Source organism: Bradyrhizobium lablabi (assembly GCF_001440475.1).
Lineage (GTDB): Bacteria > Pseudomonadota > Alphaproteobacteria > Rhizobiales > Xanthobacteraceae > Bradyrhizobium > Bradyrhizobium lablabi.
In genome coordinates, this window is the sequence record NZ_LLYB01000086.1 from 115,343 (window position 1) to 171,654 (window position 56,312).

The following is a 56,312-nucleotide window of genomic DNA, read 5'->3' on the forward strand; positions in this document are numbered from 1 at the left end:
CCTTTCCAGCGTCGTCGTTCTGATAAAGGATCGCAAAGCGCGCATTGGGGTTTTTCGCGCGGGCGAAGCGCACCTCGATGCCGGCTTCCTCGACATAATTCGGCGCCCAGGGCAGCGCCATCAGCCAGGGCTGGTTGACCGGATCGTTCCATTTCGATGCCGAGCTGATCAGGAACAGATGCGGCACCTTGGCGCCGTTGAGATATTTGGCGGTGGCCGAACTCGGCGCGGTGCCCATGGTGCCGAACATGAAGGCGACGCCGTCATTCTCGACCAGCCGGCGCGTCGCCTCCACCGTCTTCGGCGGCGAGAAGCCGTCGTCGAGCGAGATCATGTTGAGCTTGCGCCCGTTGACGCCGCCTTTCTCGTTGATCAGGTCGAAATAAGCTGCAAACGCCTTGCCGGTGACGCTGAGCGCCGATGCCGGGCCGCTATACGGCATGATATTGCCGAACTTGATCTCGGTATCCGTGATGCCGGGTTGCTGGGCGGAGACTGTCGCCATCGTAGCAAGCGACAGCAGTGCTGTCAGGAAGAACGCAGGGGCAGCATTGCGCAATCGGATCATGCTCCATTCTCCCCGGCCAATCGCCGATGGCCTGTTGTTGGCTTTGTACCAAGGCTAGGGCATGCTTGCGCAAAAGGTCTTGTGTTCAGTTGCTGGACCCGACATGCGATCAGGAGACAGCGTCTGCGCAATGCCAGCCGCTCAACGCAAGCTGGGCGCAGCCAGTCGGGGCATCATCAGTCTCTCTTGCGGAGGAAAGCCATGCTGGAGCGCACCAAGGTGCAAAGCCCGTTCTACACGGCGGAGCATGAAGCATTCCGGGACGTGATGCGGCGCTTCGTGTCGCGCGAGATCGAGCCCTATGCCCATGAATGGGACGAGGCCGGCGAGTTTCCGCGCGAGCTTTATCGCAAGGCGTCCGAGATCGGGTTGCTGGGTTTGGGCTTCCCCGAGGAATTTGGCGGCGTGCCTGCCGACCAGTTCATGAAGATCGTGGCGTCGCAGGAGTTGGCGCGCGCCGGCGCCGGCGGCGTCAGCTCCAGCCTGATGAGCCACACCATCGGCTCGCCGCCGATCGCACGCGCAGCGCGGCCAGAGGTCAAGGCGAGGGTGCTGCCGCAGGTGCTGGCGGGCGAGAAAATCTCGGCGCTTGCGATTACCGAACCGAGCGGCGGTTCTGATGTCGCCAATCTCCGCACGAAGGCGCGGCGGGAAGGCGACCATTATGTCGTCAGTGGCGAGAAGACCTTCATCACCTCAGGGATGCGTGCCGACTATCTTACGGTTGCCGTGCGCACCGGCGGCGAGGGGCCGAGTGGCGTCAGCCTGTTGCTGATCGAGGACGACACGCCGGGCCTGTCGCGCACGAAATTGAAGAAGATGGGCTGGTGGGCGTCCGATACGGCAACGCTGCATTTCGACGAGTGCCGCGTGCCGGCCGAAAACCTGATCGGCGAGGAGGGGCAGGGCTTCAAGCTCATCATGCACAATTTCAACAGCGAGCGCATGGGCATGGCGGCGAGCTGCACGGCCTACGCCCGCGTCTGCGTCGAGGAGGCAATTGCCTACGCCAAGGAGCGCAAGACGTTCGGCAAGCCGATCGCACAGCACCAGGTGATCCGTCACAAGCTGGTCGACATGGCGCAGAAGGTCGCGGCGTCGCAGGCGATGCTGGAACTGCTGGCCTGGCGGCTCGGGCAGGGCGAAAGCCCGGTCGCCGAAATCTGCATGATGAAGAACCAGGCCACCCAGACCATGGCATTCTGCGCCTCCGAGGCAGTGCAGATTTTCGGCGGCGCCGGCTTCATGCGCGGCGTCAAGGTCGAGCGCATCTACCGCGAGGTCAAGGTCAACGCCATCGGCGGCGGGACCGAGGAGATCATGAAGGATCTCGCCTCGCGGCAGATGGGGCTGTGACTTGCCGTCATTCCGGGTTCGTGCTACGCGCGCCCCGGAATGACGCGTTTGTACAACTCCTCCGCTCACGGCCGGCGGTCATACACATCCTGGAACAACAGCATCCGTGACAGGTGCCGCTCATTGTGCCGCGGGAAGCCGCAGTGGGCGGCAAAATCGTCGGCGTCGCGATAGGTGCCGAACAGGCGGTCCCAGATCGGCAGGTCGCCGAAGTTGCCCGCATGGACGTCGAGTTCGTGATGCAGTGAATGCAGCTCCGGGGTCTGGATGAAATATTTCAGCCAGCGCGGCGACTTGTAATTGGAGTGATAGAAAAACTCGCCGGTCGCCGCGAAGACGGTGAACCACATGGCGCCCTCCAACGAGCAGCCCAGCAGCGGGTAGAGTATGGCGGCAGCAAGCGCGCTGTCGGCAAGGATTTCGACCGGATGCTTGTAGAACGAGGTGATTGCCTCGATCCTGGCCGGTGAATGGTGGATCTGGTGAAACAGCACCCACCATCCGTTCATGTGACGGATTCGGTGCCACCAGTAGAAGAAGAACGTACCGACCAGCCAGCCGATGAATCCTTCGAGCAGCGGTCGCTGCAGCGCGTCCAACTCGAACAACGACGCGCTGCCGAACAGGTTGGTCCACAGTCTGTTGGTGGCAAGCGTGATGCCGACCTGGAACAACGTGACGATCACGGCCCGGCCGTACCAGCCCGGTGCATTGGGTAGTTCACGGCCCGGCGCAACCCGTTCTAAAATCATGAATGCGGCTGCGGCCGACGCGATTAGCAGCGAGGTTAAGACGATGGTTGTCATGGCAGATCACCTTGTGTGAGGATCCTGCCGCAACAACAGCACCGGTTACGCCGCCCGGTCGATGGCACGTACGTGCTAAGCCCATCCAGGCCTATTTCAAGGCTGCGATGAGCTGGCTGCGCTTGGTGATACCGAGCCGTTCATAGATGCCGCGGAAATGATTGCCGACGGTATTCTCGGAGATGCCGAGACGCGTGGCGATCGTTTTGTCCGGCAGGCCCATCAGCGCCAGATCCACCAATTGCCGCTGCCGTTCCGTGAGCTTCGACAGGTCGATCGATGAACTCGCTACCTGCTGCGTGGCGAGGAATAGCGCGTGCAGCACCGGCGCGACGAGATTGAGCGAAGCGCGCGTGCGATCCGGGTGCTCAGCCGCGATGCCGGAGAAGCTGATATAGGTCCCGGCATTGGCGAAGGGATCGACGACGCCATGGGCCGCGACAACGCCGAGCGAGAACCGCCTGATCTCTTCGACTTCGCGCTCGGTAGCGAAAGATGGCGGGCACGACGGATTGAGAATGAAGGCCGCGCGATTTTGCACCCACCATGCAAAGCAGCCCCGCGATGCCAGATTGAACGCATCTTCCAGGCTGGCGATGAATTCTGCTTGATGGCCGCTCGTCAGCAGCGTTTGCATCCGGATACGACCGCCGGACAGGCGGCCGTATCCGCCGAGGAATCGCTGAAACGGAAAGAAGCGGCGCAGCGGTCCCTCGACCCAGATGAGGATTTGATCGTCCGTTATCGGTCCGGTCGGGACCGTGCTCAATGCGGCGACCCATGCCTTCATGTCCAGGCTTGCTGAGTCCGTCAGGACGTCGTCCGCTTCGTCCTTTCCGGGCCCAATCGTCTTCGAACCCCGCAATCGCCGCCCCGATTTCCGCATTGTCCACCTCGCTCGCACATCCTAGGATGAAACGCGGTGCAACGCCAAATTGCCGGAAGTAGAAGCGGCTTGCTTCGCTACCGCTACGGACAGCCACTCAGCGCAAGTTCGTCGCATGGCTTTTCGGCATCGTCCCGCGTGGCCGCGCTTCACAGATGATGGCGCGCTAAAGCGGAATCACGAAAGACAGGGTTCATGCTGTTTACTGCCGACCACGACGAACCTCGCCGCATCCTGCAAAAGTTCATCGCCGCGGAGATCAATCCCTTCGTCGACGAATGGGAGAAGAACGACATCTTCCCGGCGCATGAACTGTTCAAGAAGCTCGGCGATCTCGGCTTTCTCGGGCTCAACAAGCCGGTCGAATTCGGCGGGCAGGGGCTCGATTACTCCTATGCGCTGATGATGGCCGAAGAGCTCGGTGCCATCACATGCGGCGGCGTGCCGATGGCGATCGGCGTGCAGACTGATATGGCGACGCCTGCGCTGGCGCGGTTCGGCTCGGACGAGGTGCGCCGCGAGTTTCTTAGCCCCGCGATTGCGGGTGACGCGGTGGCCTGCATCGGCGTCTCCGAGCCGGGCGCCGGCTCCGACGTCGCCTCGATCAAGACCAATGCGCGCGCTGATGGCGACGACTACGTCATCAATGGCGGCAAGATGTGGATCACCAACGGCGTGCAGGCCGACTGGATCTGCTTGCTCGCCAATACCTCTGACGATCAGGTTCATCGAAACAAGTCGCTGATCTGCGTGCCGATGAAGAGCAAAGGCGTGCAGGTCGCGCGCAAGCTCGACAAGATGGGCATGCGCTCCTCCGACACGGCGCAAATTTTCTTCGACAATGTCCGCGTGCCCAAGCGCAACCGGATCGGTGAGGAGGGCAAGGGCTTTACCTATCAGATGGTGCAGTTCCAGGAGGAGCGGCTGTGGGGCGCGGCGGCCTGCCTCAAGGCGCATGAATTCATCATATCAGAGACCATCGAATACACCCGCAACCGAAAGGCGTTCGGAAAATCGATCCTCGATAACCAGACGGTTCATTTCAAGCTCGCGGAGATGCAGACCGAGGTCGAGCTGTTGCGCGCGCTGATCTATCGCGCCGCCGAGGCGCTGATCGCGGGCGAGGACGTGACGCGGCTCGCGACCATGGCGAAACTGAAGGCCGGTCGGCTGGGCCGCGAACTCACCGACGCCTGCCTGCAGTTCTGGGGCGGCATGGGTTTCATGAACGAGACGCCGGTCAGCCGGGCCTATCGCGACAGCCGCCTGACCTCGATCGGCGGCGGCGCCGACGAGGTGATGCTGACGGTGCTATGCAAGATGATGGGCACGTTGCCGAAAAACCAATAAGAACGGACCAGAGTAACAAAAGGGAACGCCTGATGATCACGCTCTATCACTGCGACGGCGCACGCTCGTTCCGTCCGCTCTGGATGCTGGAAGAGATGGGGCTGCCATACGAGCTGAAGATGTTGCCGTTCCCGCCGCGGGTGCTGGCCAAGGAATATCTCGCGATCAATCCGCTCGGCACCATTCCGTTCATGATCGACGGCGAGACCAGGATGACGGAGTCATCAGGCATCTGTTATTACCTCGGCACCAAATACGGCCCGACGCCGCTGGTGGTGGGGATGGATGATCCGGCCTACGGCGCCTTCCTGAACTGGATGTATTTCAGCGACGCCACGCTGACCTTTCCGCAAACGCTGGTGCTGAGATACAGCCAGCTCGAGCCGGAAGAACGGCGGAACCCGCAAGTGGCCGGCGACTACGCCAAATGGTTCCTCGGCCGGCTGCGCGCGGTCGAGGCAGCGACCGCCAATGGCGAAAATCTGTGCGCCGGTCGCTTCACCGCCGCCGACATCGTCAATGGTTATGCGCTACGGCTGGCCGGCAATATTGGGCTCGCCAAGGATTTCGGGCCCAATGTCGCGGCGTATTGGGCCCGGTTGCAGGAACGCGAGGGCTACCAGCGCGCGGTTGCGGCCGAACGCAAGGCGGGCATCGAGCAAAACGTCGCGCCGCGGATACGCGCGTGACGGGGCGGGGGGTCTGCCCCGAATTAACCTTTCCCCGTCCGTGACAGAGACCGAATTTCCGCTATGGTTGACGCCATCGCAGCGGCCAAAGAGCCGCGCGGGGAGGACGAGCCATGGACGATACCGGCCACAAATCCGGCCATCTGATGCTGATCACCCCGGAGCGCGTGTTCTATGCCGGCCTGCTCGGTCGGCCCCGGCAACGCTGCTCGGGCGGGTTCAACATCTATGTCGCGATCGAGGGAAGCCTCTGGCTCACCACCGAAGACGGTCAGGAAAGCCATGGCGAGATAGTCGCGTTGTTGCCGAACATCAGGCACACCATCGCCAGCGATCATCGCTCGGTGCTCAGCGTCGTGATCGAACCGGAGAGCGTTCGTCCCGGTGTGCTCGAAGAGCTGGCGCTGCGTCTTGCGGGGCCTGAGGGCGTAGCGTTCGCCAGCCGCATCCGCGCCGCCTATCGCGAACTGCGCGAGCATCACGCCGGTAACGATTTCTCCAGCGCCGAATTCGATTCGTTGTGCCTCGGCGAGATCCTGCCACAGCGCGAACTCGATCCCCGCGTGGCGCACGCGATTCTGCAGATCGGAAAATTCTCCGGCGAGCCGGTGACGGCGGCAAGCTGCGCTACGGAAGCAGGATTATCGCCGTCGCGCTTCCTGCATCTGTTCAAGGAAGAGACCGGCATCTCCTTCCGCTCGTTCCGCGCCTGGAAGCGGGCGCGGCACCTGCTGCACTTCGCCAACCAGGACATCAACCTTGCGCATCTGGCGCAGGACATCGGCTATCCCGACTCCACGCATTTCAGCCATTCGATCCGCCGCTTCTACGGCCTGAAGCCGCGCGCGATCTTTTCCGGCTCGCGCGATCTGGCGATCTATAGTCATCGCCATGCGAGCGCCGGATAGCGGGTGAACGCAAGAAGCCGGCTGATGCGGAACGCATGATCGCGCTGGATTTTTCGCGATCCCGTCTTGCATTCGAAGGCTGATCCATGGGCGACAAGGCCGTCATTACCTGCGCGCTGAACGGCGTGCTGACCGATCCGAAGCAGCATAACGTGCCGGTTACGCCGGAACAGATGGCGCGCGAGGCCAAGGCGGCCTTCGACGCCGGCGCCAGCATCATGCACGTTCACCTGCGCCAGCAGGAGCCGAACAAGGGGCACCTGCCGTCCTGGGACGTTGGCGTGAGCAAGGAAATCCAGCAGGCCATCCGCGAGGCCTGCCCGGGCGTCATCATCAACCACACCACGGGTACCTCGGGCCCGAAATATCAGGGCGCGCTCGATTGCGTGCGCGAGACCAGGCCCGAGATCGCGGCCTGCAATGCCGGCTCGCTGAATTATCTCAAGGTGAAGGCTGACAATACCTGGGCCTGGCCGCCGATGATGTTCGATAATGCGGTCGAGAAGGTGCAGGACTATCTCGACGTCATGAAGGAAGCTGGCACGATTCCGGAGTTCGAATGTTTCGACGTCGGTATCGTCCGCTGCGTCGGCATGTACCGGCAGACCGGCATGTATTCCGGCCCGCTCGAATATAATTTCGTGATGGGTGTTGCCTCGGGCATGCCAGCCGACCCCGAATTGTTGCCGATCCTGCTGAAGCTGAAATTGCCGGAAGCGCATTGGCAGGTGACCGCGATAGGCCGCGTCGAAATCTGGCCGCTGCACCAGCGCTGCGCCGATCTCGGCGGGCATCTGCGCACCGGGCTGGAGGATACTTTCTATCTCGCCGACGGCACCAAGGTGACCTCGAACGGGCAACTCGTCGAAGCCATCGCCGCCTGCGCCCGGCGCGCCGGCCGCGAGATCGCGAGCCCCGCGGAGGCACGGCAGATTTTCGGGACGAGGCATTGACAGTCGTGCCCGGCGTCATTGCGAGCGAAGCGAGCAATCCATCGCGCGGCATAACGGATGCGTTAGTCGCTTCGCTCCCTTGCACAAACGCTTCGCGTTTGTGCAAGGCAATGACGAAGCGTCAAGCCTCCGGCGCTCCCAAAATGACGCGATAGGTTAGCAGATGGCAACGATCGAAAACACCATCGTTCCTTCCAGCGCCGCCTTCAAAGTCAACCGCGACGGCATGCTGGCGCTGATCGCGCGGATGCGCGCGCTGGAGAATCGCACGCGCGCCGCATCGGCAGCAGCCAAGGATCGCTTCCACAAGCGCGGGCAATTGCTGCCGCGCGAGCGCGTGGCACTGGTGCTCGATCCTGGCTCGCCCTTCATCGAACTGTCGACGCTCGCCGGATACATGTTCGACGTCCCGGATGCGGAAAAGAGCGTGCCGGGTGGCGGCGTGGTCGCGGGCATCGGTTTCGTCTCTGGCATCCGCTGCATGGTCAGCGCCAATGATTCCGGCATCGACGCCGGCGCGCTGCAGCCCTACGGCCTCGACAAGACGCTGCGGGTGCAGGAACTGGCGCTGGAAAACAAGCTGCCTTACGTGCAACTGGTCGAAAGTGCTGGCGCCAATCTGCTGCGCTACCGCGTCGAGGATTTTATTCGTGGCGGCAACATTTTTCGCAATCTGGCGCGGCTCTCGGCGGCCGGCTTGCCCGTCGTCACCGTGACGCATGGCTCGTCGACCGCAGGCGGTGCGTACCAGACCGGATTGTCCGACTACATCGTGATGGTCCGCGGCCGCACCCGCGCTTTCCTCGCTGGCCCGCCGCTGTTGAAGGCGGCGACGGGAGAGATTGCAACGGAGGAGGAACTCGGCGGCGCGGAGATGCACACCTCCATCTCGGGTCTCGGCGACTATCTGGCCGAAGACGATCGCGATGCGCTGCGCATCGCGCGCGACATCATGGCCAATATGGAATGGGACCGGCCAAAGCCGGCGGAAGCTTCGTTCAAGCCGCCGCGCTACGATGCGGAGGAATTGCTCGGCATCATGCCGATGGACCACAAGCGTCCCGTCGACATGCGCCAGGCCATCGCGCGTTTCGTTGACGATTCGGATTTCACCGAGTTCGGCGCGAACTACGGGGCCGCCACCGTGTGCGGCCACGCCCGGATCGAAGGGCAGGCGATCGGCATCATCACCAATAATGGCCCGCTCGACGTGCCCGGCGCCAACAAGGCGACGCACTTCATCCAGGCCTGCTGTCAGTCGCGCACGCCGATCCTCTACATGAACAACACCACCGGCTACATGGTCGGCAAGGCCTACGAAGAGGCCGGCATGATCAAGCACGGCTCCAAGATGATCCAGGCGGTGACGTCGGCGACCGTGCCGCAGATCACGCTCTATTGCGGGGCTTCGTTCGGCGCCGGGAATTACGGCATGTGCGGGCGCGGCTTTCATCCGCGCTTCTGCTTCTCCTGGCCCAACGCCAAGACCGCCGTGATGGGCGGCGAGCAAGCGGCCGAGACCATGGCGATCGTCACCGAGGCCGCGGCTGTCAGGCGCGGCAAGCCGATCGAGAAGGAAAAGCTCGACGCCATGAAGGCGCAGATCACCGGTGTGTTCGATGGCCAGATGGACGTGTTCTCCACCAGCGCGCGCGTGCTCGACGACGGCGTCATCGATCCCCGCGATACCCGCAGCGTGCTCGCCGAAGTGCTGGCGATCTGCCGCGAGGCCGAGGCCCGCACGCCGCAGCGCATGCAATTCTCGGTCGCCCGGCCATGAGCGGGATGCCAATGAAGCGGACGCCGTTCTTCAAGATTCTGGTCGCCAACCGCGGCGAGATCGCGCTACGGATCATGCGCACCGCGCGCCGGCTCGGCTATGGCGTGGTCGCCGTCTATTCCGATGCCGACCGCGACGCACTGCATGTGCGCGAGGCTGATTCTGCGGTGCGGATCGGCGAGGCGCTGCCGGCGCAATCTTACTTGCGGATTGACGCCATCATCGCCGCGGCCAAGGCCAGCGGTGCGACCGCGGTGCATCCGGGCTACGGCTTCCTCGCCGAGAACGAGGATTTTGCGCAGGCGTGTCGCGATGCCGGGCTGGTCTTCATCGGGCCATCGCCGGAAGCGATCCGGGCGATGGGCAACAAGGCCGGTGCCAAGGAGATCATGCAAAAAGCGGGCGTGCCTGTCGTGCCCGGCTATCAGGGCGCGGACCAGGGCGATGCCGTGATGCTGGCGGAGGCCAAAGAGATCGGCTTCCCCGTCATGATCAAGGCGGTCGCCGGCGGCGGCGGGCGCGGCATGCGGCTGGTTGAGGATGCCGCGGCATTTCCGGATGCGCTGCGCAGCGCGCGCTCGGAGGCGCAGGGCGCGTTCGGCGATCCCGCCGTCATTCTGGAGCGCGCCATCGTCGATCCCCGCCACATCGAGATTCAGGTGTTCGGTGATCGCTACGGCAATGCCGTCCATCTCGGCGAACGTGATTGCTCGGTGCAGCGGCGGCACCAGAAGCTGATCGAGGAGGCGCCGTCGCCGAAGGTGACGGGCGACTTGCGGGCGCGGATGGGGGCTGTCGCCGTCAATGCCGTCAAGTCGATCGGCTATGAGGGCGCGGGCACGCTGGAATTCCTGCTCGATCCATCCGGCGAATTCTATTTCATGGAAATGAACACGCGGCTGCAGGTCGAGCATTCCGTCACTGAGGCCATCACCGGCTTCGATCTGGTCGAACTGCAGTTGCGCATCGCCGCGGGCGAGCCGCTCGGGCTCAGGCAGGAAGACGTCAAATTCTCCGGCCATGCCATCGAGGTGCGGCTGTGCTCGGAAGACGCCGACCATGATTTCATGCCGCAATCCGGCACCATGGCGCTATGGCAGATGCCTGAGGGCATTCGCGTCGAGCACGCGTTGCAATCCGGTTCGGAGATTCCGCCGTTCTATGATTCGATGATCGCCAAGATCATCAGCCACGGCGCCGATCGCAACGAAGCACGCGGCCGGCTGATCTGCGGGCTGGAGCAGACGGCGGCGTTCGGCGTGACCACCAATCAGGGATTTTTGATTTCCTGCTTGCGTCATCCCGGCTTCGCCAGGGGCGAAGCGACCACGGCTTTCATCGGCGAACATCGCGACGAATTGCTGGCGCCCCGCGCCGACGACAAGGCGGACGCCGCGCTGACGGCGCTGTTGCTCTACGTCACCAATCCCCATGCGCCGCCTTGGCGTAGCGGCCGCAGTCTGGCAGCGACGTTTCCGCTGACGATGCGGATCGATCTCGGCCATGGTGTGCTTGAGGTGGACATCGTGCGCGACCGCGACGGCGGTTATGTCGCCGCCGTCGATAGCAGCGAGCTTCGTTTCGAGATTGACCAACTGGATCGCGAGACGATCCGCTTCCGTACCGACGGCGTGATGGAATCGGCCAGGTTTCTGCGCGATGGAGACCGGCTGTATTTCCTGCACCGCGGAGCCACGATTTCTGTCCGCGACCTGACGCTTGCAGCGCCGGAATCCGCGTCTGCTGCCGGCGGCGACGGCAAGGTGCGCGCGGCGATGAACGGCCGCGTGGTGGCGGTGCTGGTCCAGCCGGGCGATCAGGTTGCCGCCGGTCAGCCGGTGATGACGCTGGAGGCGATGAAGATGGAGCATGTGCACACGGCGGGCGTCGCGGGCACAGTGTCGGCGATCGATGTGGCCGAGGGTGAGCAGGTGACGACAGGCAGGATCGTCGTGGAGATTGCGGCGGCGTAGCTGCCTCCGCCGTCATTGCCTGCGACAAACGCGAAGCGCTTGTGCAAGGGAGCGCAGCGACGAAGCAATCTATCTGTCCCCGTGCTGAGGCATGGATTGCTTCGCTTCGCTCGCAATGACGGTGGAGACGGAGAAGTTACTCCGTCCGGCCCGTCCCGCCATTCAGCCAGCACGCCACCTCATGCCGCCCGCCGGCCTTCACCAGCACCGGGCGTTCCAACTTGCAGCGGTCCATCGCGTAGCGGCAGCGGGTGTGGAAGGCGCAGCCGGAGGGCGGGTTGATCGGGCTCGGGACGTCGCCGTCGATCATCGGCGCCAGCTTCTTCGCCTTGGGATCGGCGACCGGGACCGATGCCAGCAGCGCCTGCGTGTAGGGATGGCGCGGGTTGGCGAACAGCTCGGTCTTGTCGGCGATCTCGACGATGCGGCCGAGATACATCACGGCGACGCGGTGGCTGATATGGGCGACGACGGCGAGGTCGTGGGCGATGAACAAATACGAAAAATCGTTCTTGCGCTGCAGGTCGATCAACAAATTGATCACCTGCGCCTGGATCGAGACGTCCAGCGCCGAGACCGGCTCGTCGCACACGATCAGGCTTGGCCCGAGCGCCAGCGCGCGTGCGATGCAGATGCGCTGCCGCTGCCCGCCGGAGAACTGGTGAGGATAATTCTTCATCTGGTCGGAACGCAGGCCGACCTGCGCGAACAGTTCGGCGACGCGTTCCTGCTGCGCGCGGCCGGTCGCCAGACCGTGTACGCCAAGCGGTTCGCCGACGATGTCGCCCGCGGTCATGCGCGGGTTGAGCGAGGCAAACGGGTCCTGGAACACGATCTGCATCGAGCGCCGATGCGGTCGCATCTCGGCCTTGCTGAGGCCGGTGATGTCGGTGCCGTTGAGCTTGATGGCGCCGCTCGATGGCTCCACCAGCCGCAGCACGCTGCGCGCGACCGTCGATTTGCCGCAGCCGGATTCCCCGACCAGCCCGAGCGTCTCGCCCTTGGCGACGGAGAAACTGACGCCGTCGACGGCGTGCACGGTGCCGACGCGCCGGCGCAGAATGCCGCCGCGCACCGCGTAATGCTTGACGAGGTCGGTTACCTCGAGGAGGGGGCGTTGTTCGGTCATGGCGCGCCCACCAGTTCGGTCGCGCGCCAGCAGGCTGCAAAATGGTCGCCGTCGACTTCCTGCAGCGGCGGATATTCGGCGCGGCAGCGGTCGATGGCGAGGCTGCAGCGCGGGGCAAAGGCGCAGCCCGGCGGCAGGTTGGTCAGCGACGGCACCATGCCGGGAATTTCGTTCAGCCGCGCGTCGGTTTTGGCGCCGAACGAGATCACCGCCGGCATTGAGGCCATCAGCCCGCGCGTATAGGGATGCTTCGGATTCGCGAAGAGCTCCTCCACGGTCGCTTCCTCGACCTTCTTGCCGGCATACATGACGATAACGCGCTGGGCGGTCTGCGCCACCACGCCGAGGTCGTGCGTGATCAGGATCAGGCCGGTGCCGAGCGTCTTCTGCAGGTCGACGATCAGCGCCAGAATCTGCGCCTGGATCGTTACGTCGAGCGCCGTGGTCGGCTCGTCCGCGATCAGCAGCGCCGGCCGGCACGCCAGCGCCATCGCGATCATGGCGCGCTGGCGCATGCCGCCGGAGAGCTGGTGCGGATATTCCTGCGCGCGCCGGTCCGGCTCGGGAATGCGGACCAGTCGCAGCATCTCGACCGCCTTGGCCCAGGCTTCCTTGGACGTCATCTCCTGGTGCAGGCGCAGCACCTCGGTGATCTGGTCGCCGATCCGCATCACCGGGTTGAGCGAGGTCATCGGCTCCTGAAAGATCATCGACATCCGGTTGCCGCGGATCTTGCGCATCTCGGCTTCATCGAGACTGAGCAGATCGGTGCCTTCCAGCGTCACCGAGCCGCCGACCACGCGGCCCGGCGGATCCGGCACCAGCCGCATCACCGAGAGCGCGGTCACGCTCTTGCCGCAGCCGGATTCGCCAACGATCGCCAGCGTCTCGCCGCGGCGGACGTTGAACGAGACGTCGTCGACCGCCCGGAACAGGCCGGAATTGGTGAAGAACACCGTCTGCAGGTTCTTCACGTCGAGAATGGTGTCGTCCTTACGCGCCTCGTTCATCAGCCGCGTTGCCTCGGGTCGAGGATGTCGCGCAGCGCATCGCCGAACAGATTGGTGCCGAACACGGCAAGCGAGATGGCGACTCCCGGGAAGATCACGAGCCACGGCGCGGTGCGGACATATTCGGCGGCCGATTCCGACAGCATGCGTCCCCAGGACGGATAGGGCTCGGGTATGCCGAGGCCGAGGAACGACAGCGAGGCCTCGGTAAGGATGGTGGAGCCGAGCTGCGCGGTCGCCAGCACGATCAAGGGGGCCAGCGTGTTGGGCAACACATGGCGCAGCGCGATGCGGGTCTCGCTCATGCCGATCGATTTGGCGGCTTCGACGAAGGGCAATTCGCGCAGCGCCAGCGTATTGGCACGGATCACGCGGGCGACGGTCGGAATCAGTGGAATCGCGATGGCGATGATCACGTTCGGCAGCGACGGCCCGAGCGCCGCCGTCATCACCAGCGCCAGCACCAGAAGCGGCAGTGCCTGCAGGATGTCGGTGACGCGCTGGAACAGGAGGTCGACCCAGCCCGACAGATAGCCCGATGCGAGCCCGACGATGACGCCGAGCGTGGAGCCGAGCGCGGTGGCGCCGATGCCGACGGCAAGCGAAATGCGCGCGCCATGAACGATCCGGCTCCAGACGTCGCGGCCGAATGAATCGGTGCCCATCCAGTGCAGGGCGTCGGGCGGCGCCAGCCGGTGCGCGGAATCGACGCTGAGCGGGCTGAAGCGGCAGATCAGGTCGGCCGAGATCGCCATCCAGACGAACAGCACCATGATGATGAGGCCGAACGTGCCAAGCATATAGCGCTGCGCCAGGAACAGCAGCCGGCGCCAGCCATGCGTCGAATGCGCGCCGGCCCGCCTCAGTTCATTGTCGAAGTTGATCGTGGTCACGCGGCTAGTCCCCATACCGGATGCGCGGGTCGATCGCGGCGTAAAGCATGTCGACGGTGAAGTTTGCGACCACCACGACCACGGCGATCAGCATCACGAGATTCTGGACGATGGGATAATCGCGCCAGCGCAGCGCCTCGACCAGGAAGCGGGCGACGCCGGGAATATTGAATACGGTTTCGGTGACGATCAGCCCGCCGATCAGGAACGCCGCCTCGATGCCGATCACGGTGATGACGGGCAGAATGGCGTTCTTCAGCGCGTGGCGATAATTGACCGACGCCTCCGAAGCGCCCTTGGCGCGCGCGGTACGGATATAATCCTGCCGCAGGATTTCCAGCATCGAGGAGCGCGTGATGCGCATGGTCAGCGCGGCGCTGCGAAAGCCGACCGCCATCGCCGGCACGGCATAGATCGCGAACGCCTCCGTCCAGGTCTTTGGATTCGGATTGTAGATCGGCATGCTGCCGAACAGCGAGACCGACGCCATCAGGATCAATAGCCCAAGCCAGAACGAGGGCAGCGACAGGCCGCTGAGGCTGACGACGCGGAGCGTATAATCGAGTTTTGAACCCTGGTGGACGGCGCTCAGCACGCCCAACGGGATGCCGATCGAGGCCGAGAACAACAGCGCCAGCGCCGCCAGCCGCGCAGTGATCGGAATGCGCGGCAGGATTTCCTGCAGCGCCGGCTTTTCCGAGACATAGGAATAGCCGAGATCGCCGTGCAGTAGCCCGCCGATCCAGTTCAGATATTGCTGGTAGATCGGCAGGTTGAGGCCAAGCTCCTTTTCGAGATTGGCCTTGTCGGTCGGATCGACGAAGCCGGCGGCGTCGAACAGGATGTCGACGATGTTGCCGGGGACGACGCGCAGCAGCACGAAGATGATGATCGAGATCCCGATCAGGGTCACGAGCATCAAGGCGAGGCGTCGCACGATGTAAGCAAACACCCGGCTACTCTCCCTGACTCATCGGCTGGCGCGCGCTCGGTTCTGAAGCATCAGAACCGGGCTCTCGTTCTTTGCTTTGACGCGTTCTCTTCACGCGAACCGGAACCCGCTTCGCTCGAAAACGCTATCGTGACTGGACATTACTTGTCCATCCAGACGTCTTCGTAACGATAGCCGTTATAGGAGCTGTTCACCATCACGGTGATGCCCTTGACGTAAGGATGCCAGCACGTCCCGGTACGGCCGTGGAAGATGATCGGCCGCGCCACGTCTTCCTGCAACTTCTTGTCGATCTCCCAGACCAGCTTCTTGCGCTTCTCCTTGTCGGTCTCGGCCGACTGCTGATCGAACAGTTTTTCGATCTCCTTGTTGCAGTAGTTGGTGTAGTTGCGCTCCGAGCCGCAGGAATAGTTCTCGTAGAACGACTGGTCGGGGTCGTCGACCGCGTTTCCGGTGAGGTTGAGGCCGAGCGAGTAATCCTTGCGCGCGACCTTCGGGAACCATTGCGCGGTGTCGACGACGTCGAGCTCGCCGTCGATATAGATGTTCTTCATCTGGTCGATCAGGATCACGGCGGGGTCGCGGTAGATCGGAATGTTGCGGGTGGCGACCTTGACCGCGAGGCGCTTGTCGGGGCCATAGCCGGCCTTCTGCATCAGCTTGCGCGCCTCTTCGCGGTTGGCATTGATGTCGGGGCCGTAGCCCGGAATCGATTCCAGCATTTCCTTCGGCATCGCCCACAGGCCGCCCGGCGCCGGCAACATGGTTCCGCCGATATCGGCCTGCCCCTCGAACATGATCTGGATGAACGCCTTGCGATCCAGCGCCAGCGCCAGCGCACGCCTGATATCGAGATTGTCGAACGGCGGGGCGGAGGAATTGACGATGATGTTGGTCGAAACGTTGATCGGCTCGACCACGCAGACCGCCTTCGGCGCCTGCGCCTTGACCTCCTTGAGCAGCGGGATCGACACTTCGGTCGGGAAGGTCATGTCGAATTTGTCGGACACAAACCCGAGAATAGCCGTCGAGCGGTTGGGGATGATGGTGAATTCGATGCCGTCGAGGTGCGGCAGGCCCTTCTTCCAGTAATCGGGATTTTTGGTCAGCTTGATCGATTCGTTGGCCTTGAACTCGACGAATTTGAACGGCCCGGTGCCGACCGGCTTGGTACGCATGTCGGCCGGAGAGACGTGGCAGGGATAGACCGGCGTGTAGCCCGAGGCGAGCAGCGACAGCAGCGCCGGCTGCGGCCGCTTCAGTTCGAACGATGCTTCGAAGTCGCCGTTGACGGTCACATCGCTGACCTGGTCGTACCAGGATTTTCGCGGGTTTTGCCGGAACTTCTGCTGCGACTTGCCCATCAGCATGTCGAAGGTGCATTTGACGTCGGCCGACGTGAACGGCTTGCCGTCGTGCCATTTGACGCCCTGCCGCAGCTTGAAGGTCAGCTTCTTGTTGTCGCTGCTCCATGCCCAGCTCTCAGCGAGGTCGGGGACGATTGATTCGACGCTGTTCTGCGCCACGTCCTGCTTGAACATGACGAGGTTGTTGAAGACCGGCATGAAGGGAACATTGATCGAATAGGTCGCGCCTTCATGGATCGAGGCGCTGCCGGGGCTGTCGCGGTGATAGACCCGGAGGATGCCGCCCTGTTTCGGCTCCGCCGAGGCAAGGTCGTAAGCCGGCAGCAACAACAACGCCGCGGCGGCAAGCGCATGAACGCTCCGCATGATTCCCCTCCACATCGTTCGGTCTCAACTGGCCGATTGCATGGGACGATAGCATGACGATCCGTCCGGGCAACCGGGCAAGCCCGTGTGACAGTTGGCAATTCGACGTAATCGAAATCCGTGTGGCGGAACACGCGCGCCGCGTACCCTGTTTTTTGCGAAACCGGCAGGTTCGTTGCAATGCAGCCGCTCGCGGCTCGCGCCAAAATGCCTCACCCGATGATGCACCGCACCACCGGACATCACGACGTCGGCGTTCGGCTTCACCATCTCACATCGTCGCATTCTCAGACGATCCGCGAGGTCTTGTTGCCCCAGTAGCGATCCCGCAGCAGGCGCTTGTAGAGCTTGCCGGTCGGAAGCCGCGGCAGTTCCGCCTCGAAGTCGATCGAGCGCGGCACTTTCTGGCGCGACAGCGACTGCCTGCAGAAGGCGATCAACTCGTCGGCCAGTTCCTGTCCCGGCGAAACGCCCGGCATCGGCTGCACCACAGCCTTCACCTCCTCGCCGAGATCGGGATTCGGCACCCCGAACACCGCGGCATCGGCGATCTTGGGATGGGTGATCAGGAGGTTCTCGCATTCCTGCGGATAGATATTCACGCCGCCGGAGATGATCATGAAGGTCGCGCGGTCGGTCAGATAGAGATAGCCGTCATCGTCGACATAGCCGACGTCGCCGACCGTGCTCATGGTGCCGTCGGCCGAGCGGGCCTCCTGGGTCCTGGCCGGATCGTTGAAATATTCGAACGGCGTGGCAGTCTTGAACCACACCGTGCCCGATGTGCCGACCGGGCACGCTTTCATGTTCTCATCAAGGATATGCAGCTCGCCGAGCAGCACCCGGCCTACGGTGCCGCGATGGGCCAGCCATTGCTCGCTGTCGCAGGAGGTGAAGCCGAGCCCTTCGGTGGCGCCGTAATATTCATGAATGATCGGGCCCCACCACTTGATGATGTCGTCCTTTACGGCGGCGGGGCAGGGCGCCGCGGCATGGATCGCGATCTCGAGGGATGAGAGGTCGTGGCGCTTGCGCACTTCCTCCGGCAGTTTCAGCATGCGCGAGAACATCGTCGGCACGAGCTGGGTGTGCGTCACGCCCCATTTCGGAACCAGTTCGAGGTACTGTTCGGGATCGAACCGTTCCATGATGATGGCAGTGCCGCCCATCTTGATCGTGAGGTTGACGGCGGCCTGCGGCGCTGAGTGGTAGAGCGGTGCGGGCGACAAATAGATCATGCCCTCGCGGTACTGCCAGATCTTCACCAGGAAATCGAACAGCGGCAATTGCTGATCGGCCGCCAGTTCCGGCAGCGGACGCAAAATCCCCTTCGGGCGGCCGGTAGTGCCGGAGGAATAAAGCATCGCGGTGCCAACACACTCGTCGGCGATCGGGGTGTGCGGCATATCAGCCGCTACTTCTTGCAGGCCGACGATGCGCTCGCTTTCGCCGTCGCCATCGGCAACGATGCAGAGTTCGACCTTGGAACATTCCTTCAGTGCCTCGCGCGCCACATCTAGCTTTTCCTTCGACGTAATGAGGATGCGCGATTGGCTGTTGGTCAGGATGTAGGCGAGCTCGCTCGCCGTCAGATAGGAGTTCACGCAGGTGTAATAGAGGCCCGAGCGCTCGCCCGCGCCGCAGGCCTCGAGATAACGGCTGTTGTTCTCCATGAAGATCGAATAGTGGTCGAGCCGCTTGAGGCCGCGACGGCGAAACAGATGCGCCAGGCGGTTGGAGCGGGCATCCAGCTCGCGATAGGTGACGGCTTCGCCCGTACTCGCCATGATGAAGGCGGGCTGCAGCGGGCGAAGATGAACGTGCTTGCCGGTGTACATCTTGAGTTCGGTCCCCCTACGCGGCCATGTCCAGAATCTCGCGCACCTGCGCCGGCCCCTCGATCTTGCGCGGATTGCGCGGCACCCAGGGCGTTGCCATCGCGGCCTGCGCGATGCGGTCGAAATGCTCGGAGCCGACGTTGACCTCGCGCAGGCTGCGCGGCATGCCGAGGCCACGAATGAACCGGTCGAGCACGCCGCCGGCGTCCTCGTTCGGGTGCCCCATGGCGCCAGCAACCAGCGCCTGGCGTTCGGCATTGGCCGTCTTGTTCCAGCGCATCACCGAGGGCAGCATCACGCAGGAAGTGTAGCCGTGTGGAACGCCGAACTCGGCGCCGAGGACGTAGCCGATGCCGTGGCTGGCGCCCATCGGCACCCCCGAAGCCAATGGTCCGGTCGAAAGCCAGGTCCCGATCTGGCAATCCATCCGTGCGTCGAGATCTTTGGCATCCGCCTTTGCCCGCGGCAGCGCCTGCGCCAGCATCGACAGGCCCTTCAGCGCCTGGGCGTCGCCATAAGGGTGCGCCTCGCGCGAACAGATGCCTTCGACGCAATGGTCGACGGCGCGGATGCCGGTCGAAAGCCATAGCCATTCCGGTGTGTGCAGGCTGAGCCAGGGATCGAGGATCACCGCGCGCGGCATGATCAGCGGATGGCGCAGCGCTTCCTTGACCCTGGTCTTCTCGTCGGTGACGCCGGCGGTAGCGGAGAACTCGCCGCCGGCGATCGTCGTCGGCACGCTGATCTGGCGCACGGTCGGCGCGGCCAGTTGCGGTCGGCCGCCGCGACCGGCCTTGATCCGGTCGATGTCCTCAGGATTGCGGATATCGTTGGCGAGGCAGAGCTGCACCGCCTTGGCGCCGTCGGTGATGGAGCCGCCGCCGATGGTGACGATGAGGTCCGCATTCGCGGCGCGGGCCTGTTCGCTGGCCGCGATGACGGCCGAGCGCGGCGTGTGCGGCGGCATCGCGTCGAAGGTGCCGGCGCAGCGCGGCCCCAGCGCGCGGCGGATGTTGTCGATTACGTCGGTTTGGCGGTTGAGGGTGCCGCTGACCATCAGAAAGGCGCGTGTGGCGCCGAGCCGGTTCAACTGCTCGACGAGCGCCTCGGCCGCCGGCCGTCCGAACACGACCTCGTCCATGGCGCCGAATACGACACGCCCTCTGTGCACTCTCGTCCTCCCCGGACATTTTCTGGCCCTTATCGCGGGCCTTGCCAGCAAGGTTAGCGGAGGAAATCAGGCACGTCATGCCCGAAGATGATGCGGGCGAGGGTCTCGTAGGATGGGTGGAGCGAAGCGATCCCCATCGCCATGCGCACCGGGGTTGATGGGTATCGCTTCGCTTCACCCATCCGATGATTGAGCATCCCGTCATTCCGGAGTGCGCACCCTCGGAATGACGAGAGGGCGGGGAGCGCGACGCTCTCTCACGATGTCACGTTTTCGTCATCAGGTGGCGATTAGCTGGGCCCTCGTCGCGATGGTCCCGCCTTCATCGCAGTGCGGAAAGAGTGAAATCCGCGGTGCGCAGGGCGTTGGCTACGCGGATGCATAACGATTGTGCTTGATCCCGCCGGGTTCTTGACGAGACTGGGAACTGATCACATCTGTGGCCTCCGCCTTCAAGGTTCCACGGCAGCCGCTTCCATCGATCAGGATGTAGTGAGTGCAGAAGAGATGGGATTGAGCACGACTGAGCAATTGGAAAGTCCGGCTGCACCGGCAGCCATCGGTAATCATTCACTTCGCCGCCTCAACTGGCTGGCCCCTGTGCTCGTGCTGGCGCTGTCCGCCTGCGACAACAAGCCGGCGCAACAGGCGGCTCCCCCGGCGCCGCCCGTCACCGTGGCGCAGCCGGTGAAGCGCACGGTTACGGACTGGGATGAATTCACCGGCCGGTTCGAGGCGGTGCAGGAAGTCCAGGTCCGTGCCCGGGTCGGCGGCTTCGTGACATCGGTCGAATTCCGCGACGGCGCCATCGTGCGCACGGGCGATCTGCTGTATGTGATCGACGCCCGTCCGTTCGAGGCGGTCGCCGAGCAGGCCGACGGCCAGTTGTCGGACGCGCGCGCGAAGGGAGAACTCGCCAAACGCGAACTCGACCGGGCGCTGACCTTGAACCAGACCCAGGCGGTGTCTGATTCCATCGTCGACCAGCGCCGCCAGACCCTGCAGGCGGCGCGCGCGGCCGAGATGCAGGCCGAGGGCGCGCTCAAGGCCGCCAAGCTCAATATCGAGTTCACCCATGTAATGGCGCCGATCACCGGCCGCGTCAGCCGTCATCTCGTCACCCCAGGCAATCTCGTGCAGGGCAGCGAGGGCGGCGCCACGCTGCTGACCTCGATTGTCTCGCTCGATCCGATCTACATCTATTTCGACGTCGATGAGGCGACCTACCAGCGCAACAGCAAGCTCTGGTTCGAAGGCAAGCGGCCGAGCTCGCGCGATACACCAAATCCGGTGCAGGTGACGCTGACGGGCGAGACCAAGCCCTCGCATGACGGCAAGATGGATTTCCTCGACAATCGCCTCGACGCCTCGACCGGCACGCTGCGCAGCCGCGCGGTCATCCCCAACAAGGACCTTTCGATTCTGCCCGGGCAGTTCGGTCGCGTCCGGATCATCGGCAGTTCGCCTTACGAGGCCCTGCTGTTGCCGGATACCGCGATTGCGACCGACCAGTCGCGCAAGATCGTCTTTGTCGTCAAGGACGACAACACGGTCGAGGAGAGGCAGGTGGTGCTCGGGCCGCTCGATGAGGGGCTGCGCGTGATCCGCGAGGGCCTGAAGCCGGAAGATCGCGTCATCATCGACGGCCTGCAGCGGGCGCGTGTGGGCGCAAAAGTCACTCCGCAGACGGCCGAAATCAAGCCTGCCGGTGGCAAAACATGAATCTCGGCCGGCTCTCCATCAACCAGCCCATCCTGGCGATGGTGCTGTCGATCGTGCTGCTGATTGTCGGCGCCATCGCCTATACCACGCTGCCGGTTTCGGAATATCCGCAGGTGGTGCCGCCGACCGTCGTCGTCACCACGCAATATCCGGGCGCCACCGCGCAAACCGTCTCCGACACGGTCGCAGCCCCGATCGAGCAGGAGATCAACGGCGTCGAGGACATGCTGTATCTCTACAGCCAGGCCACCTCGAACGGCAATCTGACCATCACGGTCACCTTCAAGCTCGGCACCGATCTCGACAAGGCGCAGGTGCTGGTGCAGAACCGGGTCGCGATCGCGCAACCGCGGCTGCCGGAAGAGGTGCAGCGCAACGGCGTCGTCACCCGCAAGAACAGTCCCGACATCCTGATGGTGGTCTTCATGCTGTCGCCGGACGACAGCTTCGACCAGCTCTATATCAGCAATTATGCGCTGCTGCAGGTGCGCGACGAGTTGCTCCGCGTCGACGGCATCGGCGACATCCAGATGTTCGGCGCCCGCGACTACTCGATGCGGCTGTGGCTCGATCCGGACCGGATCGCAACGCTCGGTCTGACTTCCGCCGAAATAGTGGCCGCGATCCGTGCGCAGAACCTGCAGATCACGGGCGGGCAGATCGGCGAGCCGCCGATCGCCGACCGCGCGTTCCAGCCCAATCTCACCTTTACCGGGCGCCTGAAGGATCAGAAGCAGTTCGAGGACATCGTGGTCAGGGCCGGCGCCGACGGCCGCATCGTGCGGCTGCGCGACGTGGCGCGGATCGAACTCGGCGCGTTGTCCTATTCGACCAACAGCTTTCTGCTGCGGAAATCGGCGGTCGCGCTGCTGGTGACGCAGCGGCCGGGATCGAACGCGCTGGCGACCGCGAAAAACATTTCCGATACCATGGAGAAGTTGAAGACGCGCTTTCCAAAGGGCCTCGACTACAACATCGGCTACAACCCCACCGAATTCATCGCGCAATCCGTCCACGAACTGATCAAGACGATCTACGAGGCGATGCTGCTGGTCGTCATCGTCGTGCTGGTGTTCCTGCAGGGCTGGCGGCCGGCGATCATCCCGATCATCGCCATCCCTGTATCGCTGGTCGGTACCTTCGCCGTGATGGCGGCGCTCGGATTCTCCATCAACAATCTCACCTTGTTCGGGCTCGTGCTCGCGGTCGGTATTGTCGTCGACGACGCCATCGTGGTGGTGGAAAACGTCGAACGGCATCTCGAGCATGGCATGAGCCGGCGCGATGCCGCGCTCAAGACGATGGAGGAGGTCGGCAGCGCGCTGGTCTCGATCGCGCTCGTGCTGTGCGCAGTGTTCGTGCCCACGGCGTTTCTGGGCGGCATCTCCGGGCAGTTCTTCCAGCAGTTTGCCGTCACCATTGCGGTCGCGACTGCAATTTCCTGTTTCTGCTCGCTGACGCTTTCGCCGGCGCTGGCCTCGCTGATCCTGCAACCGCATGGCGAGAAGCGGCCGGCGGCAAGCTGGAATTTCATCTCGCGCGGCTGGGATTGGTTTACCGGCCTGTTCAATCGCGGCTTCGACCGGCTGTCGCATGGCTACGCCAGCGTGGCCGATTTCGTGATCCGGCATTCGGTCGTGATGCTGCTGTTGTATGTGGCGCTGATCGGCAGCGCCGGATGGCTGCTCGCCACTACGCCGCAAGGGTTTATTCCCGCGCAGGACCGCGGCTATGTCATCGTGTCGGCGCAATTGCCGGGCGCGGCGTCGCTGGCGCGCACCACCGACATCGTCCGTCAGATCGAGAAAGCGGCGCTGGATACCCCGGGCATCATCCGCGTTGCGGCATTCGCGGGATTTTCGGGCGCGACCCGAACCCAGGCGGGCAATGCGGCGGCCCTCTTCCCGGTGTTCGCGGAACCGGAAGAGCGTCACAAGAAAGGGCTGACTGCGGCTGCGATCACGGCGGATTTGCGCAAGCGTCTGTCCGCGATTCAGGGCGCGTTCATCATCGTCATTCCGCCGCCGCCGGTGCCGGGCATCGGCACCGGGGGTGGCTTCACGATGCGGGTCCAGGATCGTCAGGGCCGCGGCCCCGAACTGCTGGCCGCCGCCAACGACGAACTCGTCAACGCGGCGCGCAAGGCGCCTGGGCTGACGCAGGTGTTCTCGCCGTTCACGGCCAATACGCCGCAGCTTTTCGTCGATATCGATCGGGTCAAGGCGCAGAAACTGGGCGTGCCGATTGCGAACGTCAACGAAACCATCCAGACCTATTTCGGCTCGACCTACGTCAACGACTTCAACCTGTTCGGCCGCACCTATCACGTCACTGCCCAGGCCGACCTGCCGTTCAGAAAAGAGCGGACCGATCTGGCGCGGTTGCGCACCCGCAACGCCGCCGGCGACATGGTGATGCTCGGCAGCGTGGTGGATTTCCGCGACGTTTCAGGTCCTGACCGCGTCGCCCGCTACAATCTCTATCCGGCGGCGGAGTTGCAAGGCGAGGCGTTGCCGGGCACGAGTTCGGCCACCGCGATCAACACCATGAAGAAGCTGGCGGAGGAAACGCTGCCGAGCGGCTTCTCGTTCGAATGGACCGATCTTTCGTACCAGCAGGTCACCGGCGGCAATGCCGGCCTCTACGTCTTCCCGATCTGCGTGCTGTTCGTGTACCTGGTGCTGGCGGCGCAATATGGATCGTGGAGCCTGCCATTCGCCGTCATCCTGATCGTGCCGATGTGCCTGCTCGCCGCGACCATCGGCGTGCGGATCATGGGGCTGGACATCAACATCCTGACCCAGATCGGTTTCGTGGTGCTGGTGGGGCTCGCCGCCAAGAACGCCATTCTCATCGTCGAGTTCGCGCGCGATATCGAGCTGGAAGGAAAGGCGCGTCTGGACGCCGTCATCGAAGCCTGCCGGTTGCGCTTGCGGCCGATCCTGATGACGTCGTTTGCCTTCATCCTCGGCGTGCTGCCGCTGGTGATCTCGACCGGCTCCGGCTCGGAGATGCGTCAAGCCGTCGGTGTCGCGGTGTTCTTCGGCATGCTCGGGGTGACGCTGTTCGGCCTGGTGTTCACGCCGATCTTCTACGTCATCGTGCGCAATCTCGCGGACGGGAAGGGCAAGAAGCCGGCTGCGGCGTGAACTTGCCGTCGTCATCCGGGCTCGCATTCCCTGCGCCCCGGAATGACGGACAGGGTTTGACGCGCCGCCACTTCAAAGTTCCCAATACTTTTGGCCTATCCGAAATGGATGGGCACTGGCGGGGTTATTGAATAATGTCGCCCCCGTTCCTCTGACAAAAAATTCCGGGAGAAAAAAATGAAGTCGGGATTGTTGGCCGCCGTTGCTGTGGGCGGTCTCTTGCTCGCCGCGTCGGCATCGGCGCAGGGCGTCAAGATCGGTATTCTCAATGACCAATCCGGCGTCTACGCCGATTATGGCGGCAAGTGGTCGTTCGAGGCCGCCAAGATGGCGATCGAGGATTTTGGCGGCGAGGTGCTCGGGCACAAGATCGAAATCGTCTCCGCCGATCACCAGAACAAGGCGGATCTCGCCACCGCGATCGCGCGGCGCTGGTATGAGGTCGAAGGCGTCGACATGATCACGGAGCTGACGACCTCCTCGGTCGCGCTCGCGATCCACGATCTCTCCAAGCAGATGAAGAAGATCGACATCGTCGTGGGTGCGGCGACCTCGCGCCTGACCGGCGATGCCTGCCAGCCCTACGGCTTCCATTGGGCCTACGACACCCACGCGCTCGCTTACGGCACCGGCGGCGCGCTGGTGGAATCCGGCGGCGACAGCTGGTTCTTCATGACCGCCGACTACGCCTTCGGCCATGCGCTGGAAAAAGACACCGGCGATTTCGTCAGGGCCAAGGGCGGCAAGGTGCTCGGCGCGGTCCGCATCCCCCTCAACACCGCGGACTTCTCTTCTTTCCTGCTGCAGGCGCAAAGCTCGAAGGCGAAGATCATCGGGCTCGCCAATGCCGGCCTCGACACGACAAACTCGATCAAGCAGGCGGCCGAATTCGGCATCGTCAAGAGCGGCCAGAAGCTGGCGGGCCTGTTGCTGACGCTGGCCGAAGTGCACGGCCTCGGCCTCGATGCCGCGCAAGGCCTGGTGCTGACGGAAGGCTATTACTGGGACCGCGACCCCAAGAGCCGCAATCTCGCCGAACGCTTCTTCAAGCGCACGGGCCGGATGCCGAACATGATCCAGGCCGGCACATATTCGGCGACGCTGCAATATCTGAAGGCGGTGAAGGCCGCCGGCACCAAGGACACCGAGGCCGTGGCGAAGAAGCTGAAGGAGCTTCCGGTCGACGATGACTTCGCGCAAGGCGGCAAGGTGCTGGAAAACGGTCGCATGGTGCACGACCTTTATCTGTTCGAGGTCAAGAAGCCGGCGGATTCGAAGAAGCCGTGGGATTATTACAAGCAACTTGCTGTGGTCCCCGGCGACAAGGCGTTCCCGGCGGCAAAGGATTCCGGCTGCCCGCTGGTGAAGTAGCTCTCTCGGTTTTCGTCATTGCGAGGAGCGAAGCGACCAAGCAATCCATCTTTCCCAATGCGGCGAGATGGATTGCTTCGCTTCGCTCGCAATGACGGCGCGCTTCACCCCTGCACCAGCCGCCACACGATGGCGCCGAACGCGCCGATCCACAGCGCAATCGTCGCCAGCGCCTGGATCGCGAAACCCAGGCTGCGGTCCTTGACCGCCCTGGCGTAGCCGAGCACGTAGAGAACGCGGCCAACGACCCACACCAGCCCGATCGCCGCGGCGACGCCGTCGCTGATATAGATCGCGAACAGCCACAGCGAGGGCAGGAAGATCGGCAGCCATTCCAGCGTATTCATCTGGGCGCGAAACACGCGCTCGAAATCCGGATTGCCCGAAATTGCCGGTAGCTTGACGCCGAACGTGCCGCGTGCCCGCGAAACCAGGATCGACGAGTAGAGGTAGACCAGGATCGCCAGCAAGGTGACGAGCGCGGTGAGATGATACATCGCCGAGTTTCCCCCCTGTTACGTGCGGGCTTAATAGCCCGTCATTTCCAGATAGCCCACCCCGGTGTGGCTGCCTTCGAAGCGGATCGGGCCTTCCCAATAGGGAAAGCTCGTGCCCATCCAGCTCTTCGGGTTGAGCGGCCTGCATTCGATCGCCAGCGCCATTTTCGCGACCGCAATGCGCCAGGAGGTCGGGATCTTTCGTCCCGCGATCGGCGTGACGGTCAGCGGCGTCATGACGATGTCGCCGGAGCCCAGCATCTCGACCGTGTTGTCGGGCGCGATCCATTTGCCGGAGCCGTAATGCTGGCCGTCGGTCTGGCGCATCCGGTACAGCATCAGTTTGTCGCCCGAATTGAAATGCAGCGAGAGCCAGTCCCATCCGCTCTGGTCCGCGGCCAGCGGCTGGCTGCTCCATTCGCGATCGAGCCAGGCCATGCCGGTGACGTCGATCGGCTTGTCGTCAATGGTGAGAATGCCCGCCGCCGCATAATGCGGCTGGCTGTAATAATACGACGCCTGTTCGCGCAGTGATTTGCGGCTGTAGCCGCCGTCGCCCTGCAGCGTCAGCGGCCGCTCCGCATCGAGGCGCAGCGTGTAGCTGAAATCGGTGCCCGATGCTTTCAGCGCGCACGGTGCGATATTGTCGTCGTTCATCGGGTCGAGGGCGCGCATCTCCCAGGCGTCGATCCAGGCGTGAAACGGCGCCGCCTCGACGCCGGCCTGGCCGACGCCGCCGCGCGCGAACGTCTGGCTGAAACGATGGGTATCGTCGCGCGTGACGGCGGCATGGCCCATCCAGATCTGCTGGTTGGCCCAGCCTTCCTGCGCTCCGCCGGCTGCGATCGCCTGGCGAAACAGCGTCCATTGGGCGCCGTAGGCGGCTCCGCGCGCATCGGTGAGATTGGCCGTCACATACCACCACTCGATGCGGAATTGCGGATGTGGCCCGTGGTCGGCGGGAAATGCGAATGTCCTGTCAGGGACAACAGCCGCAAATCCATCCGCGCTTTCGCTCAAACCCGCAAAACCCTGTGCGAACGCGCTGCCGCCGAGCCCGGCAAGGAATGCGCCGCCGACGAAGCCGCGACGGGTGATCGGGCCGCTACCGTTCATTGGCAAAAATCCTGATCAGGCTGGCCGGCTGCATGCGCGCCAACCGGATGACGGGGAGCGCGGAAGCCGCAAACGCCGCCGCCATCGCGACGCCGGTGAGCCACAGCAGTTGCAGCGGAAAAACGTGGAATGGCAATCGCCAGCCAAACGCCTTGACGTTGACGATGGCAAGCAGGCACCACGCGACCAGCAACCCCAGCGGCAGTGCGAAGATCGTGGTGATCAGCGCCACCGACATCGTCTTCAACAGCTCGATCGCCGCGAGCCGCCGCCGCGTGACGCCGATCGCCCATAAAGGCGCCAGTTGCGGCAGGCGGGAATTGGCCAGCGTCAGCAGGCTCGTCAACAGCGCGACACCGGCCACGCCGAGCGTGAAGGCGTTCAGTGCCGCCGTCACCGCAAAGGTGCGGTTGAAGATCCGTGTCGATTCCGCCTTCATCGTCGCCTGATCGGCAACGTTGCGGTCGTCGAGGGCGAATTTTTCCTGCAGCGCCGAGATCAGCGCCGGAATTTTTCCCGGCGCGACCCGCAATCCCATGCGCGTCAGCGGGATTTCCGGAAAGCGCCGCGTCAGCGCGGCGAAGTTTACCGCGATCTGGCCCTTGGGATTGCCGTAGTCGGCATAGATGCCGACCACGTTGAGCGTCCAGTTACCGCCCGATGCCGGCACCTCGATGCGGTCGCCGACGGATAGATGCAGCCGCCGCGCCAGTTGTTCGCTGACAAGCGCGGCGTCGCCCGGACGAAGCTTGATCCATGGATTGTCGGCCGATTGCAAGAGCGGCCAGTTGTCGCGATAGGTGGCGTGATCGGGCAGGCCCAGCACTTCGAGCGGCGCGCCGGCCAATTGCGTATCGGCGCGGCCACCGGGCAGCACCGCCTCGACCTCGGGACGCTCGCGCAGCCACGCCCTGATCTCGTGGGCCTGTTCGTCGTTGGCGGCGTTGACATAGACATCCGCGGCCAGCCGCCCGTCGAGCCAGACCAGGAAGGTGCGGGAAAAACTCTCGACCATGGTGGAGACACCGACATTCACCGCTAGCGCCAGCAATAGCGCCATCAGGGCGAGCGACAAGCCGGACAGTTGCTGGCGGCTATCGGCCCAGAACCAGATGCCGAGCGGCGCGCGCGCGTAGCGCTGGCCGAGCGACAGCACGATCTCCAGCAACATCGGCAGGATCAGCGCGGCGCCGAGCATCAGTGCGGCGAGCACGGCAAAGCCCGTAATCAGGGAATCGCCGAACCAGAGAAAGCAGCCGGCTGCAGCGAACGCCGCGAGCGCCAGCGCGCTCTGGTAAGTCAGCCAGCGCCGCTGCGCCTGTTGCCAGGCGAAAGGCTGGGCGGTGGCCAGTAGCGGCAGCCGCAGCGCCTTGGTCAGGCTGGCCGCAGCCGCCGCCAGCGCGCCAAGAATGCTGATGGCGATACCTGCGATCCACCATTGCGGCTTGAGCGTTAGCTGTCCCGGAATCTGCGCGCCGTAGAGCCCGCGTAGCGATGCGGCGACATCGGGGAGCAGCGCTCCGGCGATGAAGTAGCCGCACACGAGGCCGATCAGCCCCGCAGCCAGCGCCAGCGACACCAGTTCGATCATCAGCACGACGTTCATCATCCGCGCCGAGACGCCGCAGGCGCGCAGGGTGCGCAAGGTCGGCAGCCGCTGCTCGAAGGCGAGCCCGATCGCCGAATTGACGATGAACAGGCCGACAAAGAACGACAGCAATCCGAATGCGGTGAGGTTCAGGTGAAAACTGTCGGTGAGACGCTCAAGATCAGTCTCCGCATTGGGCTCGATCAGGCGAAGCTTGTCGCCGGCAACGCTTTCGAGCGACGTGCGCCTGCCTGCCGTCTTGCCGATCAGGAGGCGGGAGAGCTGGTCCGGCATTTTCAGGATGCTCTGCACCACGCCGATGTCGACGACCAGCACGCCGGGCACCAAATTCGGCTGCACGCGAAGCGGCGGCAGCGATGCGCCGCCATTGGCCTGTGGGCGCGCGCCCTCGGCGAGCTTGAGATCGGCCAGCGTTTCCGGCGCGACCAGCATTTCGCCCGGCGGCGTCATGAAGGATTGCAGGCTGGCCTTGCCTATCATCGGCGCGTCGCCGACTTCGGCGGGCAGCGTCACCGGCTCGATGCCCAACAGGCGGAACGACCGTCCCTCGATCTGGATACGGCCTTCCAGCACCGGCGAGACCGGCCAGCCGGCCCGGCGCAGATCGACGAAGAGCTGTTGCGGAAAGCTGGCGCCGCTGCGGGCGACCAGCATGGCGGTGCGGGTGCCGCCGAACATGGCGGCGGCCCGGTCATAGGAGGTGCGGGCCTGCTGGTTGAGCGCCTGAACGCCGCTCCACAGAGCAGTCGCCGAGATCAACCCGATCAGCAGGGTCGCAAGCTGCATCGGATGCCGCCGCCAATGGCTCAGCAGCACGGCCAGCGTCCAGAGCGCGCGTTTCACGCGATCACCCCGGCATGGAGGTTGACCTGGCGGTCGAGCGTTGCGGCGAGCCGCGCGCTGTGCGTCACCATCAGAAAACCGCAGCCGCTGCGCGTCACCAGATCGCGCGCCAGCGCCAGCACCTCGTCCGCGGTATCCTCGTCGAGATTGCCGGTCGGCTCGTCCGCGAGCAGCAGCAGCGGCTTTGTCGCCAGCGCGCGGCCGATCGCGACGCGCTGCTGCTGGCCGCCGGACAATTGTTCGGGATAGCGTTTCAGGAAACGGCCGAGCCCGAGCCGCTCCACCAGTTCGTCGTGCCAGGCCGCATCATGACGGCCGGCGATGCGCGACTGGAAAACGAGATTGTCTTCCACCGTGAGGCTCGGGATCAGGTTGAATTGCTGAAACACCAGGCCGAGCCGGTCGCGGCGCAATTCCGCCCGGCCGGCATCGCTGAGCTCGGAAACCGACGCGTCGGCCAGCCTGATCTCGCCGCCATCGGCGGCATCGAGGCCGGCGATCAGGTGCAATAGCGTACTCTTGCCGCTGCCGGATTCTCCTGTCAGCGCCACGCTCTCGCCGGCCGCGACCACAAGATTGACCCCGCGCAGCACCGCGACTTCCTCGCCGGCCGCGCGGTAGCTCTTGGTCAGGCCGGTCACATGAAGCACATGATCGGTTACGTTGGGTACGATGGGACTGCCGTTGGTCATGCGCGAAGGTGGACCGAATTGACCATGTAAGCTCCCCTGGGGTGATGGCATTGCAACATATCAGCGCTGTTGCGCCGGATCACGGCCTCAATCGCGCTACCGCGTGATCGTGATCCGGTTGTGGCCCGCGTCTGCCCTATCAGCCAGCAGTTGCGACGCAGGGGTCTGCAGCAAAATCCCGGTTGCCTTGCGCGGGAACCCCCTTGTAGCATTGGAACCGGCCGACCCTACAGAGCCAGCAAACATAAAACGGGGAAACCTGCCATGACCGCGCAACCGACGCCCAAGGGCGCCTGGACAATCACCTTCCTGCTGTTTCTGTTCATGCTGGTGAACTTCGCCGACAAGATCGTGGTTGGGCTCGCTGGCGCGCCGATCATGGATGAGTTGAAGCTCTCGCCGGAGCAGTTCGGTTTCCTCGGCTCCTCGTTCTTCTTCCTGTTTTCGATCTCCGCCATCGTCGTCGGGTTCATCGTCAATCGGGTCGACACCCGCTGGGTCTTGCTTGTGATGGCCATCATCTGGTCGATATCGCAATTTCCCATGGTCGGCACTGTCAGCTTCACGACGCTCGTCATCTGCCGCATCATCCTCGGCGCCGGCGAGGGGCCGGCATTCGCCGTGGCGGCGCATGCGGTCTACAAATGGTTTCCCGACGAGAAGCGGACGCTACCAACCGCCATTCTCTCGCAGGGCTCGGCATTTGGCGTGATCCTCGCGGTGCCCGCGCTGAACTGGATCATCGTCAATCATAGCTGGCACTATGCCTTCGGCGCGCTCGGCGTGGTCGGCCTGATGTGGGTGGTGGCGTGGCTGGTCCTGGGCAGGGAAGGCCCGCTGGTGCAGACGGTCCAGACGGCCACGACGGATCCGCGCATCCCCTATTTCCAGCTGCTGACCTCACGGACCTTCATCGGCTGCTGCGCCGCGACCTTCGGCGCCTATTGGGCGCTGTCGCTCGGCCTGACCTGGTTCACGCCGTTCATCGTCAAGGGACTGGGCTTCACGCAAAAGGATGCAGGCTGGATTTCCGTTCTGCCCTGGGTATTCGGCGCCACCATCGTGCTGCTGACGGGCTGGATCTCGCAGGTGATGCTGGCGCGCGGCTTCACGACGCGCGTCTCGCGCGGCGTGCTCGGCTCGGTGCCGCTGATCGTCGGCGGCCTGATCCTCGCCGTGCTGCCGCTGGTGAACGGCGCGGGGCTGCAGATCGCGTTGCTCGTGGTCGGCTCCGGGCTTTGTGGATCGATCTATGTGGTATGCCCGCCGATGCTCGGCGAATTCACGCCGGTGCAGCAGCGCGGCGCCGTGCTCGCGATCTATGGCGCGATCTACACGCTGGCGGGCATGATCGCGCCGTCCGTGATGGGCATCGTGATCCAGAACGCGGCAGTGCCGCTCGACGGCTACTTGGTCGGCTTCACCATCAACGCCGTGATCATGGCCGCGTCGGGCCTGCTCGGGCTCCTGCTGCTCTGGCCGAACACGGAACGCGCAAGGCTGATGGCGCAGTCCGCCGCGCAGCCGAAGTTTGCGTGAAACCAGAATGGCTCGTTACAGGCTCCATTGCATCGGCGCTTCAGGCAATTCCTACAAGCTGGCGCTCTATCTGAATTGTGCCGGCCTCGACTGGGAGCCGGTCGGGGTGGATTTTGCCGGTGGCGTGACTCGGGATGCCGTGTGGAGGGCAAATAAAAATGCGATGGGCGAGGTTCCGGTACTGGAAGTCGACGGACAGCTCATGTCGCAGTCGGGCGCGATCCTGATCTGGCTTGCGGAAACCACCGGTAAGTTTGCGCCCGGCGCGGACCAGCGATACGAGGCCTTGCGCTGGATCATGTTCGACAATCACAAGTTCACGAACAACCATGCGATGCATCGGTTTCAGAGGTCATTCATGCCAGCGCCGGTGCATCCGGCCATCTTGTCGTTCCTGCGCGCGCGCACCGAGGCGAGTTTTGCGATTGTCGACAAGCATCTCGCCGATCGCGCCTTCATGCTCGGCGATAAGCCGACCATCGTGGATTTTTCCCTGGCGGGTTATGTGTATTACCCCAAGCAGGAGACCGGCTTCGATATCGCCAAGGATTTTCCGGCGATCGATGCCTGGCGCGAGCGCCTCGCGGCGCTGCCGGGCTGGAAGCCGCCGTACGAGCTGATGCCGGTGGGATCGGACCTCCGGCTCACGATGCTCCCGCCCGCATAATCCTGCAGCTACGCAAAAAAGAACTAACTCGCCGCCGCGTCGAGCTGCGGCTTTGAGCCCTGCGCGCCGCGCACCAGTTTGCCCGGACGGGCGCCGGTGGCCTTGCCGCCGCGCTGCGTCGCCACGCCGGAGACGATGGTGGCATCATAGCCATCGACCTGCTGCATCAGGCGGCGGCCGCCGACGGGGAGGTCGTAATGCACCTTCGGCGGATGCAGATGCAGGCGATCGTAATCGATCACGTTGACGTCGGCCTTGAAGCCCGGCGCGATCACGCCGCGGTCGTAGAGGCCGACCGAGAGCGCGGTCTTGCGTGATTGCGCCGCCACCACGAACGGGATCGAGAGTTTTTCGCCGCGGCTGCGGTCGCGCGTCCAGTGCGTCAAGAGATAGGTCGGGAAGCTGGCGTCGCAGATGATGCCGCAATGCGCGCCGCCGTCGGAGAGGCCCGGCACGGCGCTGGGTTCGCGCAGCATCTCATGCACGGCATCGAGATTGCCGTCGGCATAATTGAGGAACGGCACATAGAGCATGCCGCGGCCTTCGTCCGTCAGCATCGCCTCGTAGGCAAGTTCTTCCGGCTGTCGGCCCTGCCGGCGGGCTTGCGGGCCGAGCGCATTTTCCGGCGGCTGCTCGTAATCGGGGGGATCACCCAGCAGATACATCTTGTCGTAGTTCGGCCGGAAGAACAGCGGGTCGTCGGTTGCCGTCGCCGTCTCGTTCAGGATGGCCGCGCGCACCTCGGGCCGGCGCAGATGCGTGAGCCGCTCCGCCAGTGGCAGGTTGGCGATGGCGCGGTAGCTTGGATGGGTCTGGAACGGATTGCGCGACAATTCCAGCCCAAGCAGCAACCCAACGGGCCGCGCGGCGATCTGGGTCGTGATCGACAGGCCGCGGGCGGCGGCTTCATTAATGGTGTCCATCGTTTGCCGCCAACGCCGCGGCGCCTTGTCGGCCTGGGCGACGGAAAACGAGATCGGGCACCTGGTATTTTCAGCGACCCGCAGCATCATCGGCAAATCTTCGTCCACGGTGCTCTGGTCGAGCACGAATTGAAGCACGCTGCGGCCGACGCCATGCATCGCAGCCGCGATCGCGGTCAATTCATCTTCGCCCGCTTTCAGCGTCGGCGTGTAGTCGCCGGTCGAGGTGCGGTGGTTGAGCGTACGCGAGGTCGAGAAGCCCAGTGCGCCTGCGCGCACGGCGTCGCCGGCGAGCGCCGCCATTGCCCGATTGTCCTCAGCCGTCGCGGGATCGCGGCGCGCGCCGCGCTCGCCCATCACGTAGACGCGTAGCGCCGCATGCGGCAGTTGCGCGCCGATGTCCATGTCGAAGCTTCGCTTCGACAGCCACTCCATGTAATCCGGGAAGCTTTCCCAGGCCCAGGGTATGCCGGCGCTCAGCACCGGCTCAGGTATGTCCTCGACACCCTCCATCAGTTGAATCAGCCTGACGTGGTCGGCCGGCCGGCACGGCGCGAACCCGACGCCGCAATTGCCCATGATCGCCGTGGTGACGCCGTTCTGCGAGGACGGCGTGATGTCCTGGCTCCAGGTGACCTGTCCGTCATAGTGGGTGTGGATGTCGACGAAGCCGGGCGCGACCAGTTTGCCTTTGGCGTCGATCTCTTCCTTGCCCCTCGCTGCTACCTTGCCGACTTCGGCGATGCGACCGCCGGCAATCGCAACATCTGCTTCGAACAATTCGCCGCCCTTGCCATCGGCAACGGTGCCGCCGCGTATCACGAGGTCGGGGGTCGAGGTCATGGCTTCCATCCCGGTTCTGGTTTTGTTGCCGCATCATCCGACGTCATCAGACACAGTCAACCGCCGGGGATGGGGCTCAGGAATGCATCTAAAGCGTTTTCGAGGGATAGCATGCCCGCGGACTTGATCCGCGGGTGGGGTCCCGGCTCGCGTGAAGAGACGGCGTTATGCCTTGACGGGTTCCGCCGGCTTGCGATCGGTCACCAGCGCCAGCAGCACCGTCAGCACCATGAAGGCGACGGACGCGCCGAACACCCAATGCGGCAGGTTCTGATCCATGATCCAGCCGAACAGCAGCGGCGAGAGAATGCCGCTGAAATTGAAGCCGGTGGAGACGATGCCGAAGGCGCGGCCGGCGGCGCCCGCAGGCGCGGCATTGCGGACCAGCATGTCGCGCGAGGGGGCGATGACGCCGCCGAGGAATCCGGCCAGCCCCATCGCGGCGGTCAGCACGACCGGCGGCAGGTTGGTCACCGCAATAATCGTGATGATGACGGCGTTGATTGCAAAGCAGGCGGCAGCGACATTGCCGTGACGCTTGGTGCGGTCGGCGAGATAGCCGCCGGCCAGCACGCCGGCCGCGCTGGCGCCGAGAAACGCGGTCAGCGCGATATTGGCGGCGTGGAATGTCACGCCATAGCCGCTCATCAGCGCGACCACGCCGAAATTGCTGATGCCGGCATTGGACAGGCCGAGCAGCATGAAGAATATCGTCAGCACGATCAGGGCTGGCGTCACGATGCTCTGCTGCGGCGCCGCCGTGCCGTCGGCCTTGCGATCGGCCGAACTCGCATCGGGAATTTTCACGGCGATCAGCAGCAACGCCACCACGGGTCCAACCGCGCCGGCCACGATCAGCGCGCCGAGCCCGCCCACGGCCGCCACCAGCGCGGCCATGATGGCGGGCGCCACCGCGCCGCCAAGGAAGCCCGCAAAGGTATGGACCGAAAAGGCGCGGCCCATCCGCCGTGTGTCCATATGCGTCGACAGGATCGCATAGTCGCAGGGGTGATAGACGCTGTTGGCGAGGCCGAGCAGGGCGGCGCAGGCGATCAGCGAGGCGTAGCTCAGATGCAGGCCGAGCATGATCAGCGCCAGGCCGCCGACGGTGAGACCGATCAGCAAAACCTTTCGCGCGCCGATATGGTCGGCAAGATAACCGATCGGGGCCTGTGTCATGCCGGAGACGACGCCGAACACGGTCAGCGCGAAACCCAGCTCGATATAGCCGACGCCGAGCTGTTCTTTGAGGAACGGAAACAGCATCGGCAGCACGAACAGATGGAAATGGCTGACCCAATGGGCGACCGAAATCGCCGCGAGCGTGCGCAGCGAGCTATCCGCCTTGGCATCGGCCTGTTGCGGTGCGGCCAGAATATCGACCATGTCAGCTCAAAATCCTGTGTGACTTGCGGCCCGGCTGGGCGAGCTGAAAATATAGGCAGGCCGTTATTTGTCCATGAATGCCGCTGCATGGCTTGCCCCTGCGGAGGGCAGGGCGCGTAATAGCCCCATGAAATCGGAAGACAAAGACGGCTTGGCGCGGCAATGATCCGATATGCCTGATCCCATAAAGCCGCTCCGGGTGCTCGTCTCCGAAGGTTCCAGCACCTCGGCCCGGGAGGCGGTTACGATTCTGGGGCTTTCGGGCCATCACATCGAGGTCTGCGATCCCTCGCCCTGGTGTCTATCGCGATTCTCGGACTTCGTTCGGAAATTTCACCGCTGTCCCGGACTGCGGGATGACCCGGCCGGCTATCTCGCCTTCGTCGAACGGCTTCTGGCCGATGGAAAATTCGATGTTCTGTTGCCGACGCACGAGCAGGGATTCTTGTTTGCGCGGGTCGGCCAGCGCATCGCTGACCGTACCGGGATCGCGCTGCCGAGCTTTGAAAGCTATCGGCAGGCGCATAGCAAGGCGGGCTTCAGCCGCTTGCTCGATCGGCTGAAGCTGCCGCAGCCGTCGACACGCATCGTTACATCGGCCCAGGCGGTGCGCGAGACGATCCGCTTTCCGGCCGTCTGAAAACCTCCGTCGGCACCGCAAGCCACGGCATCTGGTTCGTACGCAGCGCAGACGACCTCGAAAGTGCGCTGCGCGATCTTGGCGACGGCGATGGATTCGCCGGTGAGGTGCTGGTGCAGGACTTCATCGCAGGCACCACCGAGAAGGCGCAGTCGGTGTTCTGCCGCGGTCAGCTGATCGGCTTCCACGCCTATCGGCAGGTTGCTGCGGGCGTCGGCGGCGGCGAGGCGATCAAGCAGAGCGTGAGCCGGCGTGTGGTGCGAGCCTATCTTGAAGAGATCGGACAGGCGCTCGAATGGCATGGCGCGCTATCCGTCGATTATCTCATGCGCGGCGATGACGATCCGCCATTGCTGATCGATTGCAATCCACGGCTGGTCGAGCCGATGAATGCCTTTCGCTCCGGCGTCGATCTGGTCGGGCTCTTGCTTCGGATTTCGCTGGGCGAGACGCCGGAAGCGTTGCCCGCAAGCCGCGACGGCATGCTCACGCATCTGGCGATGCAGGCGCTGCTCGGATGCGGCGCGCGTGGCGGCACGCGGCGCGACATTGTCAGGGAATGCCGGCATGTCGTTGCGGCCAGCGGGCCTTATGCCGGCAGCAGCGAAGAACTCACGCCGGCGCAGTCAGACTGGATCAGCGCCGTGCCGCTGGCGATGGTGGCGGCATTGCTGCTGGCCTCGCCGAAGCTCGCAGTCAAACTCGCGCGCGGCGGATTTGGCGCGCATCTCCTCAATCTCCGGAGCATCCGGATGATTGAGGAAGACGGATTTGGCGAGTGAGCGCCCACCTTACGGACTTCACCCGCTACAACGGCTCATCATCATCATCCGAACGATCGTGCTTCGGCGTCGCGATGTCGCCGTCCTCGTAATCCTCGTCCTCGGCCGGAACGCGTTCCGGCTTCTTCGGCTTGTCGTCCGCTTTCTTCGGAGGTTCGTTCTTCCTGCCCGTTCCGCCCATGTGATGCCTCTTGCCGGATCAATCGGCGTTTGCGCTGCGTGCCGACTCAGGGTAACGGCATGACCTCAATCTGCCGCGTTTGGCCGGCATCCTAGCGCCGATCAGACAATTCTTCCCGCCCTTTTTGCGGCTGCAGCCCGAAGGGCCTCACATGGAGCCAGTATGAAGAAGCCCCGCATTGCGCTGGATGAACCGCAGCCGCGCAAGACCATCCGTGCCGACAAGGCGCCCACCTCCGGTTACTCGCTGGTGGTCGATGGTCACTTCAAGTCGCATCACGATACGGTCGAGGCGGCGGAGGAAGCGGGCATGGCGTTGAAGAACCGCTTCCAGATGCTGCAGGTGCAAGTCTACGACGCCGAGAACAAGACGCGGTCGCTGATCGATTGGCCGGGGCCGGCGTAACGCGCCGGACCTCCGCGCCTCGCTCAGATTCGCCGTCCGCCGCTCTGCTGGTTCGCCAGCCAGTCGGAAAGGGCCGGGGCCTTCTCGTTCAGCTTTCTCGGTTTGGCGCGCGCCTTCTTGGCCGCAGGCGCTCGCGGCGGCTCGGCCGCTTCGCGTGCGAGCCGCAATGCCTTTAGCCGCGCCATGTTATCCAGCATGGCTTTCGATGCGGCTTCCCGCTCGGCCATCGCGGATTTCGCGTTCTCGGCCGCCTTTGCCGCCCGGTCGTCGCGGTCTTGATCGTCATTCGTCATTTTCACATCAGCCTTTGAATATCTGCTGTCTTGTTCTTGGCCGCCGGTCCGGCTGCATCCGCTGCAGATCGGCGCGCTCTTCGACACATCGTTCGGATCGCGATAGGTATCGAGGAGCGGTTTGGCGCGGGGTGTACCACGGGATCCGATTTCGGAGAGCATTATTTTTGGTCGAAAACAAGTTGCTTTCTTTTCAAATCAATCATGACCGCGAAGCTCCGCTTCGTCGTTGCCTGTACCGGGTTGCCGGAATCGAAATCGGTGAGCCAGGCATGTAGCGCCGCCGAGGCGTGCCCTGGGCCTTCATCCGCCGCAAGGCCTTCGGGAACCGGCTCGGTCGCCGGCCCGGTATGGACCGAACCGGCGGCTCAGGTCAGAACGTCGCGCCGGCCTTCACCATGAAGGTGCGGCCGGGGAGCGGATAGGCCGAGAAGCGGCCGGGCGTAAACGAGCTTGCGATCGCGTAGTCATAGTAAAGTGCGTTGAACAGATTGTTCACGCCCACCGACCAGAAGAAGCGATCGTAGGCGCCGCTCAGTTTCAGATCGACGGTGGCGTCCGCCGGAATACGGCGCTGGGTGTTGGCCTGGTCATTGTCCATGAAGCGTTCGCTCCAGGCGCGGACGGTGGCATCCAGCACCAGATAGTTCTGCCAGATGTTCCAAGTCGCGCCGCCGCTCGCGGTATAGCGCGACACCAGCGGCACGTCGTTACCGGCGAACTGCCCTTCGCGGAATACAGCGCGGGTATAGGCCACGCCGCCGCGGAGCGTCACGGTGTCGCTGACACGCAGCGAGGCGCTGGTCTCGGAGCCGTATCGGCGGGTCGGATCGAGGTTGACGTTGAAAAACAGCGCCGGGATGAAATGGATCTCGTTCTCGAGGTCCATGTTGTAGATGCTCGATTGCATCTGGAAACCGCCGCTCTTGATGCGGAATCCGCCCTCGATGTCGTGCGAGGTCTGGGTCTTCAATTCGAAAGTCCCTGGAACGAAGAAGGGGCCGCTGGAGACGCGCTCGTCGACGGTCGGGGTTCGGAACGCGCGCGCGGCGCGGCCGAATACCGAGAACACGCTATTGAAGCGATGCTCGAGGCCAATATGCAGCGCGTATTGTGTTTCATTGCTGTCCAGCGGCGAGGCCGCGGGGCTGCAATTGAAGAACATGGCGCAACCAGGCGCATTGGGATCAAACCGATCCCGGGCACTCAGGCTGGTGTTTTGAATCCTCGCGCCATAGGAGAAGTCGGTCGTCGGTAACAGGCCAACGGTGTGCTGCCAGTAGCCGGCGAGCGTTTGTTGCGACAGGTCGTAGATGTGGGTCGGCGCAAGGCCTTTGAACGCTCCGCGGTCCTGATTGAATGTCGCGTCGTAGTAATCGATGCCGGTCAGGATCTGCGAGGGAATTCCGAAGATTGTGTTCTTGACGCTCAATCGCGGTGTGATCGACCAGGTTAGCAATGATGCGTCGTTATAGGTGGAGGAGAAACTCGGAAGCGGCGAGGCAAACGGTATCGCGCCGAAGAAACCGCTTTGCGTGTCCTTCTTCCGAACGCCGCCGTCGACGATGAGGTCGACGCCGTTCATGATTGTCTTGGTAAAGCCGGTGGTGGCGCTGGCTCCCTGCTGGTTGCCGTAATCGAACGGCGTATTGGTGCCCCTGCGATCAGTGACGAGTTGGTCCAGTCCGATGGAGGGATCGACGGTGCGTCCGCCCGGGAAACCGAGCTTCTGATCGTCACCAGTCACCGTAAGGAAGGCCTTGAGGTCAGGCGTGGAGTAATTGAGATTGCCGATCCCGTTGCGCTGGTCGAGGGCGTTGTTGACCCGGTAACCATCGGACTTGATGGCGTTGCCATAGAAGGACGTCGACCAAGGTCCGTAATTGGTCGCGGCCGAGATATTCGCAAGCCGTTGGTTGAAAGAGCCGATGCCGGCCTCTGCGCGCATCGCGAAAGGCGGGCCGCCGACGCCGTTCTTCAGCACGATATTGATGACGCCGCCGATCGCATTGTCGCCGTACAGCACAGCGCCGCTATTGCCGCGTGTGATTTCAATCCGCTCGATCGAATCGCGCGGAATGGTCGAAAAATCGACACCGGCCATGTCGATGTCGTTGAGCCTTCGGCCGTTGATGAGCACGAGCGTATTTGAGGTCGCAAAAGCGCCGAATCCGCGCAGGTCGACGCTGGTCTTGGCGCCGTTGACGCCGCCATACAGGCTCGTCAGTTGCACGCCGGGCGTTTGCGCGATGATTTCCTGCAACGTTTGTGCGGGCGAATGCGCGATCTCTTCGGCGGTAATAACGGTCGATGCCGTGCCGACAATGCCTGAAAACTGCCGCCCGCCGCTGCCGCCCGCGCCTTGCGAGGCGCTTTGCGATGCGACGTTCGAGCCGGTCCCGGCGGCGGGCCGCGTACCGGTCGACGGTGCAGCCGCCGGCACGACGCGGCGCGAGGTCGACCCCTCATAGTAGGTCGGTCTTGCGCGGGTTCGGTTCGGGTCGGTGGGCGACGTGATCTCGATCGGCGGCAATTGCTCGGCCGCCGTCTGCTGCGCCTCTGCGCCGGAAATGCCGAGCGAGACGATGGGCACCAGGAAACTGGAGGCAAGCCAGAAGCGGCGCCGCCGCCCGGTGGCTGAGATGGTGGAAGACATGGTGCAGACCTCGGTATGACGTCAGTGGCACGTCACAGCGAACCAAGTCTCACCGTATGCTAACCGAGCTTAGGTGAAGCTAATGCCTGTACTCCCCGACCGACATCTTCGCGTGTGACCACGGCTGACGGCAGGTCTCCTGGCTCGCGGGTCGTTACCCCATCGTCGCCTTCCCAGGACCGAGATGCCCAGTGGCGTGTGACGAAGGATTCGCCGCTTACAGTTGCGGGGGCAGCCGCGGAATTGGGGGATTTCCCCGCACCGCATTCCCTTTTGATCCCCAAACGGGAACCGTCGGGAATTATGGTAGAAGTTTGCCAAAGTCCGAGTCAATCCGCCCGGCGCGCCCAGCGATCCCTACTGGACGAGTGCGCTATTTTTGCCGCATGAGCACGCGTACCCGTCTTCTGTACCGGAGCGGGCAAACCTGCTTTAGGACCATCGATGAGTGTTGAGGCCGTAACCCTGACCAACGAGATTGCCGCACGCCGGCGGATCGGTGCGGTGGCCGCGCTTTCCGTCCTCGTTGTGATCCTGATGCTGATCTCGCTCGGCATCGGGCCGGTGCGGCTGTCGCCGCTTTCAGTGGCGCAAGCGCTGTTAGGGATCGGCAGCGAGGTATCGCAGGTGATCGTGCGGGAGATCCGCCTGCCGCGCACGCTGCTGGCGCTCGCGATCGGCGCCATTCTCGGTTTGTCGGGCGCATCGCTGCAGGGCCTGCTCCGCAATCCGCTGGCCTCGCCTTCGTTGTTCGGTGCGCCGCAATCGGCGGCCTTCGGCGCCGTGCTGGTGATCGCGCTGGGGGTGGCCGATGTGCGCTCCTACGCGTTGCCGGTGGCGGCGATCATCGCCGCCTTTGCGTCCGTCTTCGTGCTGCTCTCGATCGCCGGCCGCAATGCCGGGCTGCTTATTCTCATTCTCTCCGGCCTGGCGATCTCGAGTTTTGCGGGCGCTGCCACCGCGCTGGTGATGAACCTCTCCAGCAATCCCTTCGTGGTGCTGGAGATCGCGTTCTGGCTGTTGGGCTCGCTGGAGGACCGCAGCTTCCAGCATGTGATGCTGGCGTTTCCCTTCATCATTGCCGGCGGGCTCATGCTGTTCAGCCAGCGCCATGCGTTTCGGGCGCTCAGTCTGGGCGAAGAAACCGCACAAAGCCTCGGTGTCGATGTCGGACGTCTGCGGCTGTTCGTGATCTCGGGCGTCGCGCTCGGCGTTGGCGGCGCGGTGGCGGTTACCGGCACCATCGGCTTCATCGGCCTGGTCGCGCCGCATCTGATGCGGCCCGTGATCGGTCACGATCCGGGGCGGCTGTTGGTGCCGAGCGCGCTCGCCGGCTCGGCGCTGCTGCTGGCGGCCGATATCGCGGTTCGGATCATTCCCTCGACCTCGGACATCAAGGTCGGCGTGCTGACCTCGATCATCGGCGTGCCGTTCTTCCTCTATCTGATCATGCGCGAACGCCGTGCGCTCGGTGGGGGTGTCGCATGAACGAGGCCGCGCTGCTCACCGCGAGGGGACTTGGCGTACGGCTCGCCGGCCGTGTCGTGCTGAACGACGTCTCGCTCGCGCTTGAAGCGGGACATCTGGTGGCGCTGGTGGGACCGAACGGCGCCGGCAAGACCACGCTGCTGCGGGCTCTGGCCGGGCTGATCCCGTCCGAAGGCGAGATCGGGATCGGCGGCCAAACGCTGGCTTCGCTGCCACTGCGCGAGCGCGCAAAACGCTTCGGCTATCTGCCGCAGGGGCATGTCGTGCACTGGCCGCTGCCGGCGCGCGATATCGTGGCGCTCGGCCGCTATCCGCATGGCGCGACCGATCCGGCGCGGCTGTCGCCGAAGGACGCGGAAGCCGTGCTGCGTGCGATGCAGGCGGTCGACGTGATCGAGTTCAGCGATCGCCGCGTCACCGAACTCTCCGGTGGCGAGCGCAGCCGCGTCGCGCTGGCCCGCGCGCTGGCGGTGGAGGCGCCGGTCATCCTGGCCGACGAGCCGACCGCCTCGCTCGATCCGCGGCACCAGATCGACGTGATGCAGAATTTGCGCGCGACCGCCGACAAGGGCGTGCTGGTGATCGTGGTGACGCATGATCTCGGGCTCGCGGCGCGGTTTGCCGACCATGTGCTGGTGCTGCGCGAAGGGCGGCTGGTGTCGCAGGGCGCGCCGGCAGCGGCGCTGTCCGAGCAGGTGATGGCCGATGTGTTCCGGATCTCGGCCTATCGCGCGGAATATCAGCGCGAGGCCGTGATCGTGCCGTGGGCGGATATCTGATGCGATGGCGGTCCGCAATCGTGGCCGCGGTGCTGACCATGTCGGGCAGTTCCGCGCCCGCTGCCAATCTGCCGCGTCTGATATCGATGAATGTCTGCACCGATCAATTGGTGCTGACGCTCGCCGACCCAGAACAGATTCTCGGCTTGAGCCGGTTCTCGCGCGACGGCTGGCAATCGCAGGCGGGCGACCTCAGCCGCTATCCCGTGCTGTCGGGCGGAGCCGAGGACGTGCTGCTGATAAAGCCCGACATCGTCGTCGCCAGCGCGTTCGACAAGCGTGCGACGCGGGAGCTGTTGAAGGCGAAAGGACTTCGTCTCGCCGAACTCGCGGTGCCACGAACGCTCGACGAAGCGCGGCAGCAGATCCGCGAGGCCGGCGACATCACCGGTCATCCCGATCGCGCGGCGGCGGAAATCGCGCGGCTCGATGCGGCGCTCGCACGTACCCGCCAGGCTGTTTCGGAACGGCATTATCGCGTGCTGCCGCTGTCGCGGCGCGGCTGGGTGGCGGGCAGCGACAGTTTTGTCGGCTCGCTGCTGGCCGAAACCGGGCTGCGCAGCGCCGCCGGCGACCTCGGTTTTTCCTTCGGCGGCTTTGCTTCGCTGGAGGCGATCGTGAACTTAAGGCCCGATTTCCTGGTGGTTTCTCAGACCGGCGATACTGCGCGCGATGACGGCCAGGCGTTCCTGCTGCATCCGGCGCTGGAGCGCTTCTATCCGCCGGCGAAACGGATCGTCATTCCGGAGCGCATGACCGAGTGCGGCGGCGTGTTGCTGGCGGACGCGCTGGACGCGCTGACGGCGGAATTGAAGCGGGTGGGGAGGTAGCTTCGTAGCCCGGATGGAGCGATGCGCAGTCCGGGATTCTTGTCGTGGCGCCCCGGATTTCGCTGCGCTTCATCCGGGCTACAAGGCTCACCCCATCACCACCGGTCCGCCGACCTTCTTCCACGCGTCGATGCCGCCTTCGATATGCGCGGTGTTGGCGAGCCCCGCATTCTTCGCCGCGGCCACCGCCATCGCCGAGCGCTCACCGAAGGCGCAGAAGAACACCACGCAGCGGCCGGTGGCGGCGGCGACTTCGCGCAGCATGCCGCCGGGCTTGAGGCTTTCGGAGATGCCGGGGTAGGGCGCATGCAGCGCGCCCGAGATCGTGCCGTGCTTGGCGCGCTCGCCCGTCTCGCGCAGATCGACCAAGAGGATATCGGGCCGGCCGAGACTGTTGATGGCGTCGCGGGCAGAGAGTGCCAGCCCCTGCTTGGCCAACTCCTCCTGGTGCAGGCCGACATGCATGTTGGCGGGCACGGCGACGTCCATCATCTTCGGATTCGGCAGCTTCAGATTGGCCATCAGCTCGATATATTCGTCGACGTTGCGCACCTGCAGCCGCGGATTGTGGCGCTTCTCCTCGCCGATGGTGGAAACCGTGTCGCCCTTGTAGTCGTGCGCAGGGTACACCAGTGTTTCCTCGGGCAGCTTCAGCAGCCGGTTGAAGATCGACTCGTATTGCGCGCGCGAGGAGCCGTTCTGGAAATCGGTGCGGCCGGTTCCGCGGATCAGAAGCGTGTCGCCGGTAAAGACGCGGTCGCCCATCAGGTAACTATAGGAATCGTCGGTATGGCCGGGCGTGTACATGACATCGAGGCATAGCCCCTCGATCGTTACCTTGTCGCCGTCGGACACCCGCATCGACACCACGTCGGCCTTGCTCTGCTCGCCCATGATGGTGATGCACTGGGTGCGGTCGCGCAGTTCGCCGAGACCGGTGACGTGGTCGGCATGCAGATGGGTGTCGATCGCCTTCACCAGCCGCAGGTCGAGTTCGCGCAGGAGCTGGCAGTAGCGGTCGGCCTTCTCCAGCACGGGATCGAGGATCAGCGCCTCGCCGCCCGCGCGGCTGGCCAGCAGGTAGCTGTAGGTGCCGGAAACGCTGTCGAAGAGTTGGCGAAAGATCATGGCTGCTGCCGCGCTCTCAATCCGAATGAGCATTGCGCAGGATATTATTCTATTTTTGCCGTCTTCTCAAACGGCTTTCATCTACCTGAAGTCGCTTTCTCGAAAGATTTACTTCTTGCGGTCGACCCCGTCATTGCCTGCGACAAACGCGAAGCGTTTGCGCAAGGGAGCGAAGCGANATCTCGGCACGGGGATAGATGGATTGCTTCGCGGAGCCCGTCATCGGGCGCGCGTTCGCGCGACCCGTTGGCTCGCAATGACAGTCGAAGGAGCGCCGCGATCCGCCTGGTCAGTAACATTCACGGCCTTACCAGCGTGTACCCATTCTCCGTCAGAAACAGGATCTGCGCGACGCCGACCTGGACCGGCGTTGCCGCGGCGATGAACTCCGGCCGCTTGCCGTTCTCGCGCTCCAGCGTATCGACGGTGTTGAGGCAGATGTCGAAACGCGCGCCCTGCGCCACCAGGCTCTCGACCATCTTGCGGTTGGGATTTTCCGGGCGCAGCAGGTCGATGCCGGGACCGAACGCCACAATCTCGATCGCGACCTTGTCGGGATCGTAATGCTTCATCAGATTGCTGGCGACGCTGAGCACGAGGCCCTGCTTGCGCGCGTCGTTATCGGAGAGCTGCAGCACGATCTTGTGCTCGGCAAACGGCTTGTCCTGCAGCGGCGGCTGCTGGGCGCGGGCGGCAGGCGCGGCGGCTGCGATCGACAGCGCCGCGATCGCGACGCGAAGCATGGTCGAAATTGTCGTCATGCCTGTCCCGCAATGCCCGGATTGCCTTCAACGCCTTTCAGCGTGACGCCCGGCGCGGCCCGGTTCGGCGGCTTGCCCGATCTCAGATGGCTGGCGACGACATCCCAGATCGGCGCACCGGTCTGCTCGTTGACGGAAGCCCAGCCCGCGACCTTGTAGCGCTTGCCGGCTTCCAGCGTGCGGCCGTTGTCGAGCTTGAGTTCGGAAATCCGCTTGCCGACGGTTTCAGTCGGCGTGCAGGTGTAGGCCAGCCCGCCGACGCGGACCATGTCGCCGCCCTGCTGGTAATAGGGATCGGTGTTGAAGAGATTGTCGCAGATGTCTTCCAGCACGTCCTTGATCTGGCCGCCGGTCATGGTCTGAACGTAGGTCTCGGGGTAGGTGACGGCGGTCTGCGCCATCACGTCCTCCATCGTCAGCGGCTGGCCCGCCAGCGCGGTGGTGCCCCAGCGAAAACCGGGCGACAGCGCGATCTCGGCGTTCAATTCGCCGAGCAGCGCATCGCAGATCAGTTGATCCATGCTGCCGCTGAAATTGCCTCGGCGGTAGAGCAGGCGGTCGGCGGATGCGATCTTCTCGCTCAGCATAGCCGCATGCGGATCACGAACCTTGTCGATCAGCGCCTGCATCGCCGGATCCGGCTTCAGCAATTCGGAAAATACCGGCAGCAGCCGGTAGCGCACGTTGCTGACCTTGCCCTTGCCGAGTTCGAGATCGAGCACGGCCAGAAACTTGCCGTTCGAGCCGGCATTGGTCACGAGCGTGGTGCCGCCTGCGTTGCTCACGGCAATCGGCTGCGGCACCGCGTCGTGGGTATGGCCGCCGAGGATGACGTCGATGCCGGTGACGCGGCTGGCAAGCTTGAGGTCGACATCCATGCCGTTATGCGAGAGCAGAATGACGGCGTCGACCTTGTCGTTGTTGCGATGGCCATCGACGAGCTTCTGCAGCTCTTCATCGCGGATGCCGAACTTCCAGTCCGGCGTAAAGCGCTTGGGATGGGCGATCGGCACGTAGGGGAACGCCTGTCCGATCACGGCGACGCGATAGCTGCCGATCTCCTTGATCACGGACGGCTTGAATACGCGCCCCGAAGCCGGATCGAACGCCTTGGCGTCGTTGAACGCGGCTTCCTCGGTGAGGAAGACATTCTGCGCCAGGAATTCGCCCTTGAAGCGCTCGATATTGGCGCGCAGCGTCTTCTCGCCATAGGTGAATTCCCAATGGCCGGTCATCGCCTCGATGCCGAGCAGGTTGGCCGCGTCCACCATGTCGGCGCCCTGCAGCGTGTTGGCAAGGCCGGTGCCCTGCCAGAGGTCGCCGCCATCGAGCAGCAGGGAGCGCCCGGACGAGACCTCGCTGCGCAGCCGGTCGATCAGCGTCTTCAGATGCGCAAAACCGCCGAGCTTGCCGAACCGTCCGGCAGCCTTTTCGAATTCGATGCAGGTAAAGGCATAGGCATCGGCACTGTCGGGCCGGACGCCGAAGCGATCGAGAAACGCGCGTCCCACCAGATGCGGCGGGTTGCCGTGCATGGGGCCGACGCCGAGATTGACGCTCGGCTCGCGGAAGAACACCGGCCGGAGCTGCGCGTGCACGTCGGTGATGTGCAGGATGCGGGCGTTACCGAAGCGCTCGAGATCATAGACGCCATTGTCGGCGCCCCGCGCCAGCCGCGGCAGGCTACCGGAAAGCGTAGCGGCGCCCGCGAGCGTCAGGAAATCGCGGCGGCGGATGGTCATGCGGGTCTCCGCGCGTCGTAACGGCGTCTGTGTGTGGAGCACGATCTTGGCGGAAAACCGGTTTCCGCTTCTCCGGATCCTGCTCTAGCGAATTTCCATCTCTCTCCAGCGGGTTTTCTCGCTGGTGGCCTGGAAGATCGAAGCCTTGGCGAGGGCCTCGGCCTCCTTGGCCGACGCGGTGGCCTTGTCGAAATCGCCGGCATCGGCCGCTTTCTTCGCCGCCGCCAGCGTGTTCGCCGTGGTGGTCCATTGATTGCGGAGCTTGCCAGCTTCCTTGTTGGCGGCTTCGGCTGCAGCATAGGCCGCCTTGAAATCGTCCTCGGAACCTGCGGCGGACGCGGATATCGGGCCGGCCGCGACCAGTATCAGGACCAATGCGGATTTTGGCATCAGGTTCCTCATGGCCGCGCTCCCGGACCGGATATCGGTAACCCGTTGCTGACATAGGACAGGTAGTATTCGACGTTGCGGTATTCGTCGTCCTGCGGGCTGAGCGGAACGCCGCGGATCTGGCTGTTGCAGGTGGTGAAGCGCCGGCTGGTGGTGCCCATGCCGCTCCATTCCGAGCGATAGATCGGCATCGCGTTGACGATGCCGAGCGCGGGCGCCAGGATTTCGGCGCGGATGCGCTCGCCCGGGCTCTGCACATGACAGGTAGCGCAGGAGAAGTTGAGCTGGCCGCGCCGCGTGTAGAAATATTCCTTGCCGGCCTCGTAGGCTGCGAGCGCGCGCGGATCGTCCGGAATCTTGATGTCCATCGGCTTGCCGCGCGAGGTGAAGGCCATGTAGGCGGTCAGCGCCGCCATCTCGTCCCTGACATAGGAATAGGGCGCTTCGCCGTTGGCTTCGCGGCAGCGGTTCAAGGCCAGCTCAAGCGTGATGACCTTGCCTTCCTTCGCGTCGAAGTAAGGATAGTTCTGGCGGACGCCGATGCCGCCATTCTCGAAGCAATCGGCGTAGGTCTTGCCGTTCTTGAACGGCTTTGAGAACATTTCCTTGCCCATCTCGAGCGAGAACTCGTAAGGCGGAAACTGCTCCTTCTCCTGCCACTGCCGATAGAGGTCCTCGTTCATCGAATAGGGACCGTTGACGAAATCTTCCAGCTTCACCTTGGGGAATTTGTCGGTGAAGAACTTTTTGAACGCCTTGGCGTCGGCGACGGGATCGACCTTGTCGGCGGCGTCAGAGGGCAGCGTGCTCGCAAGCGTCAACAGCGCAAGCGAAAGCGCGGCGGAAGCCAGATAGATCGCGGATCGCAGCTTCATTGGATCTTCGCCGTGGTGGTGTCGGTCGCGCCCTTGTTGTCGACCCAGCTTATCTTCAGCTCATCGCCCTTCTTGCCGCCCTTGAAGGTGAACTTGACGTAGGGGTCCTTGGAAATGCCGCCGCCCCAATCGGCTGCGAACACGTTCTTGCCGTCATATTCGAAGGTGAGCTGCTGGATGAAATGCGCGGGAATGATCTCGCCCTTGGAATCCTTGACGAAGCCGGAATCCATCGGATGCTGGATCAGCGCCTGCACTTCGGTGGTCTCGCCGCTCGAAGTGGCGCGCACGCGAATGGTCGATGCCATCTGAATTCTCCTAGCCTGTTATTTGGCGCATGATCTTGTCGGAAACCGGTACCCACTTTTCCGGATCATGCGCTAGCCGCCGCAGCCGCCGACGGTGACTTTGACTTCCTTGTTGGCGCTGTAGAGCTTGCCGCCGGCTTCGACCAGCACCGTCACATTGCTGGTCTTGGCCATCTTGATGCGGTTGGCGACAGCAGGCATGGTGCCTGCCGGAATGTTGTACTTTGCGATCAGCACGTTTGGATTTTCGCTGACGAGAAACGCGATCGAGGTCACGTCGGCAAGCGTCGTGGAGACCGAGATCGGCACCACGGCGCCGTTCTCGGCGATTTCGGGTGCGTCCAGCTTCACCTTGTCCGATGGCTCGGCGGTCTTGCCGTAGAGCGTCTTGATGACGTCGGCGTCGCTCTTCTGCTTGAACGCGTCTTCCGGATATTTGTCATTGGCTGCGGCAAGCGCCGGCGTCAGGCCAAAGGGCAAATTGCCGAGGCCGATGAGCGCAACTGCGCCTGCACCCTGCAGGATCAGCCGGCGCGTGGCCGAAAATTCGACGTCACTCATATCTCGTCTCCTCATGCGTGCGTGCGCACGTCACAGCCCTGATTTCTCGGTCTTGCGTCACAGCGTCTGCAGGAAATCCACCACCGCATTGATTTCCTTTTCGGTGAGAATTCGATTCCGTCCGAACGGCGGCATCACCGTCAGCGGATTGCGCAGGGTTTCGTCATGGAGAATGGCGACGAGATCCTCGCGCTTGGGATATTTGCTCTTGATGTCGACCAGCTCGGGCCCGATCGTGCCGGGGAGGTCGCCGCCCTTGATGACATGACAGGTCAGGCAATTGCCCTTGCCGCGGTCGAAGGCGAGCTTGCGGCCTTCATCCACCGCGGACTGCGCCTGCGCAGCGCCGGCCGATACGAAAGCGCCGATCACCATCGCCAGCGCAAACGCGGCAAGCCTTGATTTCGTCGAGAAATGATCGGTCACAGGCGTTTCCGTATTCTATTTCGGTTGCATCGTGTCGAGCGGCCCGGTCGTGCGCGGCGTCAGGTCCCTGCCTTCGGCCGTCGACGCGATCCTGACATCGGCGGCACTCACGCAGGCGTTCATGCAAGGCGCTGCCGCCGTATCCGGGCGCGGGTCGGTCCAGATGAAATTGTCGCGATTGCGCATTTTGACTTTCGGCAAGCTGTTGCGATCGGCAACAAATTCATTGGGAACGAGGTCGTTCAGGCTCAGAATATAGGCGGTCAAAGCATAAACGTCATCCGCTGACAATGTGTGCGGCGCGGGCATCGGCATGGCGCGGTTAATATAGTCCCATAAGGTCGGGGCGAACGGCCAGTAGCTGCCCACCGTCGGCTCCGGGCGCTCGTCCCGGAGCGATCCGACGCCGCCGACCAGCTTCGGAAAGCGGCTTTCGCCTTCGCCAAAGGTTCCATGACAGGCGGCGCATTGCTCGGCATAGACGTCGGCTCCCCGGTCCACCGTGCCCTTGCCCGGTGGCAGACCCGTTCCGTCCTCGCCGCGCGCATCGATGTCCCATCCGGCGATCTGCGCCGGTGTCGCTACGCTGCCGTAGCCGAAATGGCCGGGCTCCGCCGCGCTTGCGCGCGCGCAGGCGGCTGCGAGCGAGGCGGCGAGCAGCAGGCCAATCTTACGCGAGCTGAACATTGAACACGCTTCCGTCCGGTTTGACCTGCCAGGTCTGAATCGAATTGTTGTGGTAGATCGAGTTCGAGCCGCGTTGCGCGCGCAGTTGTGCAATCGTCGGCTGCACGTAACCGGTTTCGTCGACGACGCGGGATGCGACCAGCGCCGGTTGGCCATCCCAGCGCCAGGGCAGCGTGAATTTCGTCAGCGCCTTCGACAGGATCGGCTCGTGCAGCCGTGCAGCCTGCCAGTTGACGCCGCCATCCGTGGAGACGTCGACACGCCTGACCTTGCCGTTGCCGGTCCAGGCCAGGCCCCTGATTTCATAGAGGCCGGGCTTATCGAGCGGTTTTTCCGGGCAGGGAAAGGTGACGACCGATTTCGCGTCCATCAGCCAGGTGAAGCCGCGCGAGGTGCCATCAGGCATCAGGTCGGTGTATTTCGAGGTCTCTTCGCGGGTGTGCCACGGCTTTTCGCCGAGCTTGATCCGGCGCAGCCACTTGATGTTGACGTTGCCTTCCCAGCCCGGCACCACCAGCCGCAGCGGATAGCCCTGTTCGGGCCGCAGCGCCTCGCCGTTCTGCGCATAGACCACGAGGCAATCGTCGAGGCATTTGTCGAGCGGCAGGCTGCGGTTCATATGCGCGCCGTCGGCGCCTTCGACCATCGCCCACTTGGCTTCCTTCTTGATGCCGACCTCTTCCAGCAGCGTCGACAGCCTGACCCCGGTCCATTCCGCGCAACTGACCATGCCGTGGCTGAACTGCAGCGAGTTCATCTGCGCGGCGCGCCAGTTCATGCCGCCATTGGCCGGGCATTCGATGAAATGGACGCGCGTGGTCTGCGGGAAGCGCAGGATGTCCTTCATCGTGAGAAGCAGCGGGCGCTCGACGAGGCCGTGGATCATGAGCTTGTGCTGCGCCGGATCGATGCTGGGCCAACCTGCATGGTGGCGCTCGAAGAACAGCCCGTTCGGCGTGATGATGCCCTGCAGCTCCTGCAACGGTGAAAAGCTCACCGACGATTCCGTGCCGGCGGTGAGCCAGGGCACGTTGCGCCGGATGACGGAAGCCTCGGTATCCGCGGGCCGACCGTAAGGCCGATCGACCACGCCCGGACCGATCGATTGCGACCATGGGGCGTCGGCGGGGGGAGATTCCTGTGCGGGGTCGGCGGTGGCCGGTTGGGCTCCAAGGGCGAGGCTGCCGGTCAGCGCTGCGCCGAGGCCGAGGAAGCTGCGGCGGCCCATCGGGGTATCCGGGGCGGCGAGATCAGGGAGAACAACTTTGCTGCGCAATGGATTCTGCCGCACGTTTTCTTCCTCTCACGGCCACATCGCCGCATGATTTCTTGCTTTTTGGAACCGGTATCGGCATTTGCTAATTTAGTCAATGCTAAAGAAAAGTCGGCGCGCTATTGTGATATCTGTGCTTCGCAGGCACGGAAAACGATACCGGATTTGCAGTGATGAGAGCAGCCGCCACGGCCGCCCAAGAAACTGAGCAAGCGACTGAGCAAGAGGGCCGGCAAGAAACCACCTTCGTCCCCGGCGCCGACGATGAGGCGGCGCTGAAGACGCTGGCGAAGCAGGCCGGCGAGGCGGCCCAGCTCCTGAAAATGCTGGCCAATGAAAAGCGTTTGCTGATCCTCTGCTTTCTTGCCGTGCGCGGCGAGATGACGGTGGGCGAGCTCGTGGCGGTCGTGAAGCTGAGCCAGTCGGCGCTGTCGCAACATCTGGCGAAACTGCGCGCCGATGGCCTGGTGGAATTCCGCCGCACCTCGCAGACGCTGCATTATCGCGTCGCCGACCCGCGCACATTGCGTCTGCTCGGGGTGCTGAAAGAGATTTTCTGCGGCGATCTGAAGTGACGCTGCGCCACTTTTTTGCAGGATCGAATTGAGATGGCTGAGTTTGTGGTTGAGTTCGGCAAGGATGGCCGGCCGGTCGAGCCCGACGGCAGGCTCGATGCGGCCGCGTTCCACCGCAACCATGCGCCGATCTGGGCGGTGCTGGAGCAATTCCTCGCCGGCAAATCCGGCGACGTGCTGGAGGCCGGCAGCGGCACAGGCCAGCATGTGGTGCATTTCGCGACCCACACGCCCGACATCATCTGGTGGCCGAGCGATCTCAACGAGCGGCATATCGCGAGCATCGAAGCATGGCGCGCGCATGCTGCCCTGCCGAACATCCGCCCGCCGCTCCGCGTCGATCTCTCCGATCCCGCCTGGTGTCCGCAAATGCATGATGGCAGCGGGCCGGGCGAATTGCTGGCCGTGTTCTGCGCCAATGTCATTCACATCGCGCCGTGGCGCGTGGCCGAAGGCCTGTTCGCTGGTGCAGGCCGCTATCTGCGTAGCGACGGACGGCTGTTTCTCTATGGCCCGTTCAAGCGCGACGGCAAGCACACCGCGATGAGCAACGCCGTGTTCGACACCAGCCTGCGCGAGCAGGACGCTGAATGGGGCGTGCGCGATATCGGCGATCTCGAGAAGCTCGCCGCGGGCGCAGGCGTCGCATTGATCGAAGCCGTGCAGATGCCGGCGAACAATATGATCCTGGCCTTTCAGCGGTCAGACGCATCGGCGTAGCCGCCTGTCGGCACGTCAATGATAGGCGAGGCACCACCCCGATCCGCGCAGCCAGCAGCGCTCGTCGGGAATGTCCTGATCACGGTATAGCCGCGTCACCTTTTGTAGATCGCCACCAGCAAAGGCGTCCGCGAGCGCCCGTTCGGACGCCTCGTCGCGGCCGCCGGCGCAGGGAAAGATCGCAACGGGCGAGATCCAGCGTGCAAGATAGTCCGCAGCCCTTCGCTCAATTCGGAATACCGCGCCGGCGCTCGCCATGCGCTCCGGCGCAATGCCGCCAAATCCCTGATCCGAGGTCATCGGCATGATCAGGCGGCCACCATCGGCAAGGTTGTCGAGCCAGCTGGTGGCCGGCCGCGTGCAGCCGGCATTGACATAGATGACGTTGGCGGCATCGAACGGCACCTGCGTGCCGTCGCCCTCGATCACGGCAACATTCGCATAGGCCGCAAGGTTGGCTCTGGCGCGCGCGGCGAGGTTCGCATCATACTCGATTCCCGTTACCCGGCCGGACGGTCCGACGAGATGGGCGAGGATGGCGGTGTAATAGCCCGTGCCCGTTCCGACATGCACCACGTGCTCGCCTGTGGCGGGTGCGGCCTGGTGAATGAGATGGGCGTGCAACGACGGCTGCCCGTTGTTGACGTGCCGCTCGGGCACAAGCGCGACCAGATCGTCGGTATAGAGATAGACGGGATCGGCGTCGGGTGTCGGCACATAGTCGCGGAGCCACCGCAGCACCAGCCACGGACCCGGACCGAGAAAGTCCTCGCGCGGAATGGCCGCAAACGCCTGCGCCAGGCGCGCATCGACAACGTTTGCAGCGGCAAGAACCTGCTTGGCGTAGGCCGCACGGATGATGCGGAGTTCGGCTTGCGCGTCCATTTTGCCCTCCATTTCAGCCCATGCTATTGATGTGTGATTTGACACACAATCAGGTGTGTTAAATAGCATACCAATCGCAGGGAGGCCAGATTGAAGAAGCGGCTCTATCCGGCAGTGCTGGAACGCGGTCCGCGCGGGGCGCTCGGGGCGTGGTTTCCCGATTTTCCGGGCTGCGTTGCCGGCGGGCGGTCGCAGGAAGAGGCGATCGAGCGGGCGGAGGCGGCGCTGGCGCGCGCGGTGGACGGAATGGCCGAGCAGGGCAGGCCGCTGCCGGAGCCGACGCCGATCGAGCAGATCGCGCTACCCAAGGGCGCCGACGTCGTCGCCTATTTCATTGTAGGCGTTGATCCGCCCGATCCGTCCGAGCGGGTGAACGTCTATTTGCCGAAGAGCCTGATTACGCGGATCGACCGGCGCGCCACGGAGCTTGGCATGAGCCGTTCCAGCTTCTTCGGTTTCGCCGCGACGATCGCGCTCGACTGGAGTCCAGGTTTTCCGCACACCGGCCTCGTGGATCCTCGCTCAAAGGTCCACAAAACCGGTGCGGTGCGAGCCAAAAAGAGATCAGGCAAGAAGCGGCCGTGAGCGGCATGGGCTACACGGCGCCATCGTTCCAGCCGATCTTCTCTCTGAGAAACGCGTATCCAAGCGCGATGAATCCGGCGCGTTCGCGATTGTCCTTGCCGTAGCCGTGGCCGCCGGCGGCCGGCTCGTAGAAATAGGCCTCATATCCCATGGCCTGCAGCTTGGCCGCCATCTTGCGGGCGTGGCCGGGATGCACGCGGTCGTCACGGCGCGTGGTGGCGATCAGGATCGGCGGATAGTTTTGGCCCGCGGTTGCGGTGTGATAGGCGGAATAGGTCTTCAGCCACTCCCACTCCGCGGGCTTGTCGGGATCGCCATATTCCGCGATCCAGCTCGCGCCGGCGAGCAGTTTTGTGTAGCGGCGCATGTCGACCAGGGGAATCGTGCAGAACAGCGCGCCGAATCGTTCGGGGTAGCGCACCAGCATGTTGGTGATCAGGATGCCGCCGTTCGATCCGCCTTCGGCGGCAATCCTGCTGGCGCGCGTCACGCCGCGCTTGACGAGGTCCGCGGCGACGGCCGCGAAATCATCGTGCGCCAGCCGTTTTCCGGCATAACGGCCGGCGTCGTGCCAGCGCGTGCCGAACTCGCCGCCGCCGCGGATATTGGCCTGCACCGTGGTGCCGCCGCGCTCGAGCCAGAGCTTGCCGAGTGCGGAATTGTAGTACGGCTTCACCGCGCTGCCGAAGCCGCCATAGGCGCTCATATAGACCGGTGCATCGCCGCTCTCCGCGGCGGGACCGGTCTGCACATAGGGAATGCGCTCGCCGTCGACCGAGATCGCCTCATGACGGGTGACGATGAGTCCGTCGGCGGAAAAAGTCCTTGGTGCCTGCTTCAAGATCGCTGGCGCCGCGACGCCTTCGATCAGCATCAGCGAAGGCGGCGTCAGCGGGTCCTGCACATTGGCGAGCAGGTCGCCGTTGCTCTCGGCTTCGTGACGGTCGAGACGCCAGACATCGACCACGCCGATCTCGGGAAGGCCCTGCA

At 63.9% G+C, this 56,312-nt stretch carries 53 protein-coding genes and 1 riboswitch (2 of these 54 running past the window's edge); of the genes, 22 read left to right on the forward strand and 31 right to left on the reverse strand.

From position 1 onward, the window contains the following. Positions 1-505, reverse strand: partial view of an ABC transporter substrate-binding protein gene (locus CQ14_RS24455; protein ID WP_245320488.1) — the start only. It extends 647 nt beyond the left edge of the window; the window shows 505 of its 1,152 coding nt (coding positions 1-505); its start codon is at positions 503-505; its stop codon lies beyond the left edge, outside the window. Positions 506-769: 264 nt separating this feature from the next. On the opposite strand from CQ14_RS24455, the gene CQ14_RS24460 reads away from it, so the two are divergent. Further along, positions 770-1,924: an acyl-CoA dehydrogenase family protein gene (locus tag CQ14_RS24460; protein WP_057860393.1), complete on the forward strand. Its 1,155-nt coding sequence runs from the start codon at positions 770-772 to the stop codon at positions 1,922-1,924. Positions 1,925-1,989: 65 nt separating this feature from the next. On the opposite strand, the gene CQ14_RS24465 is transcribed toward CQ14_RS24460, so the two are convergent. Then, positions 1,990-2,730, reverse strand: a complete 741-nt coding sequence (locus tag CQ14_RS24465) for a sterol desaturase family protein (protein ID WP_057860394.1) — start codon at positions 2,728-2,730, stop codon at positions 1,990-1,992. Between the two features lie 91 nt (positions 2,731-2,821). After that, positions 2,822-3,520: a helix-turn-helix transcriptional regulator gene (locus CQ14_RS24470; protein ID WP_245320479.1), complete on the reverse strand. Its 699-nt coding sequence runs from the start codon at positions 3,518-3,520 to the stop codon at positions 2,822-2,824. Positions 3,521-3,811: 291 nt separating this feature from the next. Between CQ14_RS24470 and CQ14_RS24475 the strand changes: the two genes are divergently transcribed. The 6 genes from CQ14_RS24475 to CQ14_RS24500 all read left to right on the forward strand — a co-directional run bounded on the left by CQ14_RS24475 (position 3,812) and on the right by CQ14_RS24500 (position 11,269). After that, positions 3,812-4,966 carry an acyl-CoA dehydrogenase family protein gene (locus CQ14_RS24475; RefSeq protein ID WP_057860396.1) on the forward strand — a complete coding sequence of 385 codons (1,155 nt, stop codon included), beginning with the start codon at positions 3,812-3,814 and terminating at the stop codon, positions 4,964-4,966. 32 nt (positions 4,967-4,998) lie between these two features. After that, on the forward strand, positions 4,999-5,655 hold the full coding sequence (locus CQ14_RS24480) for a glutathione S-transferase family protein (protein WP_057860397.1): 657 nt from the start codon (positions 4,999-5,001) through the stop codon (positions 5,653-5,655). A 113-nt stretch (positions 5,656-5,768) separates the two neighbouring features. Beyond that, on the forward strand, positions 5,769-6,563 hold the full coding sequence (locus CQ14_RS24485) for a helix-turn-helix domain-containing protein (RefSeq protein ID WP_057860398.1): 795 nt from the start codon (positions 5,769-5,771) through the stop codon (positions 6,561-6,563). An 86-nt stretch (positions 6,564-6,649) separates the two neighbouring features. Then, positions 6,650-7,516, forward strand: coding sequence for a beta-keto acid cleavage family enzyme (locus tag CQ14_RS24490; protein ID WP_057860399.1), 867 nt, complete (start codon positions 6,650-6,652; stop codon positions 7,514-7,516). Positions 7,517-7,679: 163 nt separating this feature from the next. Then, positions 7,680-9,296 (forward strand): acyl-CoA carboxylase subunit beta, encoded by a 1,617-nt coding sequence (locus tag CQ14_RS24495; protein WP_057860400.1) that lies wholly within the window; start codon positions 7,680-7,682, stop codon positions 9,294-9,296. Beyond that, positions 9,293-11,269, forward strand: coding sequence for an acetyl-CoA carboxylase biotin carboxylase subunit (locus CQ14_RS24500; protein WP_057860401.1), 1,977 nt, complete (start codon positions 9,293-9,295; stop codon positions 11,267-11,269). Before CQ14_RS24495 ends, CQ14_RS24500 begins: the two co-directional genes overlap by 4 nt. 136 nt (positions 11,270-11,405) lie before the next feature. Here CQ14_RS24500 and CQ14_RS24505 read toward each other — a convergent pair whose 3' ends face one another. The 7 genes from CQ14_RS24505 to CQ14_RS24535 form a co-directional block, all read right to left on the reverse strand. Continuing rightward, positions 11,406-12,398 carry an ABC transporter ATP-binding protein gene (locus tag CQ14_RS24505; protein WP_057860402.1) on the reverse strand — a complete coding sequence of 331 codons (993 nt, stop codon included), beginning with the start codon at positions 12,396-12,398 and terminating at the stop codon, positions 11,406-11,408. Next, complete coding sequence (locus CQ14_RS24510; protein ID WP_057860403.1) at positions 12,395-13,408, reverse strand: ABC transporter ATP-binding protein; 1,014 nt, start codon at positions 13,406-13,408, stop codon at positions 12,395-12,397. Before CQ14_RS24510 ends, CQ14_RS24505 begins: the two co-directional genes overlap by 4 nt. Further along, on the reverse strand, positions 13,408-14,316 hold the full coding sequence (locus CQ14_RS24515; RefSeq protein ID WP_057860404.1) for an ABC transporter permease: 909 nt from the start codon (positions 14,314-14,316) through the stop codon (positions 13,408-13,410). The genes CQ14_RS24510 and CQ14_RS24515 overlap by 1 nt, the downstream gene beginning before the upstream one ends. Beyond that, entirely contained in the window at positions 14,306-15,253 is a 948-nt protein-coding gene (locus tag CQ14_RS24520; RefSeq protein WP_057860405.1) for an ABC transporter permease, read from the reverse strand. The genes CQ14_RS24515 and CQ14_RS24520 overlap by 11 nt, the downstream gene beginning before the upstream one ends. Positions 15,254-15,393: 140 nt before the next feature. After that, on the reverse strand, positions 15,394-16,986 hold the full coding sequence (locus tag CQ14_RS24525; protein WP_057860406.1) for an ABC transporter substrate-binding protein: 1,593 nt from the start codon (positions 16,984-16,986) through the stop codon (positions 15,394-15,396). Between the two features lie 287 nt (positions 16,987-17,273). Then, positions 17,274-18,824 (reverse strand): AMP-binding protein, encoded by a 1,551-nt coding sequence (locus CQ14_RS24530; RefSeq protein ID WP_057860407.1) that lies wholly within the window; start codon positions 18,822-18,824, stop codon positions 17,274-17,276. A 16-nt stretch (positions 18,825-18,840) separates the two neighbouring features. Further along, positions 18,841-19,995, reverse strand: a complete 1,155-nt coding sequence (locus CQ14_RS24535; RefSeq protein ID WP_057860408.1) for an iron-containing alcohol dehydrogenase — start codon at positions 19,993-19,995, stop codon at positions 18,841-18,843. Between the two features lie 591 nt (positions 19,996-20,586). Between CQ14_RS24535 and CQ14_RS24540 the strand changes: the two genes are divergently transcribed. From CQ14_RS24540 to CQ14_RS24550, 3 genes are all read left to right on the forward strand, one after another. After that, positions 20,587-21,717: an efflux RND transporter periplasmic adaptor subunit gene (locus tag CQ14_RS24540; protein ID WP_430650214.1), complete on the forward strand. Its 1,131-nt coding sequence runs from the start codon at positions 20,587-20,589 to the stop codon at positions 21,715-21,717. Further along, positions 21,714-24,866, forward strand: a complete 3,153-nt coding sequence (locus CQ14_RS24545) for an efflux RND transporter permease subunit (RefSeq protein WP_057860410.1) — start codon at positions 21,714-21,716, stop codon at positions 24,864-24,866. The genes CQ14_RS24540 and CQ14_RS24545 overlap by 4 nt, the downstream gene beginning before the upstream one ends. 177 nt (positions 24,867-25,043) lie before the next feature. Continuing rightward, entirely contained in the window at positions 25,044-26,237 is a 1,194-nt protein-coding gene (locus CQ14_RS24550) for an ABC transporter substrate-binding protein (protein WP_057860411.1), read from the forward strand. A 104-nt stretch (positions 26,238-26,341) separates the two neighbouring features. Here the strand turns inward: CQ14_RS24550 and CQ14_RS24555 are convergent, their stop codons facing one another. From CQ14_RS24555 to CQ14_RS24570, 4 genes are read right to left on the reverse strand one after another with little or no spacing between them, the layout of a single operon-like run. Continuing rightward, the gene (locus CQ14_RS24555) at positions 26,342-26,734 is read right to left on the reverse strand and encodes an MAPEG family protein (RefSeq protein WP_057860412.1); all 393 of its coding nucleotides are present in this window, start codon (positions 26,732-26,734) and stop codon (positions 26,342-26,344) included. A 30-nt stretch (positions 26,735-26,764) separates the two neighbouring features. Beyond that, positions 26,765-27,850: a lipocalin-like domain-containing protein gene (locus CQ14_RS24560; protein WP_057860413.1), complete on the reverse strand. Its 1,086-nt coding sequence runs from the start codon at positions 27,848-27,850 to the stop codon at positions 26,765-26,767. Then, a complete protein-coding gene (locus CQ14_RS24565) occupies positions 27,840-30,302 on the reverse strand; it encodes an ABC transporter permease (RefSeq protein WP_057860414.1) in 2,463 nt (820 codons plus the stop codon). The genes CQ14_RS24560 and CQ14_RS24565 overlap by 11 nt, the downstream gene beginning before the upstream one ends. Beyond that, on the reverse strand, positions 30,299-30,994 hold the full coding sequence (locus tag CQ14_RS24570) for an ABC transporter ATP-binding protein (protein WP_199805605.1): 696 nt from the start codon (positions 30,992-30,994) through the stop codon (positions 30,299-30,301). The genes CQ14_RS24565 and CQ14_RS24570 overlap by 4 nt, the downstream gene beginning before the upstream one ends. Before the next feature lie 264 nt (positions 30,995-31,258). On the opposite strand from CQ14_RS24570, the gene CQ14_RS24575 reads away from it, so the two are divergent. Beyond that, positions 31,259-32,533, forward strand: a complete 1,275-nt coding sequence (locus CQ14_RS24575; protein WP_057860415.1) for an MFS transporter — start codon at positions 31,259-31,261, stop codon at positions 32,531-32,533. Between the two features lie 7 nt (positions 32,534-32,540). Continuing rightward, on the forward strand, positions 32,541-33,200 hold the full coding sequence (locus CQ14_RS24580; RefSeq protein ID WP_057860416.1) for a glutathione S-transferase family protein: 660 nt from the start codon (positions 32,541-32,543) through the stop codon (positions 33,198-33,200). A gap of 23 nt (positions 33,201-33,223) precedes the next feature. On the opposite strand, the gene CQ14_RS24585 is transcribed toward CQ14_RS24580, so the two are convergent. Continuing rightward, entirely contained in the window at positions 33,224-34,966 is a 1,743-nt protein-coding gene (locus CQ14_RS24585) for an N-acyl-D-amino-acid deacylase family protein (RefSeq protein ID WP_057860537.1), read from the reverse strand. A gap of 165 nt (positions 34,967-35,131) precedes the next feature. Further along, the gene (locus CQ14_RS24590) at positions 35,132-36,352 is read right to left on the reverse strand and encodes an MFS transporter (protein WP_057860417.1); all 1,221 of its coding nucleotides are present in this window, start codon (positions 36,350-36,352) and stop codon (positions 35,132-35,134) included. Between the two features lie 172 nt (positions 36,353-36,524). On the opposite strand from CQ14_RS24590, the gene CQ14_RS46680 reads away from it, so the two are divergent. Beyond that, the gene (locus CQ14_RS46680; RefSeq protein WP_245320480.1) at positions 36,525-36,992 is read left to right on the forward strand and encodes an ATP-grasp domain-containing protein; all 468 of its coding nucleotides are present in this window, start codon (positions 36,525-36,527) and stop codon (positions 36,990-36,992) included. Between the two features lie 113 nt (positions 36,993-37,105). Continuing rightward, positions 37,106-37,774: an ATP-grasp domain-containing protein gene (locus tag CQ14_RS46685; RefSeq protein ID WP_245320481.1), complete on the forward strand. Its 669-nt coding sequence runs from the start codon at positions 37,106-37,108 to the stop codon at positions 37,772-37,774. A gap of 25 nt (positions 37,775-37,799) precedes the next feature. Here the strand turns inward: CQ14_RS46685 and CQ14_RS44785 are convergent, their stop codons facing one another. After that, positions 37,800-37,955, reverse strand: coding sequence for a hypothetical protein (locus tag CQ14_RS44785; protein ID WP_199805606.1), 156 nt, complete (start codon positions 37,953-37,955; stop codon positions 37,800-37,802). A 162-nt stretch (positions 37,956-38,117) separates the two neighbouring features. Between CQ14_RS44785 and CQ14_RS24600 the strand changes: the two genes are divergently transcribed. Beyond that, positions 38,118-38,360 (forward strand): hypothetical protein, encoded by a 243-nt coding sequence (locus tag CQ14_RS24600; RefSeq protein WP_057860418.1) that lies wholly within the window; start codon positions 38,118-38,120, stop codon positions 38,358-38,360. A gap of 23 nt (positions 38,361-38,383) precedes the next feature. Here the strand turns inward: CQ14_RS24600 and CQ14_RS24605 are convergent, their stop codons facing one another. Both CQ14_RS24605 and CQ14_RS24610 read right to left on the reverse strand, forming a co-directional pair. Beyond that, positions 38,384-38,653, reverse strand: coding sequence for a hypothetical protein (locus tag CQ14_RS24605; protein ID WP_057860538.1), 270 nt, complete (start codon positions 38,651-38,653; stop codon positions 38,384-38,386). Between the two features lie 373 nt (positions 38,654-39,026). After that, positions 39,027-41,309: a TonB-dependent receptor gene (locus tag CQ14_RS24610; RefSeq protein ID WP_057860419.1), complete on the reverse strand. Its 2,283-nt coding sequence runs from the start codon at positions 41,307-41,309 to the stop codon at positions 39,027-39,029. A 112-nt stretch (positions 41,310-41,421) separates the two neighbouring features. Beyond that, a riboswitch (cobalamin riboswitch) is annotated at positions 41,422-41,620 on the reverse strand. 133 nt (positions 41,621-41,753) lie between these two features. Between CQ14_RS24610 and CQ14_RS24615 the strand changes: the two genes are divergently transcribed. The 3 genes from CQ14_RS24615 to CQ14_RS24625 are packed head-to-tail and all read left to right on the forward strand — an operon-like array spanning position 41,754 to position 44,406. Then, positions 41,754-42,797, forward strand: coding sequence for a FecCD family ABC transporter permease (locus CQ14_RS24615; RefSeq protein WP_057860420.1), 1,044 nt, complete (start codon positions 41,754-41,756; stop codon positions 42,795-42,797). Continuing rightward, positions 42,794-43,576, forward strand: coding sequence for an ABC transporter ATP-binding protein (locus CQ14_RS24620; protein ID WP_057860421.1), 783 nt, complete (start codon positions 42,794-42,796; stop codon positions 43,574-43,576). The genes CQ14_RS24615 and CQ14_RS24620 overlap by 4 nt, the downstream gene beginning before the upstream one ends. Next, a complete protein-coding gene (locus tag CQ14_RS24625) occupies positions 43,576-44,406 on the forward strand; it encodes an ABC transporter substrate-binding protein (RefSeq protein WP_057860539.1) in 831 nt (276 codons plus the stop codon). The genes CQ14_RS24620 and CQ14_RS24625 overlap by 1 nt, the downstream gene beginning before the upstream one ends. An 87-nt stretch (positions 44,407-44,493) precedes the next feature. Here CQ14_RS24625 and CQ14_RS24630 read toward each other — a convergent pair whose 3' ends face one another. Beyond that, positions 44,494-45,534, reverse strand: coding sequence for an MBL fold metallo-hydrolase (locus CQ14_RS24630; protein WP_057860540.1), 1,041 nt, complete (start codon positions 45,532-45,534; stop codon positions 44,494-44,496). On the opposite strand from CQ14_RS24630, the gene CQ14_RS45340 reads away from it, so the two are divergent. Then, positions 45,533-45,712, forward strand: a 180-nt coding sequence (locus tag CQ14_RS45340) for a hypothetical protein (RefSeq protein WP_210183170.1), incomplete at its 3' end; no start/stop codon positions are given. The two genes, CQ14_RS24630 and CQ14_RS45340, sit on opposite strands and share 2 nt — an antisense overlap. A gap of 121 nt (positions 45,713-45,833) precedes the next feature. Here CQ14_RS45340 and CQ14_RS24635 read toward each other — a convergent pair. The 9 genes from CQ14_RS24635 to soxC form a co-directional block, all read right to left on the reverse strand. Then, the gene (locus CQ14_RS24635; protein ID WP_057860422.1) at positions 45,834-46,295 is read right to left on the reverse strand and encodes a DsrE family protein; all 462 of its coding nucleotides are present in this window, start codon (positions 46,293-46,295) and stop codon (positions 45,834-45,836) included. Next, a complete protein-coding gene (gene soxB, locus CQ14_RS24640) occupies positions 46,292-48,037 on the reverse strand; it encodes a thiosulfohydrolase SoxB (RefSeq protein WP_057860423.1) in 1,746 nt (581 codons plus the stop codon). Before soxB ends, CQ14_RS24635 begins: the two co-directional genes overlap by 4 nt. A gap of 84 nt (positions 48,038-48,121) precedes the next feature. After that, complete coding sequence (locus tag CQ14_RS24645; RefSeq protein WP_430650211.1) at positions 48,122-48,439, reverse strand: hypothetical protein; 318 nt, start codon at positions 48,437-48,439, stop codon at positions 48,122-48,124. Next, entirely contained in the window at positions 48,436-49,302 is an 867-nt protein-coding gene (gene soxA / locus CQ14_RS24650) for a sulfur oxidation c-type cytochrome SoxA (RefSeq protein ID WP_057860424.1), read from the reverse strand. Before soxA ends, CQ14_RS24645 begins: the two co-directional genes overlap by 4 nt. Next, a complete protein-coding gene (gene soxZ, locus CQ14_RS24655) occupies positions 49,299-49,610 on the reverse strand; it encodes a thiosulfate oxidation carrier complex protein SoxZ (RefSeq protein WP_057860425.1) in 312 nt (103 codons plus the stop codon). The genes soxA and soxZ overlap by 4 nt, the downstream gene beginning before the upstream one ends. A gap of 72 nt (positions 49,611-49,682) precedes the next feature. Continuing rightward, entirely contained in the window at positions 49,683-50,171 is a 489-nt protein-coding gene (gene soxY / locus CQ14_RS24660; RefSeq protein ID WP_057860426.1) for a thiosulfate oxidation carrier protein SoxY, read from the reverse strand. Positions 50,172-50,228: 57 nt separating this feature from the next. Further along, positions 50,229-50,546 (reverse strand): sulfur oxidation c-type cytochrome SoxX, encoded by a 318-nt coding sequence (gene soxX, locus CQ14_RS24665; protein ID WP_057860542.1) that lies wholly within the window; start codon positions 50,544-50,546, stop codon positions 50,229-50,231. A gap of 66 nt (positions 50,547-50,612) precedes the next feature. Then, complete coding sequence (locus CQ14_RS24670) at positions 50,613-51,284, reverse strand: c-type cytochrome (protein ID WP_057860427.1); 672 nt, start codon at positions 51,282-51,284, stop codon at positions 50,613-50,615. After that, a complete protein-coding gene (gene soxC / locus CQ14_RS24675) occupies positions 51,268-52,512 on the reverse strand; it encodes a sulfite dehydrogenase (protein ID WP_057860428.1) in 1,245 nt (414 codons plus the stop codon). The genes CQ14_RS24670 and soxC overlap by 17 nt, the downstream gene beginning before the upstream one ends. Positions 52,513-52,730: 218 nt before the next feature. Here soxC and CQ14_RS24680 point away from each other — a divergent pair, with 218 nt between their 5' ends. Both CQ14_RS24680 and CQ14_RS24685 read left to right on the forward strand, forming a co-directional pair. Then, positions 52,731-53,132, forward strand: a complete 402-nt coding sequence (locus tag CQ14_RS24680; RefSeq protein ID WP_082650020.1) for an ArsR/SmtB family transcription factor — start codon at positions 52,731-52,733, stop codon at positions 53,130-53,132. Positions 53,133-53,165: 33 nt separating this feature from the next. Next, positions 53,166-53,852 (forward strand): DUF938 domain-containing protein, encoded by a 687-nt coding sequence (locus CQ14_RS24685; protein WP_057860429.1) that lies wholly within the window; start codon positions 53,166-53,168, stop codon positions 53,850-53,852. A gap of 15 nt (positions 53,853-53,867) precedes the next feature. Here CQ14_RS24685 and CQ14_RS24690 read toward each other — a convergent pair whose 3' ends face one another. After that, a complete protein-coding gene (locus CQ14_RS24690; protein ID WP_245320482.1) occupies positions 53,868-54,737 on the reverse strand; it encodes a protein-L-isoaspartate O-methyltransferase family protein in 870 nt (289 codons plus the stop codon). A 90-nt stretch (positions 54,738-54,827) separates the two neighbouring features. Between CQ14_RS24690 and CQ14_RS24695 the strand changes: the two genes are divergently transcribed. After that, positions 54,828-55,322, forward strand: coding sequence for a type II toxin-antitoxin system HicB family antitoxin (locus CQ14_RS24695; RefSeq protein WP_057860431.1), 495 nt, complete (start codon positions 54,828-54,830; stop codon positions 55,320-55,322). Between the two features lie 10 nt (positions 55,323-55,332). Here CQ14_RS24695 and CQ14_RS24700 read toward each other — a convergent pair whose 3' ends face one another. Further along, on the reverse strand, positions 55,333-56,312 hold the 3' end of the coding sequence (locus CQ14_RS24700) for a prolyl oligopeptidase family serine peptidase (protein WP_057860432.1). 1,087 nt of this gene lie beyond the right edge of the window; 980 of the gene's 2,067 nt are visible here — the last part of the coding sequence; its start codon lies off the right edge, out of view; the stop codon is at positions 55,333-55,335.

Excerpts from the sequence above, each read along its gene's own strand:
- CQ14_RS24460 (WP_057860393.1), top strand. The coding sequence starts at position 770 with ATGCTGGAGCGCACCAAGGTGCAAAGCCCGTTCTACACGGCGGAGCAT.
- CQ14_RS24465 (WP_057860394.1), bottom strand. The coding sequence starts at position 2,730 with ATGACAACCATCGTCTTAACCTCGCTGCTAATCGCGTCGGCCGCAGCC.
- CQ14_RS24470 (WP_245320479.1), bottom strand. The coding sequence starts at position 3,520 with ATGAAGGCATGGGTCGCCGCATTGAGCACGGTCCCGACCGGACCGATA.
- CQ14_RS24475 (WP_057860396.1), top strand. The coding sequence starts at position 3,812 with ATGCTGTTTACTGCCGACCACGACGAACCTCGCCGCATCCTGCAAAAG.
- CQ14_RS24480 (WP_057860397.1), top strand. The coding sequence starts at position 4,999 with ATGATCACGCTCTATCACTGCGACGGCGCACGCTCGTTCCGTCCGCTC.
- CQ14_RS24485 (WP_057860398.1), top strand. The coding sequence starts at position 5,769 with ATGGACGATACCGGCCACAAATCCGGCCATCTGATGCTGATCACCCCG.
- CQ14_RS24490 (WP_057860399.1), top strand. The coding sequence starts at position 6,650 with ATGGGCGACAAGGCCGTCATTACCTGCGCGCTGAACGGCGTGCTGACC.
- CQ14_RS24495 (WP_057860400.1), top strand. The coding sequence starts at position 7,680 with ATGGCAACGATCGAAAACACCATCGTTCCTTCCAGCGCCGCCTTCAAA.
- CQ14_RS24500 (WP_057860401.1), top strand. The coding sequence starts at position 9,293 with ATGAGCGGGATGCCAATGAAGCGGACGCCGTTCTTCAAGATTCTGGTC.
- CQ14_RS24505 (WP_057860402.1), bottom strand. The coding sequence starts at position 12,398 with ATGACCGAACAACGCCCCCTCCTCGAGGTAACCGACCTCGTCAAGCAT.
- CQ14_RS24510 (WP_057860403.1), bottom strand. The coding sequence starts at position 13,408 with ATGAACGAGGCGCGTAAGGACGACACCATTCTCGACGTGAAGAACCTG.
- CQ14_RS24515 (WP_057860404.1), bottom strand. The coding sequence starts at position 14,316 with ATGGGGACTAGCCGCGTGACCACGATCAACTTCGACAATGAACTGAGG.
- CQ14_RS24525 (WP_057860406.1), bottom strand. The coding sequence starts at position 16,986 with ATGCGGAGCGTTCATGCGCTTGCCGCCGCGGCGTTGTTGTTGCTGCCG.
- CQ14_RS24530 (WP_057860407.1), bottom strand. The coding sequence starts at position 18,824 with ATGTACACCGGCAAGCACGTTCATCTTCGCCCGCTGCAGCCCGCCTTC.
- CQ14_RS24545 (WP_057860410.1), top strand. The coding sequence starts at position 21,714 with ATGAATCTCGGCCGGCTCTCCATCAACCAGCCCATCCTGGCGATGGTG.
- CQ14_RS24550 (WP_057860411.1), top strand. The coding sequence starts at position 25,044 with ATGAAGTCGGGATTGTTGGCCGCCGTTGCTGTGGGCGGTCTCTTGCTC.
- CQ14_RS24555 (WP_057860412.1), bottom strand. The coding sequence starts at position 26,734 with ATGTATCATCTCACCGCGCTCGTCACCTTGCTGGCGATCCTGGTCTAC.
- CQ14_RS24560 (WP_057860413.1), bottom strand. The coding sequence starts at position 27,850 with ATGAACGGTAGCGGCCCGATCACCCGTCGCGGCTTCGTCGGCGGCGCA.
- CQ14_RS24570 (WP_199805605.1), bottom strand. The coding sequence starts at position 30,994 with ATGACCAACGGCAGTCCCATCGTACCCAACGTAACCGATCATGTGCTT.
- CQ14_RS24575 (WP_057860415.1), top strand. The coding sequence starts at position 31,259 with ATGACCGCGCAACCGACGCCCAAGGGCGCCTGGACAATCACCTTCCTG.
- CQ14_RS24580 (WP_057860416.1), top strand. The coding sequence starts at position 32,541 with ATGGCTCGTTACAGGCTCCATTGCATCGGCGCTTCAGGCAATTCCTAC.
- CQ14_RS24585 (WP_057860537.1), bottom strand. The coding sequence starts at position 34,966 with ATGACCTCGACCCCCGACCTCGTGATACGCGGCGGCACCGTTGCCGAT.
- CQ14_RS24590 (WP_057860417.1), bottom strand. The coding sequence starts at position 36,352 with ATGGTCGATATTCTGGCCGCACCGCAACAGGCCGATGCCAAGGCGGAT.
- CQ14_RS46680 (WP_245320480.1), top strand. The coding sequence starts at position 36,525 with ATGCCTGATCCCATAAAGCCGCTCCGGGTGCTCGTCTCCGAAGGTTCC.
- CQ14_RS44785 (WP_199805606.1), bottom strand. The coding sequence starts at position 37,955 with ATGGGCGGAACGGGCAGGAAGAACGAACCTCCGAAGAAAGCGGACGAC.
- CQ14_RS24600 (WP_057860418.1), top strand. The coding sequence starts at position 38,118 with ATGAAGAAGCCCCGCATTGCGCTGGATGAACCGCAGCCGCGCAAGACC.
- CQ14_RS24605 (WP_057860538.1), bottom strand. The coding sequence starts at position 38,653 with ATGACGAATGACGATCAAGACCGCGACGACCGGGCGGCAAAGGCGGCC.
- CQ14_RS24610 (WP_057860419.1), bottom strand. The coding sequence starts at position 41,309 with ATGTCTTCCACCATCTCAGCCACCGGGCGGCGGCGCCGCTTCTGGCTT.
- CQ14_RS24615 (WP_057860420.1), top strand. The coding sequence starts at position 41,754 with ATGAGTGTTGAGGCCGTAACCCTGACCAACGAGATTGCCGCACGCCGG.
- CQ14_RS24620 (WP_057860421.1), top strand. The coding sequence starts at position 42,794 with ATGAACGAGGCCGCGCTGCTCACCGCGAGGGGACTTGGCGTACGGCTC.
- CQ14_RS24625 (WP_057860539.1), top strand. The coding sequence starts at position 43,576 with ATGCGATGGCGGTCCGCAATCGTGGCCGCGGTGCTGACCATGTCGGGC.
- CQ14_RS24630 (WP_057860540.1), bottom strand. The coding sequence starts at position 45,534 with ATGATCTTTCGCCAACTCTTCGACAGCGTTTCCGGCACCTACAGCTAC.
- CQ14_RS24635 (WP_057860422.1), bottom strand. The coding sequence starts at position 46,295 with ATGACGACAATTTCGACCATGCTTCGCGTCGCGATCGCGGCGCTGTCG.
- soxB (WP_057860423.1), bottom strand. The coding sequence starts at position 48,037 with ATGACCATCCGCCGCCGCGATTTCCTGACGCTCGCGGGCGCCGCTACG.
- CQ14_RS24645 (WP_430650211.1), bottom strand. The coding sequence starts at position 48,439 with ATGAGGAACCTGATGCCAAAATCCGCATTGGTCCTGATACTGGTCGCG.
- soxA (WP_057860424.1), bottom strand. The coding sequence starts at position 49,302 with ATGAAGCTGCGATCCGCGATCTATCTGGCTTCCGCCGCGCTTTCGCTT.
- soxZ (WP_057860425.1), bottom strand. The coding sequence starts at position 49,610 with ATGGCATCGACCATTCGCGTGCGCGCCACTTCGAGCGGCGAGACCACC.
- soxY (WP_057860426.1), bottom strand. The coding sequence starts at position 50,171 with ATGAGTGACGTCGAATTTTCGGCCACGCGCCGGCTGATCCTGCAGGGT.
- soxX (WP_057860542.1), bottom strand. The coding sequence starts at position 50,546 with ATGGTGATCGGCGCTTTCGTATCGGCCGGCGCTGCGCAGGCGCAGTCC.
- CQ14_RS24670 (WP_057860427.1), bottom strand. The coding sequence starts at position 51,284 with ATGTTCAGCTCGCGTAAGATTGGCCTGCTGCTCGCCGCCTCGCTCGCA.
- soxC (WP_057860428.1), bottom strand. The coding sequence starts at position 52,512 with ATGGGCCGCCGCAGCTTCCTCGGCCTCGGCGCAGCGCTGACCGGCAGC.
- CQ14_RS24680 (WP_082650020.1), top strand. The coding sequence starts at position 52,731 with ATGAGAGCAGCCGCCACGGCCGCCCAAGAAACTGAGCAAGCGACTGAG.
- CQ14_RS24685 (WP_057860429.1), top strand. The coding sequence starts at position 53,166 with ATGGCTGAGTTTGTGGTTGAGTTCGGCAAGGATGGCCGGCCGGTCGAG.
- CQ14_RS24690 (WP_245320482.1), bottom strand. The coding sequence starts at position 54,737 with ATGGACGCGCAAGCCGAACTCCGCATCATCCGTGCGGCCTACGCCAAG.